General features: G+C 56.0%; 53 protein-coding genes (2 of these 53 running past the window's edge). 24 read left to right on the top strand and 29 right to left on the bottom strand.

The window, feature by feature from the left end; translation table 11 throughout:
- Window positions 1-293, bottom strand: partial view of a YedE family putative selenium transporter gene (gene yedE, locus G7Y44_RS02905; RefSeq protein ID WP_165043241.1) — the 5' end (the start) only. The gene continues 769 nt to the left of window position 1, outside the view; the window shows 293 of its 1062 coding nt (coding positions 1-293); its start codon is at window positions 291-293; its stop codon lies off the left edge, out of view.
- 542 nt (window positions 294-835) lie between these two features.
- On the opposite strand from yedE, the gene G7Y44_RS02900 reads away from it, so the two are divergent.
- Entirely contained in the window at window positions 836-1348 is a 513-nt protein-coding gene (locus G7Y44_RS02900) for a hypothetical protein (RefSeq protein ID WP_165043243.1), read from the top strand.
- A gap of 126 nt (window positions 1349-1474) precedes the next feature.
- Here the strand turns inward: G7Y44_RS02900 and G7Y44_RS02895 are convergent, their stop codons facing one another.
- The 5 genes from G7Y44_RS02895 to G7Y44_RS02875 all read right to left on the bottom strand — a co-directional run bounded on the left by G7Y44_RS02895 (window position 1475) and on the right by G7Y44_RS02875 (window position 7191).
- Complete coding sequence (locus tag G7Y44_RS02895) at window positions 1475-2023, bottom strand: rhodanese-like domain-containing protein (protein WP_165247390.1); 549 nt, start codon at window positions 2021-2023, stop codon at window positions 1475-1477.
- 381 nt (window positions 2024-2404) lie between these two features.
- Window positions 2405-3118 (bottom strand): TorD/DmsD family molecular chaperone, encoded by a 714-nt coding sequence (locus tag G7Y44_RS02890; RefSeq protein ID WP_241159157.1) that lies wholly within the window; start codon window positions 3116-3118, stop codon window positions 2405-2407.
- A 72-nt stretch (window positions 3119-3190) separates the two neighbouring features.
- A complete protein-coding gene (gene nrfD / locus G7Y44_RS02885) occupies window positions 3191-4144 on the bottom strand; it encodes an NrfD/PsrC family molybdoenzyme membrane anchor subunit (RefSeq protein ID WP_165247388.1) in 954 nt (317 codons plus the stop codon).
- Window positions 4145-4159: 15 nt separating this feature from the next.
- The gene (locus tag G7Y44_RS02880) at window positions 4160-4786 is read right to left on the bottom strand and encodes a 4Fe-4S dicluster domain-containing protein (protein ID WP_165043251.1); all 627 of its coding nucleotides are present in this window, start codon (window positions 4784-4786) and stop codon (window positions 4160-4162) included.
- A gap of 2 nt (window positions 4787-4788) precedes the next feature.
- On the bottom strand, window positions 4789-7191 hold the full coding sequence (locus tag G7Y44_RS02875; RefSeq protein ID WP_165247386.1) for a molybdopterin-containing oxidoreductase family protein: 2403 nt from the start codon (window positions 7189-7191) through the stop codon (window positions 4789-4791).
- Between the two features lie 764 nt (window positions 7192-7955).
- Between G7Y44_RS02875 and nrfD (G7Y44_RS02870) the strand changes: the two genes are divergently transcribed.
- From nrfD (G7Y44_RS02870) to G7Y44_RS02845, 6 genes are all read left to right on the top strand, one after another.
- Window positions 7956-8888 (top strand): NrfD/PsrC family molybdoenzyme membrane anchor subunit, encoded by a 933-nt coding sequence (nrfD, locus tag G7Y44_RS02870; RefSeq protein ID WP_165247384.1) that lies wholly within the window; start codon window positions 7956-7958, stop codon window positions 8886-8888.
- Between the two features lie 28 nt (window positions 8889-8916).
- On the top strand, window positions 8917-9330 hold the full coding sequence (locus G7Y44_RS02865; protein WP_165247382.1) for a GntR family transcriptional regulator: 414 nt from the start codon (window positions 8917-8919) through the stop codon (window positions 9328-9330).
- Window positions 9327-10259 carry a slipin family protein gene (locus G7Y44_RS02860; RefSeq protein ID WP_165247380.1) on the top strand — a complete coding sequence of 311 codons (933 nt, stop codon included), beginning with the start codon at window positions 9327-9329 and terminating at the stop codon, window positions 10257-10259. Before G7Y44_RS02865 ends, G7Y44_RS02860 begins: the two co-directional genes overlap by 4 nt.
- A 272-nt stretch (window positions 10260-10531) precedes the next feature.
- Window positions 10532-12979: a molybdopterin-containing oxidoreductase family protein gene (locus tag G7Y44_RS02855; protein ID WP_165247378.1), complete on the top strand. Its 2448-nt coding sequence runs from the start codon at window positions 10532-10534 to the stop codon at window positions 12977-12979.
- Window positions 12980-12989: 10 nt separating this feature from the next.
- Window positions 12990-13607 (top strand): 4Fe-4S dicluster domain-containing protein, encoded by a 618-nt coding sequence (locus tag G7Y44_RS02850; RefSeq protein ID WP_165247376.1) that lies wholly within the window; start codon window positions 12990-12992, stop codon window positions 13605-13607.
- A gap of 165 nt (window positions 13608-13772) precedes the next feature.
- A complete protein-coding gene (locus tag G7Y44_RS02845; protein WP_165247374.1) occupies window positions 13773-14507 on the top strand; it encodes a TorD/DmsD family molecular chaperone in 735 nt (244 codons plus the stop codon).
- A 131-nt stretch (window positions 14508-14638) separates the two neighbouring features.
- Here the strand turns inward: G7Y44_RS02845 and G7Y44_RS02840 are convergent, their stop codons facing one another.
- Both G7Y44_RS02840 and G7Y44_RS02835 read right to left on the bottom strand, forming a co-directional pair.
- Window positions 14639-14914 (bottom strand): hypothetical protein, encoded by a 276-nt coding sequence (locus G7Y44_RS02840; protein WP_165247372.1) that lies wholly within the window; start codon window positions 14912-14914, stop codon window positions 14639-14641.
- A 268-nt stretch (window positions 14915-15182) separates the two neighbouring features.
- Window positions 15183-16070: a selenium metabolism-associated LysR family transcriptional regulator gene (locus G7Y44_RS02835; RefSeq protein ID WP_165247370.1), complete on the bottom strand. Its 888-nt coding sequence runs from the start codon at window positions 16068-16070 to the stop codon at window positions 15183-15185.
- Between the two features lie 199 nt (window positions 16071-16269).
- Between G7Y44_RS02835 and G7Y44_RS02830 the strand changes: the two genes are divergently transcribed.
- The 11 genes from G7Y44_RS02830 to G7Y44_RS02780 all read left to right on the top strand — a co-directional run bounded on the left by G7Y44_RS02830 (window position 16270) and on the right by G7Y44_RS02780 (window position 27712).
- The gene (locus G7Y44_RS02830; RefSeq protein ID WP_206214386.1) at window positions 16270-17133 is read left to right on the top strand and encodes a YdjY domain-containing protein; all 864 of its coding nucleotides are present in this window, start codon (window positions 16270-16272) and stop codon (window positions 17131-17133) included.
- Between the two features lie 40 nt (window positions 17134-17173).
- Window positions 17174-18349, top strand: coding sequence for a TVP38/TMEM64 family protein (locus tag G7Y44_RS02825; protein WP_206214385.1), 1176 nt, complete (start codon window positions 17174-17176; stop codon window positions 18347-18349).
- Between the two features lie 86 nt (window positions 18350-18435).
- The gene (locus G7Y44_RS02820; RefSeq protein ID WP_165247368.1) at window positions 18436-19104 is read left to right on the top strand and encodes a TVP38/TMEM64 family protein; all 669 of its coding nucleotides are present in this window, start codon (window positions 18436-18438) and stop codon (window positions 19102-19104) included.
- On the top strand, window positions 19101-19880 hold the full coding sequence (locus tag G7Y44_RS02815) for a heterodisulfide reductase-related iron-sulfur binding cluster (RefSeq protein ID WP_165247366.1): 780 nt from the start codon (window positions 19101-19103) through the stop codon (window positions 19878-19880). The genes G7Y44_RS02820 and G7Y44_RS02815 overlap by 4 nt, the downstream gene beginning before the upstream one ends.
- A 5-nt stretch (window positions 19881-19885) precedes the next feature.
- Window positions 19886-21559 carry a TIGR04283 family arsenosugar biosynthesis glycosyltransferase gene (locus G7Y44_RS02810; RefSeq protein WP_165247364.1) on the top strand — a complete coding sequence of 558 codons (1674 nt, stop codon included), beginning with the start codon at window positions 19886-19888 and terminating at the stop codon, window positions 21557-21559.
- Window positions 21520-22833, top strand: a complete 1314-nt coding sequence (locus tag G7Y44_RS02805; RefSeq protein ID WP_165247426.1) for an ABC transporter substrate-binding protein — start codon at window positions 21520-21522, stop codon at window positions 22831-22833. The genes G7Y44_RS02810 and G7Y44_RS02805 overlap by 40 nt, the downstream gene beginning before the upstream one ends.
- Window positions 22826-23770 (top strand): ABC transporter permease, encoded by a 945-nt coding sequence (locus G7Y44_RS02800; protein WP_165247362.1) that lies wholly within the window; start codon window positions 22826-22828, stop codon window positions 23768-23770. Before G7Y44_RS02805 ends, G7Y44_RS02800 begins: the two co-directional genes overlap by 8 nt.
- Window positions 23767-24600 carry an ABC transporter permease gene (locus G7Y44_RS02795; protein ID WP_165247360.1) on the top strand — a complete coding sequence of 278 codons (834 nt, stop codon included), beginning with the start codon at window positions 23767-23769 and terminating at the stop codon, window positions 24598-24600. Before G7Y44_RS02800 ends, G7Y44_RS02795 begins: the two co-directional genes overlap by 4 nt.
- A 30-nt stretch (window positions 24601-24630) precedes the next feature.
- Complete coding sequence (locus tag G7Y44_RS02790) at window positions 24631-25554, top strand: ABC transporter ATP-binding protein (protein WP_165247358.1); 924 nt, start codon at window positions 24631-24633, stop codon at window positions 25552-25554.
- A 4-nt stretch (window positions 25555-25558) separates the two neighbouring features.
- Window positions 25559-26614: a phosphotransferase family protein gene (locus G7Y44_RS02785; protein WP_165247356.1), complete on the top strand. Its 1056-nt coding sequence runs from the start codon at window positions 25559-25561 to the stop codon at window positions 26612-26614.
- Between the two features lie 45 nt (window positions 26615-26659).
- Window positions 26660-27712 (top strand): nucleoside hydrolase, encoded by a 1053-nt coding sequence (locus tag G7Y44_RS02780; protein ID WP_165247354.1) that lies wholly within the window; start codon window positions 26660-26662, stop codon window positions 27710-27712.
- Window positions 27713-27979: 267 nt separating this feature from the next.
- Here the strand turns inward: G7Y44_RS02780 and fdhD are convergent, their stop codons facing one another.
- Window positions 27980-28783: a formate dehydrogenase accessory sulfurtransferase FdhD gene (gene fdhD / locus G7Y44_RS02775; RefSeq protein ID WP_165247352.1), complete on the bottom strand. Its 804-nt coding sequence runs from the start codon at window positions 28781-28783 to the stop codon at window positions 27980-27982.
- Window positions 28784-29102: 319 nt separating this feature from the next.
- Here fdhD and selA point away from each other — a divergent pair, with 319 nt between their 5' ends.
- On the top strand, window positions 29103-30596 hold the full coding sequence (selA, locus tag G7Y44_RS02770) for an L-seryl-tRNA(Sec) selenium transferase (RefSeq protein WP_165247350.1): 1494 nt from the start codon (window positions 29103-29105) through the stop codon (window positions 30594-30596).
- A gap of 34 nt (window positions 30597-30630) precedes the next feature.
- On the opposite strand, the gene G7Y44_RS02765 is transcribed toward selA, so the two are convergent.
- The 5 genes from G7Y44_RS02765 to G7Y44_RS02745 form a co-directional block, all read right to left on the bottom strand.
- Window positions 30631-31251 carry a DUF234 domain-containing protein gene (locus G7Y44_RS02765; protein ID WP_165247348.1) on the bottom strand — a complete coding sequence of 207 codons (621 nt, stop codon included), beginning with the start codon at window positions 31249-31251 and terminating at the stop codon, window positions 30631-30633.
- 225 nt (window positions 31252-31476) lie between these two features.
- Window positions 31477-32355, bottom strand: a complete 879-nt coding sequence (locus G7Y44_RS02760; protein ID WP_165247346.1) for a DUF4097 family beta strand repeat-containing protein — start codon at window positions 32353-32355, stop codon at window positions 31477-31479.
- Between the two features lie 12 nt (window positions 32356-32367).
- Entirely contained in the window at window positions 32368-33075 is a 708-nt protein-coding gene (locus G7Y44_RS02755) for a helix-turn-helix domain-containing protein (protein WP_241159156.1), read from the bottom strand.
- A gap of 296 nt (window positions 33076-33371) precedes the next feature.
- The gene (locus G7Y44_RS02750; RefSeq protein WP_165043421.1) at window positions 33372-34577 is read right to left on the bottom strand and encodes an acetate/propionate family kinase; all 1206 of its coding nucleotides are present in this window, start codon (window positions 34575-34577) and stop codon (window positions 33372-33374) included.
- 215 nt (window positions 34578-34792) lie between these two features.
- Entirely contained in the window at window positions 34793-35710 is a 918-nt protein-coding gene (locus G7Y44_RS02745; RefSeq protein WP_206214384.1) for a nitroreductase family protein, read from the bottom strand.
- Between the two features lie 183 nt (window positions 35711-35893).
- Between G7Y44_RS02745 and G7Y44_RS02740 the strand changes: the two genes are divergently transcribed.
- Window positions 35894-36277 carry a RidA family protein gene (locus tag G7Y44_RS02740; RefSeq protein ID WP_165247344.1) on the top strand — a complete coding sequence of 128 codons (384 nt, stop codon included), beginning with the start codon at window positions 35894-35896 and terminating at the stop codon, window positions 36275-36277.
- 132 nt (window positions 36278-36409) lie between these two features.
- On the opposite strand, the gene G7Y44_RS02735 is transcribed toward G7Y44_RS02740, so the two are convergent.
- The 4 genes from G7Y44_RS02735 to G7Y44_RS02720 all read right to left on the bottom strand — a co-directional run bounded on the left by G7Y44_RS02735 (window position 36410) and on the right by G7Y44_RS02720 (window position 40796).
- Entirely contained in the window at window positions 36410-37708 is a 1299-nt protein-coding gene (locus tag G7Y44_RS02735) for a glycine/betaine/sarcosine/D-proline family reductase selenoprotein B (RefSeq protein ID WP_165043301.1), read from the bottom strand.
- A 10-nt stretch (window positions 37709-37718) separates the two neighbouring features.
- Window positions 37719-39002, bottom strand: a complete 1284-nt coding sequence (locus G7Y44_RS02730; protein ID WP_165043303.1) for a glycine/sarcosine/betaine reductase component B subunit — start codon at window positions 39000-39002, stop codon at window positions 37719-37721.
- Between the two features lie 30 nt (window positions 39003-39032).
- The gene (locus G7Y44_RS02725; protein WP_165043305.1) at window positions 39033-39383 is read right to left on the bottom strand and encodes a GrdX family protein; all 351 of its coding nucleotides are present in this window, start codon (window positions 39381-39383) and stop codon (window positions 39033-39035) included.
- Window positions 39384-40013: 630 nt separating this feature from the next.
- Window positions 40014-40796 carry a DUF3841 domain-containing protein gene (locus G7Y44_RS02720; RefSeq protein ID WP_206214383.1) on the bottom strand — a complete coding sequence of 261 codons (783 nt, stop codon included), beginning with the start codon at window positions 40794-40796 and terminating at the stop codon, window positions 40014-40016.
- A gap of 81 nt (window positions 40797-40877) precedes the next feature.
- Here G7Y44_RS02720 and selB point away from each other — a divergent pair, with 81 nt between their 5' ends.
- The 3 genes from selB (at window position 40878) to G7Y44_RS02705 (ending at window position 44622) form a co-directional block, all read left to right on the top strand.
- Entirely contained in the window at window positions 40878-42800 is a 1923-nt protein-coding gene (gene selB / locus G7Y44_RS02715) for a selenocysteine-specific translation elongation factor (protein ID WP_165043309.1), read from the top strand.
- A gap of 121 nt (window positions 42801-42921) precedes the next feature.
- Window positions 42922-43776 carry a radical SAM protein gene (locus tag G7Y44_RS02710; protein ID WP_165247340.1) on the top strand — a complete coding sequence of 285 codons (855 nt, stop codon included), beginning with the start codon at window positions 42922-42924 and terminating at the stop codon, window positions 43774-43776.
- 165 nt (window positions 43777-43941) lie between these two features.
- Complete coding sequence (locus G7Y44_RS02705) at window positions 43942-44622, top strand: TetR/AcrR family transcriptional regulator (RefSeq protein WP_165247338.1); 681 nt, start codon at window positions 43942-43944, stop codon at window positions 44620-44622.
- A 123-nt stretch (window positions 44623-44745) separates the two neighbouring features.
- Here the strand turns inward: G7Y44_RS02705 and grdD are convergent, their stop codons facing one another.
- The 6 genes from grdD to mazG form a co-directional block, all read right to left on the bottom strand.
- Window positions 44746-45891, bottom strand: a complete 1146-nt coding sequence (gene grdD, locus G7Y44_RS02700) for a glycine/sarcosine/betaine reductase complex component C subunit alpha (RefSeq protein WP_165247336.1) — start codon at window positions 45889-45891, stop codon at window positions 44746-44748.
- Between the two features lie 12 nt (window positions 45892-45903).
- Complete coding sequence (gene grdC, locus G7Y44_RS02695) at window positions 45904-47442, bottom strand: glycine/sarcosine/betaine reductase complex component C subunit beta (RefSeq protein ID WP_165247334.1); 1539 nt, start codon at window positions 47440-47442, stop codon at window positions 45904-45906.
- Window positions 47443-47596: 154 nt separating this feature from the next.
- On the bottom strand, window positions 47597-48067 hold the full coding sequence (gene grdA, locus G7Y44_RS02690; RefSeq protein WP_165043319.1) for a glycine/sarcosine/betaine reductase complex selenoprotein A: 471 nt from the start codon (window positions 48065-48067) through the stop codon (window positions 47597-47599).
- A gap of 120 nt (window positions 48068-48187) precedes the next feature.
- Window positions 48188-48505 carry a thioredoxin TrxA gene (trxA, locus tag G7Y44_RS02685; RefSeq protein ID WP_165043320.1) on the bottom strand — a complete coding sequence of 106 codons (318 nt, stop codon included), beginning with the start codon at window positions 48503-48505 and terminating at the stop codon, window positions 48188-48190.
- A 60-nt stretch (window positions 48506-48565) separates the two neighbouring features.
- The gene (trxB, locus tag G7Y44_RS02680; protein WP_165043322.1) at window positions 48566-49513 is read right to left on the bottom strand and encodes a thioredoxin-disulfide reductase; all 948 of its coding nucleotides are present in this window, start codon (window positions 49511-49513) and stop codon (window positions 48566-48568) included.
- Between the two features lie 278 nt (window positions 49514-49791).
- A complete protein-coding gene (gene mazG, locus G7Y44_RS02675) occupies window positions 49792-50886 on the bottom strand; it encodes a nucleoside triphosphate pyrophosphohydrolase (protein WP_371807452.1) in 1095 nt (364 codons plus the stop codon).
- An 11-nt stretch (window positions 50887-50897) separates the two neighbouring features.
- Between mazG and G7Y44_RS10375 the strand changes: the two genes are divergently transcribed.
- On the top strand, window positions 50898-51890 hold the full coding sequence (locus G7Y44_RS10375) for a TrmH family RNA methyltransferase (protein ID WP_241159155.1): 993 nt from the start codon (window positions 50898-50900) through the stop codon (window positions 51888-51890).
- Between the two features lie 133 nt (window positions 51891-52023).
- Here G7Y44_RS10375 and htpG read toward each other — a convergent pair whose 3' ends face one another.
- The 5 genes from htpG to G7Y44_RS02645 form a co-directional block, all read right to left on the bottom strand.
- Window positions 52024-53970 (bottom strand): molecular chaperone HtpG, encoded by a 1947-nt coding sequence (gene htpG, locus G7Y44_RS02665; RefSeq protein WP_165247332.1) that lies wholly within the window; start codon window positions 53968-53970, stop codon window positions 52024-52026.
- A 217-nt stretch (window positions 53971-54187) separates the two neighbouring features.
- Window positions 54188-55702, bottom strand: a complete 1515-nt coding sequence (locus tag G7Y44_RS02660) for a zinc-ribbon domain-containing protein (RefSeq protein WP_165247330.1) — start codon at window positions 55700-55702, stop codon at window positions 54188-54190.
- A gap of 140 nt (window positions 55703-55842) precedes the next feature.
- Window positions 55843-56511, bottom strand: coding sequence for an HAD family hydrolase (locus G7Y44_RS02655; protein ID WP_165247328.1), 669 nt, complete (start codon window positions 56509-56511; stop codon window positions 55843-55845).
- A 201-nt stretch (window positions 56512-56712) separates the two neighbouring features.
- The gene (gene pyrE, locus G7Y44_RS02650) at window positions 56713-57393 is read right to left on the bottom strand and encodes an orotate phosphoribosyltransferase (RefSeq protein ID WP_165247326.1); all 681 of its coding nucleotides are present in this window, start codon (window positions 57391-57393) and stop codon (window positions 56713-56715) included.
- 34 nt (window positions 57394-57427) lie between these two features.
- Window positions 57428-57671 carry the end of a homoserine dehydrogenase gene (locus G7Y44_RS02645; RefSeq protein ID WP_165247324.1) on the bottom strand. The gene runs 1076 nt beyond the window's last position, so the window shows 244 of its 1320 coding nt (coding positions 1077-1320); the start codon falls outside the window, past its right edge — the gene reads right to left on this strand; the stop codon is at window positions 57428-57430.

Below are 57671 nucleotides of genomic sequence, written 5' to 3'. Positions count from 1 at the left end.
ATAAAGCCCAAGAAGAAGCGAGTCAGCGGTGAAGAACCAGCGGTCGCTTTGTACTCCTTGCCGACGATAGCCATGATAAGCGCACCGACGACGATACCAATGATCTCGGGGCGGATGTACTGGACTTTAGCGGCAGAGTGCAACCCAAGTCCACCAGCGATGTCACGAATAAAGCACGCGACGCAGATTGCCATGTTCTTCGGGTTGCCGCCAATGGCCAGCACAACTGCCACGGCACCGGCGAGCAAACCACAAACGACAAGCGTCGTAATCTCTTTCTTACGAGTATCCATAAGCAGTTTTCCTTTTTCGTTGCATTTAGATAGGTACGACAAGGTCAGAACGTGCCGGGTGGGGCGCGCCTGTGCAGAAAGCCCTATCGATAAGTTAAACTTCGATCGGCGCTCGCAGAACAACCCCTGACGAAATTACGGAAACCGTAATAGCGCACGTACTTGCAGACTAAGTAGCAAGGGTTATCGTCAATCGAAAGAGAGCAAGCCGGCAATCCCCTTACGCAGAATCGAAGACCCCCAGCTCCTCTCGGAATTCGTAATTGTAGCAGCTTAGTGCGAATTGTCCACCGGCGACACAACGTCAAGAGTAGCCTTTTACGTGCCTTTTACGCCTTGATGCGGCCCGAAACGCGATAGCGTCTTCATGCCTGCGCATCCGTCTCCCGAAGCGGCGACCGACGCTGTCAACATAACTTCCACAGTAATAGTCGAGGCGCTGGCAACAATCGGGAAACTACTGCGTTGCAAAAGGGCAACGGACAAGGTGTAACGCATATCATTATCATAGGAAACGCAAACCAGCGAGAAAGCGAGGAACCATGGGAAACCGCATGCAAACGAACGACGCAGCGCAAGCGCTAAAGAGCATCGCGAGCAGCACAGCAAAACTCGCTTCGAATGCAGTGACGACAACCATCGTTCCAAAAGCTGCCGAAGCTGGCATGAAGGTGACCGCATTTGGTATCGAAGCGGCATCGACAGGAGCGAAAGCAGCCGTGACAAGCGCCAAAGCAGCCGCTCCTGTGGTTAAAGACGCCGCAAAGAATGCGGGGCAAACCGCAGCGAACGCCGCACGCGCTATGGATTCCTCTGACAGCCGCGCGGCAGGCATTGCTCAAACTGTCGCGGGCAGCGCGATTGCAGTCGCAGGCGTTCCCTTGCTCGTACTGCCGGGCCCCGGAATCGCCGCCATCGCAGGCGGCGCAGCGCTTGCCGCACGCGGCGTTGGCAAACTGCGGAAGCAGAAGACGAACGGCACACCAGCGCGCGAGGGCAGCGCACCATTCAGTGTAGATGACACTGATAACAGTGATGGCGCAAACAACCTGTAATCGTTCTCCAATGAAATCACGAACAGGCAAGCATAAAATAACCGGGCCCGGGTTGGGGGTCCCGGGTCCGGTCCCTCCCCGGATAAACCGGGGAGGCGAGAGATGAGGAGGGGTCAAAAGAGAAGCTTATGCCTCAGTTGTGCCAGTCCAGGCCTTCATGCCACCTTCGAGGGTGTACACGTTGTCCATGTTGGCGCCAAGGGCGTTCAGCACATCGGTGCCGGCCTGAGCGTACTTTTTGCCGCTGTAGCAAATGAGGACGATCTTCTTGTCGCCGCCATTCTCGCTGCCCGTGGCGTCCTTCATCGCAGCACTCATGGTTTCAACGCCTGCAGCGTAGTCACCGTTCACGGCAGCATCCTGATCAGCGCTGACGGCACCCGGAACATGGCCAGCCTCGTAGTCGGCTGCCTTGCGCAGGTCAACGAACACGTACTCGGGGTTGTCCAGGTTAGCTTCAGCGTCGGCCGGAGCCATCTGCTGCATGGCAACACCAGTCTCGGTGACCTCTACGGTACCAGCGTCGGCAGCATCGTCGGCCTCGTCAGTTGTAGCTTCGGTGCTTTCGGTGGTGGTGGGCTCGGTGGTTTCTTCTGCGGGCTCGCTGGAGCTGCAGCCGACAAGCAGGCCACAAGACAGTGCGAACGCGCATACGGCAATTGCGATTTTCTTCATAACTAATTTCCCTTCCCTTTTGTCTAACTCGGCCGTCTCACTATTGTACGGTCCGAATAACAATGCCGGCACGCATGAGCGAAGCCGACGCAAAAGCTCAACAGCATACGTGTGATTCTTGCGGGCGCATTAAGGCAGCTATGTGAGCCACCTTAATGCCGCACGAAATCGCACGACAGCTCGCCAAGCGAATTGCAGAATTAAAAACAACAAAAGTGGGCAAAGTATGCCCTTGTGCAGAAGTGACGCAGGTAGCAGAAAGATCTGCGTCGGTTGCTGTGAGTCTATTGTATCTTCCAGCCACCCGAATGGCAACCATTTTTCTGATCGTGGTCATGCTAATGCGATCAACACACGCAACCTTAACGCACGCAATGCACGTTAGCAGGCAGCGTGCTGGCTCGCTGGTGGTAACCCAAACTCTTCCCGCTCGAATTCCAGAAACTGCGACAGCGTTTCGGCAAGGCCACGATACAGGTTGCTGCGCGCTTTTGAAGCCAGGTCGGCGGCCAAGATAGGTGCCCAGCGTAGCAGATGATCGGTCAGAAAGGCCTTCTGCACGGCGCGGCTGTGGCCCGCCCCAGCGGCATCGAGGGTGCTCATGCACGCTTCTTCGCGTTCACACAGAAGTGCCATAAACTCCAGCTCAAAGCTGATGTGATCTTCGGGTAGGTTCTGGCTCTTTCCTACGGCGAAGCCCTCAGCGCGGTATGCAGCCAGCACCCCGTCGCGAGCCTCCTGCATCATCAGGTGTTCGGGACTGGTGTACACCGACTCATACACTGCCACCGGATTGGGCGACATGTTCAGTAGAAGGGCGGCGAATTCAGCTGCGGCGTCGATACGCGCTTGCTCGATGTTGGCAGTGGAAAGCGATGCGAAATAGGCGCCCAGCGTCCCATCGGTAACTGGTGGCTGAGTAGCCGCTGCTTTCAGGAAATCGCTGGTTACTTCGTTCAGGAGCAGCGCTGATAGAAAGCGGTACGTTGCTGCACGGCTTTCTGCCGCCGTCGGCATTGCTTCCGCAAGGACTTCGGCGGCAGAGGCATCAGCGCTGGATTCCCTCGTTGAAGAGCCTGGATGGCGTTCATTCATTCTTGCAACCTTTCTTGCAGCCTTTTTTGCGGTGGCCAGTCCGATTGTACGGACCGGCCACCGCTGGTAGATTTAGAGCATAAGCTGGATACCCAGCATTGCCTCGAAGGCGAGCGGGGCAATGATTGCTGCGTGCGTGCCTGCAGCCAGCACGACGTAGCGCAGAGCCAAGCCGCCCACGAGTGAGCAAGCACCACCCGCAACGGATGCGGCGACGGGCAACTTCGTGTCCTTGCCGCTTGTTGCTGCGGCGATGGCGGAAATGACCAGGGGAATAGCCAGGCCAATAATCACAACGCCTGCCCAGAACGGCACACTCATAGCACCGCTCGTCAGAATGCTTGCGGAGTATGCGGAAGTGACATCGCTCGACAGAGATGTCAATACGAACGCCGCCAGTACTAGAGCTTCTACTACAACAGCTACGCAGATGGCGCGCTCGAACAGTGCGACCACCTTGGGGTTGTCGGTCTTGTCCTTGTCGAACAGCAGCACCATAAGCGTTAGTGCGAGACCTGTATCAACCGCCGATGCTAAGAACAGCAGCGGCAGCGTCCATGTTTGCCACAGTGGCACGGAGGGTGCAGCTCCCAGCAGCACTGCCGAGTACAGCGCTACGCATACAGCCGCAACAGCACCGATGATGGCAACCACCTTGCCCGCTGTCTTTGCACTTGCGCCCGCATTCTGAACGAGGCGGGGTGTAACCAGTATTGCGTTGACTAAGAACAGCACAAAGGCCACAAGCAGCAACCATGCACCGATGGTCATCCACGACGAGAAATTCACAAAGCTCGTGAACATAATCAGCGCCTGAAACGGCTTCTCCGTTTCAGCGAGCAACGCGAGCAGACCTACAGCCAAAAACGCGAGCGCTGCCCATGATCCGTACGTGATCGTGCGGTTAAAGCGATCAGGTACAGCAAATCGCAGCACGGTTACGGCAAGAAACGTCCCAGCGCTGAGGCCTGCTAAGAAGAGGTATATGGCCGGCAGCCAGCCCCATACCGTTTGCAACTCAGCCATTAGAAACCTCCTTGTTTAGCAGCCATTGCTGTTGACTGCGGCCACTTTCTCGCCGCCATCATCAATTGCCAGCTCGTCGGGGGTCATCACAACCGTAGCCGCGGTTACCGTTGGTCCTGCTGTGGCGTTTGCGGAGGCCAGTGGAGTACCCACGATTTCTGCTGCAGTCATCTGCGACACAGCGTCACCCAGTTCAGCCAGCTCGCCGAACTGCAACGCTTGAGTGGGACACGACATCACGCAGTGGGGGGTGTCTCCCGGGGTGACGCCATTGCCGATACAGCAGTCGCATTTCTCCATACCTTCGTCGGTATACTGAGGCACGCCGAAGGGGCAAGCCATGAAGCAGTAATGGCATCCGATGCACTTGTTCTTGTCAACAACGACAATGCCGTCTTCCGAACGCTTCGTGATGGCGCCGGCCGGGCACACGCTGGCGCAGGCCGGGTTTGCGCAATGCATGCAGGAAAGAGAAATGAACTTGCGGGTGACGTTGGGGAACGTGCCAGTGGTCACTTCGTGCACCTTGCGGCGCGCTACCGTGCCTGCTTGAATGCCGTTCCACTGCTTGCAGGCGATTTCGCACGCCCAGCATTTGATGCACTTGTCGGTATCGACGTAAAATCCGTATTGCTTGGACATGGTTATTCCTCCCCTTCCTCGGTCTTGCTGATCTTAACCAGCGTCTGCTTCGCCATGGAGGAATGGAACGGGTCGAACTTCTCGATGTCTGTGTTGTACAAAACGGTGGTGTCGGCGCCGCCGTCAAGGCTGCCGTATCCGGGCAGGCCTAGTTCCTCGCACGATTGCCACCAGCCGCGACGGGCCATGAGCACCTCAGGTGAAATACCCTCGAAATACTGGGCTTGCAATTTGCACCAGCCGTAGGGCGATTCGATCTTCACCCAGTCGCCGTCGGCAATACCGTACTTCTTTGCCGTTGCGGGATTGATGCGTACCCACGGGTAGGGCTGCAGTTCGCGCAGGTAGGGGATGCTGACGTAGTAGCTGTGTTCGCACAGACGATATGCATGAACGTCGCTGATGATGAGCGGATACTCTTCCACCAGATCGGGGGTTTCGGCAATACCCTCGGGCGGGCCGGAGTACTCAGGCAAAAAGCCCAGTTCACCGGTTTCCATGCAATTCGGCTTGCCGCCAATCCATTCGTTGTAGCACTGCACTTTACCGTTCGGAAGCATGGCAAACAGCTCGCCGTAGTTCTGGTACACCGGATCGGTTGGCTTGGCACCGTCGGTGCGCTCGACAAAGATGCCGCCGTTGGCTTCGCGCAGCTGCTCGAGCGTGATACCGCTGCCGGCAAGCTGCTCGCGCAGGCATTCGTCCATGTCGCCGCCCCAGAAGTCATCGCCGTATCCCATGGCTACGGCCAGATCGAGCAGGAAGTCCCAGTCGGAGCGGGATTCTCCCATAGGTTCTTGGATCTGCTGGTTCATGCCGATGAAGGTGCCAGCGGGCGAGTTCTTCGTGGCGAATTGCTGTCCCGCCTCATAGTGTGAACAGGCAGGCAGCACGTAGTCGGCGTAGTCACATGACGAGTTCCAGTGGGTGTCTACTACTACGTAGAACTCCAGCTTCTTCAGCGCTTCGGCGACGTTTTTCGGCTGACGCGTGGCGCCGAAGGGGTTCGACCCCTGGCCGAGCACAGCACGCAGCGGGTAGGGCTCTTCGGACAAAATGCTCATCAGACCTTTATAGTATGCGGTTGACCCGCCCGATTCCCAGGTCTTAGGCCCTTGGTACCAACGCGGGAACTCGGGTGCAACCAAGTTGCCTACGCCGGGCGCGAAGCCGTTTTCCTTGTCGATGTCACTTTCGGGCATGCGGTCGGTCAGGATGTCGATAGCGCTTGTCTTAACCAACGGTGGGGGCGCTACCTTGCCTGCACCGCCACCACCAGGAACATCTAAGTTGCCGGTAATGGCTTCGATCAGGCAGATGGATACGCATTCCCAGTTGCCGTCGTTTTGCTGGTCGCCGATGCCGTTGCCGTACAGAATGCCCATGGGCTTGGTGGTGCCCATGATGCGGGCGACGGTGCGAATCTGCTCGGCGTCGAGGCCGGTCTTCTCGGCGGCCCATTCGGGGCTGAACTGTTTCACGTGCTCAGCCAGCTTGTCAAAGCCGTTGCACCAGTTCTCCGCGAAATCGTGATCGTAGAGGTCTTCCCCGATGATAACGTTTAGGAAGGCAAGCGCCAGTGCGCCATCGGTGCCGGGGCGGATGGGCAGCCAGATGTCGGCCTTGGAGGTAAGCTGGTCCATCATCGGTCGGATGTCGATGAGCTTCATGCCGCGAGCCTTCTGCTTTACGATATTAGCGGGCTGGCCTTGGTTCACGGCTGAGTTCTCGGGGTTCGCGCCCCATATAACCAAAAGCTCGGTCTTGTCCATTTGTTTCGGCGCGCAATCGGCCTTCGGGCCAATGGAGATGCGCTTGGAAGCTGCGCGCTGCGAGGCGCAAATAGCACTGTGCATGTAATTGGGTGTGCCATACACGTTCATAAAACGACGGCCCATTTGGGCGAGTACGGGCCAGAACTGCGGCGACAGCATTCCGAGAGCCTGGGGCATGCCGTCATCGGCAAGTTCTTTCAGTTTGTCGGCGAATGCCTGGATGCCTTCGTCCCAGGTGCAGCGCTCGAACTTACCTTCACCCTTTTCGCCAACGCGCTTCATGGGGTACAACAGGCGCGTCGGATCATAGATGGTCTGCATGGCTGCTTGGCCCTTAGCGCACAGCGAGCGCGATCCGCGGCCCCAGTTGTTGCCGGCGGCGGGGTTGCCCTCCACGTTGACCCAGCGGCCGTCTTTGATGTAGCACAGCGTGGAGCAGCTGGTACGCGCGGGGCCGCACATCTGACACCACGCGTGACGAACTTCAACTTCGCCTCCGTCGATTGCTTCCTGGTTGACCGGGGCCTCTTCCAAAGATGACGAGGTGCACCCCGTAAGTGCAGCCAACGCGCCCAGCGCAGCGGTTCCCTGAAGGAAGGTGCGCCTCGTCAGGCTTTTCTTCTCTGTCATAGTTTCCTCGAATCGTGTTTCGCAATGCGCAACCTAGTGCAGGCAACGTCGTTATCCAAGTCAGACAGGCGCAAGCGGGCAGCGTCCCGTTTCGATGGAGTCGCAGAAACTCGCGTCTCGCGTGGCGAGGTTGCGGTTCATTGCTTTGGTTGTCTCGTCAGTTTCGCCTTTGTCGCGCAGAACGATCGCGCGCGGCCTTGCATTGCGCGCTGCAAAAGCACGGAAGGAAGGATTGAGCAGAAGAAGACGTGTGGCAGAAGTGCGTCCTTGTTGTTATGTTCCCCCTTGACGCCTATTATAGGAGCGAGAATAAAATAATCAAGATCAGTAATTATCCTTCTTTTGACATAATGATTCGACCGGAAAAAGCTTGGGGCTTGTGGTCACGAACGGTGCGGTTCTGCGCGGAGCATGGGGATAATCCGAATTATGACCCATGGAGCGAGTAAAAAATGGCAGAAGCTTTGGCTGACTTTGCATAGTCGTATATCCGGATTCCCTTCTGGGGAAAATCCACAGCTGACGCAGCTAGAAAAAAGAAGATACAGGGAAGCGCCCACGAGGGGCGCTCGGTGGCACGCGGACTTGTAAGAGCCACATGTGGGTAGGTTGAATTACTAAACACACCCCCCCTTGTTGCATTAACATTTGCAACCAACCAGAACCACATGTGCGGTGACAGCTCAGGGTCGAACTCAGCGAGCCATTCGCACTATGATACAATTTGTCATGTATTTTCTATATCTACTATGACAGGATGCCACTTGTTCGGCGAATTAGTTACATGGTATCTGTTTTTCGGCGGCCTTGCCGGTGGTTCCTGCTTGGTGTGCTTGGGTGTTCGTTGGTATATCGACGTTGCATCATCTTCAGGCGAGGAAGAGAAGAATCATTCCGAATTGGTTTTATGGCAGTGGGTGAGGTTACACCGTCGAACATACAAGGCAATGCTTATCATCGTCCTGCTTGCTGCCATTATGGGATGCATTTGCCTGTTAGGTGATCTTACTCGTCCACAACAGGCCCATCTACTATTCATCCAACCAACTTTATCGGTACTTAATTTGGGTGCCATTGTTCTCGTGACGTTTATCATATGTGTGACCGCTCTTTTATTGTTTGTTTTAATGCCGGTTCACGTAGGGCGGAAGGCTAGCAGAGTTACTGAAATCTTTGCAGGAGCGCTGGCTATAATTGTGGTTGTTTATACGGGTATCTACCTCAATGGCATGTGGACAGTGGCTCCCTGGTCATCACCTTTTCTGATCGCGCTGTTTTTATTCTCATCTTTGTCGACGGGCGCTGCAGCACTACTGGTTGTTGTAGGTCTATCAGGTTTTTCTTGTTTGAGTGTGGCAAAGCCTATCGAATGCTTACTTAGAGCCGATGTTGTATGCATCGTGTGTGAAGGTGTTGCTTTGGGTGCGATGTGGCTACAACTTGGAGGCCTCGATGAGCTGACGCTGTTTAAACAACTTTTTATTGATGGCGCTCCGCTACAATTTTGGGTAGGGTTTGTTACTTGCGGTCTTCTGGTACCGTTGGTAATGGAAGTTGCATTCACATGCCGAAAACAAACAGGGAATTGGTTTCTGACTGTTTTGGGTGTTTTGATTCTTGTGGGTGGTTTCTTTCTGCGTTTTTGCGTAATGAATGCCGCCGTAGAATACAAAGCACTCATGTTGATGGTTGCTTGATCGAGAAGATGACTAGATTGGCGAGGTAGTGGAAGAGCTAGAAATAGACGAACGTAGCAGCGTTCCCATTTGGCTGCAATTGCGCAATAGGTTGATATATCTGATATCGTCGGGATACTACAAGCCAGATGATCGGCTTCCTACCGTACGCGAGTTGGCAATAGCCTTGAAAATCAACTATAACACCGTAAATAAGGTATACCTCAGCTTAATTCACGATGGCTATATCGTGTCTCATCGTGGACGTGGCACGTTTGTCAACGATATAGCCAAACCACGTAATGACAGTCAGGATTCACCAGCTGACAGCGTTATCGATTTGATGATTGATCGCTGTTTGGAGATTGGTGTTCCGTTGGACGACATTGCTAATCAGGTTATGAAGCGGGTCTCGCGCTATCGAGATGCGCAGGCGGATGCGATTGAGGGGGATGCGCAATGACAAAGAAAAAGAATCGTGTAACACCGGTAGACGATCGGAAAGCTGTTCGCTATGTAGATATCGAACAGGAGAGCACGACGACACAGTACGGATCGATGTTGTTTGCAGCCGTTATGTTCGCGGTGCCGGTAGCTTTGGTATTGTGGCTGTTCTGGGATTTTATCAGCATTGGTGTCATTATAGGTTCGTTTGCGGTCGGCCTTGTATGTGCCAGTGCAGTACGGATTGCTTTTCAATGGGAAAAGGTGGCTATTGCTCGTTTCGGTAGGCTCGATCGTGTTGTGGGTCCGGGCATCTATTTCGTTATCCCCATCGTCGAATCTGAGGCTGCAAAGATAGATCAGCGTATTCGCACGACAGCCTTCGGAGCGGAAGAAACGCTTTCAAGTGATCTCGTGCCAGTTGATGTGGATGCAGTGTTGTTCTGGGTTGTATGGGATGCTGAGAAGGCTTGCACGGAGGTGCGTAATTTCGAAGAGGCTATATCGCTATGTGCGCAGACCGCCATGCGCGATGTCATTGGTCAAATCAGTCTTTCGGAGATAGCAGTACGCCGTAGCTATCTCGATGAGGAACTACAGCGCATCATCTCTCAGAAAGTTGAAGACTGGGGGCTATCAGTTGTTTCTGTCGAGATTCGAGACATCGTTATTCCCAAGGAACTGCAGGATGCTATGTCAAGACAGGCTCAGGCCGAACGTGAACGCGATGCGCGTGTAATTCTAGCGGAAGTCGAACGTGATATTTCGGAGATGTATGTAGAGGCAGCCAATGCGTATGGTTGTCCCGAAAAGGCTATTCAATTACGTACGATGAATCTGATCCATGACAGCGTGAAGCATAGTGGTGGCATGGTGGTGGTTCCCAGCGCTTATAGTGAAGGTTTCAACGATATAAGCGTCGATGTTGCTCGGGATCTGATGAGGTAGCATATCGCCAATTGGCAACCCTCGTACAAACGAAGCCCCATGGAGCGTATTTCAATGACGTTTCATGGGGCTATATTATCCTTAAAAATGCATACTTGTCATATGTTTAGTAGGATAATAAGATACATTCATCGAAGGACTTCGATGAAGGAGGGGCCTGCCTAAGGTGCATATACTGCAAGGATCAAGGCTCCCAAGACAGGATTGCAGACTTGACAGATACGCCGGTGAATTGTTCGGGTTTGCAAGGTAGTATCGAAGGGGGTTTATCAATGGACGAGACTACACGGATTTCCGATCGGAACTTTGGTCGTCGTACGTTCCTCAGAGGCTCCGCTGCGGCACTGGGTTTGGCTGTCGTAGCCGGCGCGGGCTGCGCACCGAAAGACGAGTTGGAAACATCGCCGGAAGCCGGAAAGCCTGCAGATGAGAAGGTGTGCTCTGGCGTTTGTCGTGGAAATTGCTTCGGTGGATGTGCACTTGACATCAAGGTTCGCGATGGCAAGGTTGTTGCAACGACCGCCGCTAAATTGCCTGATGAGCAGTATCGTAGAATTTGTCAGCGCGGTCATTCGCATCTGCAGCGCATCTACGATCCAGACCGTCTTAAAGCACCTGTTCGTCGTGTTGGTGAGCGTGGATCAGGCGAGTGGGAACAAATCACCTGGGAAGAGGCTATTGACGAAATCGCTTCGAAATGGAAGCAATATCAAGAGGAATCAGGCAAGGAAAGCGTTGCTTTCATGGCTGGATCCGGTAACTTCGGTGTTGCCGCCGCCAATTATGCTGGTCGTCTGCGCGATCGCATGGGTGCCACCACTGTTCAATTCTGCTACGACAACTGCTATTTCCATGCGGGTATTCACGCAGAAGGCGTTGGCGATGGGTTCAACTCAAACGAGATCGCCGATATCGTAAATGCGAAGTGCATCATCCTGTGGGGCTCGAACCCTGCTGTGGCCCAGCCGCAGAACTGGCATTTCATTATGGACGCTCAGCGTGCAGGCGCCAAGATTATCGTGATTGATCCGAACTTCACTGTTTCTGCTTCGCATGCTGATATGTTCATCCCTATCCGTCCTGGCACAGACAACGCCCTTTTGATGGCTATGGTCAATTATGTGCATGAAAACGGCTTAGCCGATGCTGATTACATCAAGAAGGCAACAGTGGGTCCTTTCCTAGTAAAGGAAAGCGATGGTAAGTTTTTGCGTCAAAGCGATCTTGGTGTCGAAATCGCAAAAGATGCGGTTGACGCTCCAATAGTGTGCGACGCAAATGGTAATCATGGAACTTCTGAAGAGGTGTCCGATCCTGTTTTCGAAGGCACATTTGAGATTGAGGGAATAAAGGTTACATGCGCCTACACCTTACTTGTCGAAAGCTGCAAGAAATGGAGCCTTGCTCGCGCCGCTGAATTGTGCGACATTTCAGAAGAGACGATTGGGGAACTGATAAAGCTGTACGTCGAAGGTCCTTCGACGATCTACCAAGGATTCGGTCCTGACCATTACGTGAATGGTGAGCGTGTGTACTTTACCCAAATCGCTCTTGCTGCCATAACCGGAAACATTGGCAAGCCTGGTGCTACATGCGGATATGAGTGGACATACGCAGGGCTTTTGAAGTATGTGAAGCCGGCATTGCTCACGCCCAAGGATGCCACACCGGGTATGACGGTGGTTTCACCGAATCTACTTGATAACGTTAAGGCTAAAGAAGTGGAAGGCAAGCCTTTCGATCTGCGTAGCCTGTATATTTGGGTCAGCAATCCCCTTGGCAACCAGACGGATCGGAATTCGTGGATTGAGTTGTTTAACATGCTCGATCTGGTGGTAGTAGTTGACATGCGGTTGGGCGATACAGCTAACTACGCAGACATTGTTCTCCCGTGTGTGCATTGGTTTGAGGCAGAAGAAATCATGCCTCAAACGTCGCCATACCTACTGCTACAGGAAAAGGCCGTCGACCCCCTCTACGAGAGCAAAACCGATGTCGATATTGTTAACATGCTGGCAAAAGCTATGGGCTTCGAGGACGATTTTTCCATGTCGTTAGAGGAATACCTCGCGGCGACACTTGAAAATGACGGCGCCAAGACTGATGGGATAACATGGGATCGTCTTAAAGATGAGAAGTACATCGATATTATGGGGGGCGATCCATATTACATCCATGGAGGCACAGGTGTTTTCAGAACCGCGACCACTCGCCTGAACTTCTATTACGAGAAGCCCGCTCCCTATATTAACTACGGGCAGTCCTTTGACGTGGAAAAAGCGCGTTTGCCTTATTGGGAACCGCCTGCGGAGGCGTGGCCCCAAACGGTTGCTGAATTCGAGGCGAATCCGCTGGCAGAGAAGTACCCGCTGATCTTTACGACCGAACGCAACAGGATGAAATGTCATACGCAATGGGGACACGCTCCGTGGCTGTTGGAACTCTACAGCGAGCCGACTATCCGCATAAATCCGAACGACGCTCAAGCTAGAGGTATCAGCGATGGCGATCATGTGCGTGCTTTTAATGACCGAGGTGAAGCGGTGTTTATGGCCGAGATTCATGCAGGATGTCGCCCAGGAGTGGTTGTTGCACCTAAGGGCTGGGAAGAAGACCAGTTTATTAAAGGTCACTATTCAAATTTGACGTCGAGAGCATTCAATCCCTTTACTCCAAACAACTGTTTCTTTGACGCGCTGATCGAGATCGAGAAAGCCTAAGGGGGATGTTATGAGATTTGGAATGGCCATCGACACATCTCGTTGTATTGGATGCCACACATGTGCCGTTGCGTGCAAGATGAGCAACAATCTTCCAAATGACGTTTGGTGGAATCACATTAAAACCGATGGTGGGAAGTCGATAGACACGGCTCGAGGTACGTATCCGGACAATCTGTATCAAGTGTATTATCCCATCAATTGCCAGCATTGTAGCAAACCGGTCTGCGTTTCTGTGTGCCCTACGGGTGCGTCGATCCAACGCGAAGACGGCATTGTAGTTGTTGATTCTGAAAAGTGCATCGGATGCGGTTCATGTGTTACCGCTTGTCCTTACGATGTACGCGTTTTGTATGAAGAAGAGTTGAATTACAGTGTCGATTTCGCTGTTGGTGACAGCGACGCTCCAAAGCATGTTTCTGGGGTCATGGGTAAGTGTAACGGCTGCGCGCATCGTGTTGATCGTGGTGAAGCACCTGCATGTATGGAACTATGTCCCGCGAGGGCTCGTTATTGGGGCGATTTGGATGACCCAGAAAGCGATGTTAGTAAGTATCTCGAGGGAAAAAAGACAGAACGGCTTTTCGAAAGCGAAGGAACTGAACCCAACGTTTTCTATGTTTTGTAATACACAACAAAGGATAGCAAGTCGCAGATGAATATCCTGTGTCTTGCTATTGAAAGCGCAGGCAGCTCTTGGCGGAGTGGGCGGCTTCGGTTGGCTCTGTCTTCCGTTGAGAGCTGCTCGCGTTTTGTGCTTGTTAGAGCAAGCGGATTATGTGAAGGGATTATCATGACACCAATAGGGCTGTCGAATTTGTGTAGCGAACGTCGGATCATTGTGAAACACACAGCAATGGCCGATCTCTGCAACATACTCTCGTTTCTTCTTCAAGTGCCCACGATCGAAAGTGCCAGTGCTATTTGCACTGAATCGATGTCACACGATTTTCGAGCTATCACATCTGAGCTGGGAATAGACCATGATGTAAGTTCGATCGAGAGGGGTCTTGATGATGTCCACAATCGTCTTTCCGGAACTGATGATGCTTTGAATCTGTTGCGGCGAGAGTATACGCGGTTATTTAATCACCCCAAACATCCCTTGATCCAGCTTTACGAAGGCGTGTTTATAGACTCGGAACTTGTATCCCAGGGAAAGGAAAGCACCCATGCCTGCCTTTTCATCAATCCTGCCGCTGTGGATGCTGAGCGCTATTATGCCCGCGTGGGATTCGTTTGCAGTTCGGGGATGCGAGTTCCGCCCGACTGTATAACCACTCAGCTCCAGTTTCTAGGTATTCTTCATTCGCTTATCGCCGTACGTGCGCAGAGTGGTGAAGAGGAATCGTGCAGGCAAGTATGTAGTCTACTTTGTGAGTTTTGGGACGATCATCCATCGAACTGGTTCGATAGCTTTTTCAATAAGTGCTCCCTGTTGAGCAACGAGCCGCTTTACCGTCTCGTTGGGAACATGGGTCACGAGCTCGTTTCCTTGGAAATTCGTTGCGTTGAAACGCTCTTATGATTGAACAGGACTGATAGCCAAGTTCCAGGGTGGACGGAATATGCGTTCTGTTCTCGATCGATAGAAGTATTGCCGAACACCCTGGCTAGCTGTTAGGCGGCGGTTATATCGTTGCCATTCTTCTTGGCAACCTAGATCGTTTCGTCTTCCTGGATGCGCTCTTCTTGGCGTTCGAAGCGCTCTTCGGCGCGGGCGCGGCGTTCGTTGGCCTTCGCTTCAGCCTTGCGAATCTTTTCTTCGGCCTTCGCTTCGGCGATGCGTTCTTTCGCGTCGATCTTCGCATCGGCTGTTTTCAGCTTCGCATCGGCCTTTGCGTCCTTCGCGGCGTTTTTTGCGTCGTGCGCCATGTCTTCCATGGCCAGCTTCGCGTCATGGGCAGTTTCTTTGATGGAGTCCATTAGTGTCATGGCGGTTCCTTTCGCTCATGCGGCGCGATGGCCGCGGGTAACAGGTGTTGCACGCGGCTTGCAGCAGCACGGTGCGACAATGCAACTGTACGGGCTGATAGTTAGGAATAAAAGGCTGTCTGGCAACCTGCAACCGAGCGGATGGGTGCCTGTATCCCGTTCGTAGAGAACGGGCGTTAAGCGCAACACACGAGCAAGAAGTAAAACTGGCAGAAAGCACATGGTTTTAGGTAATCGTAAGATGCGTTCCGAAGCCGTAAGCCCCCTTTTATTCGCAGGCTTGTTCGCATATCAGCTCAACCAAACGCTTTAGAGTAGATGGTTGATATCGCGACCCCAGATAGGCAAGATAGAGCCTTCGACAAAGCGGTTCGTCTCGAAATGAGCGCACAATGAAGGTCCCTTGACAAGAAAGTCCTTCCAGCGCAAGTTTCGACACCACCGCTATACCTACGCCAGCACTCACGCAGCGGCATATCATTTCCGTGTCGTCCATTTCGGCAACAACATTCAAATCGAGTAGGGAAACGCCGAATCGTTCAAGAAACATCTGAAGCTCGATGCGCGTTCCTGAGCTTCTTCCTCGAACGACGAATGGCTGCGAAAGGAATTCACCATGAGTACCCTCATCAAGCAGCTTTCGGTATTGTGGAGTGTCTGGAGCTATAACAACCAGCTCGTCCGCGCGCAGTGGCAGATAGGAAACCCGACCAGTTTTCCTTGTGCCCACCAATCCAATGTCGTACGTTCCGTCAGCTACACCATTGATCACATCTAGGCTGCTCGCCAAGGAAACACGGCATCTCACACCAGGATACTCACTGCGAAAACAAGAAAGTGCCCCCGGCAGTAAGCTTCGTCCAGGAACCGACGAGGCCCCTACCGTAACCTCTAAGCCCGCTTGTTCGGAAGCAACATGTAAGGCGCTCCGCTCCAGATCGAGCATGCGCTGCGCGTACTCGTAAAACCGCCAGCCTGCAGGCGTAACTTCAAAGCGCTTAGTTGTACGCACGATCAACGCCGCATCGCATGCCTTTTCAAGCGAGCTTATATGGGTGCTGATGGTAGGCTGCGAAACATGCAGAGTTCGCGCGGCCTCTGAAAAGCTCTGCTCATCCACCACGCAGACAAACGAACGCATTTGGTTCAGTTCCACCTTGTAACCTTTCCGCATATAACACATACAGGCTCTTCGTTGCCGCAGAATGCGATTCACAACAACGCCTCATCACCGTAAACCACACCTGTAACCAAGCGCCTTCGAGGAAATCAGATAATATATTATAAATATTGATATATATGAGCAATTATAAATAATCATGATTTGCAATCAGCCCTCACAACGCCATAATTAAGTGTACACGTGCACAAGCACGCGCATCGGAGAGGCAGCCGCAGTCACCATCACCGTACGCGGAACAGGGGAATACTGTCTCGAGATAGCAAAGGAGAACGACATGAAAACCACTTCCACGCAAACCGACGTCTTGAGCCGCCGCTCGTTCGTCAAAGGGCTGGGCGTCATCGGGGCCGCAGCTGCCGTATCGGCGCTGCCTCTGTCTGGCTGTGCCTCGAACGAGGAAACAACCGAACCCGCTGACGAAAAGACTGACGACAAAACTGCCGAGCCCGCACCAACATCCGGTATCGCCGACCCCACGGAAGATACTCCTATCACCGTCGATGTCGAGAACAAGGAAGTTCGCTACCTGGCCGAGGTAAACGCCGTCTACTTCACCGAGCTTACGCGTCACGGCATCGTATACGCAGAGGGTTCCAACGGCGAGAAGGCTGTCCTGCGCGGCCTGGGCGACGAAAAGGAATTCTACCAAGCACTTATGGACTGCGGCTTTGAGGCTGGCAACAACCTGACTGCCGAGGACATGAAAGCAGCCAAGGGAGAAGGCAAGAGCATCGAAGGAGATCCTCTCAAGGTCACCATCAAATGGGACGGTCAGGAAGATATTCCCTTTATCGACATCATCAACTGCACGGCGGGCGACTACACCCCCGACTTCCGCTTCGGCGGCAATTTGGAAAGCGCGAAGAAGAACAACACCGGCTGCGTGCTTTGTCTGGACAGCTGCGCCACGGGCATCGTGAGCGACGCTTACTGGCCGACCGGAACCTCGCAGCATGAGGTTGCTTTGTTCAGCGGCAAGGAAGACGTGCTTCCGGCAGACGGAACTCGAGTCATTGTCACGTTCACTGCAGCCTAATCGCCACCCTATCTAGCACTAACAAGGAGAACGAACATCCATGAAGCACGTGAGTCATTTTTATAACGCGTTTCTCTGGGCGCTTACTGCGGGCATGATTGCCTATAGCAGCTGGATGCTACAGATGGCGTTCAACACTGGCTATATTTTTTACGGCGTACTCATCGTCGCTTTCGCTCTGCTGTGCGTTTTTCGGCGCAAGCAGGAGCGAGGAATTGGACTCGCTGGCACAACGGCTAGTTTGATGACCATGATCATGTGCGCACTTATTTGGATTGGCCCCTCGCGGTCGCTCCTTCGCGCACCCGCCGCATTTGCTCGAGAGGGCCTGCATCTCAATCGATTCCCGCTCGACGTCATGTCGTTCATTCTCCTTGCAATTGTTATCGTGGGGTTTGTAGCCATTGTTGTATACGAGGTGAAGAACCCCGCTCCAAAGAAAGAGCTTGCCGAAGACGAAGCGAAGCTTCAGCGAACCAACCGGATTGCCCGCTGGGCGACGTTCGTCGCGCTCTTCGTTGTAGTTGCCATATGCTCATGCGTGCCTGCCATTCGCGAAGAGATGGGCACTATCTTCAAGCTACTGTCATCGGGTGACATCAGCGCCGTTGCCGACCTCATTGCCTCGTATGGCCCCTGGGCTGCCGGCGTTTCGTTCTGCCTGATGGTTCTGCAGAGCATGGCAGCTCCTATTCCTGCATTCCTGATCACGTTCTCAAATGCAGCTGTATTCGGCTGGTGGCAGGGAGCTATCTTGTCGTGGTCGAGCGCCATGGCCGGTGCCGCGGTGTGCTTCTTCATCGCGCGCATTCTGGGCCGCGATGCCGTTGCGAATTTCGTGTCGCATGGTGCGCTTGCTAGCGTTGACAAGTTCTTTGAACGTTATGGTAAAAACGCTATTCTTATCTGCCGCTTGCTTCCCTTCATGTCCTTTGACTACGTGAGCTACGCGGCAGGCCTGACAGGCATGGGGTTCCTCGACTTCTTCATCGCGACGGGCATCGGTCAGTTGCCAGCAACCATCGTGTACTCCTACGTGGGCGGCATGCTCACCGGTAGCGCTCAGCTGGTTATGACAGCACTGCTCATCACCTTTGCACTGTTTGCGCTGATATTCCTGGTTCGTCAGGTGTTCAAGGCGCGTCACGCCGACCTTATGGACGAATCGGACAACACCGCAGACACATCCGAAGTTGTGCAGGCCGAGGCAAAGTAGTACCATCTCGCACCGGCGCGTCGTACTATAACGTGCCGGTGCGTCTTTTTTTGTATAACCTACCGTAACCGCAAAGGAGGTACCCTATGAAGAAGAACGTAAAGCTCTGGGTCTTCATTGGTATCGTTGCCATTGTGGTTGCGCTGAACTTTGTGTTTGGCTGGTCCGACTTACTTGTGAGTGGACAGGCGACTGCCTGGCTGCAAACTACGCTTGCCGAGCATCCCGTCGAAGCTGCCTTGGTGTTCGTAGCGCTGTCCATTGTCGGCTGCATCGTACTGGCGCTGCCCGGCGTGCTGTTCGCTATAGCCGCCGGCACGCTGTTCGGTGCCGTGTGGGGCACGTTTTTGTGCTGGATATCAGTGACCATTGGTGCCTGCTTGGCATTCATTGCTGGTCGCTACTTCCTTAAAGACGCCATCAAGCCGAAACTCGCGAAAAACAAGCAGCTCAACGACTTGTTTTTTGACGGAGCTCGTAAAAGCGACGTCTATCTTCTGGCTATCACGCGGTTGATTCCCGTGTTTCCTTACAACCTGCAGAACTTCGCGTACGGAGTCACCGACATCAGCTTTTTTTCGTACACACTGTATTCGGCGCTGTTCATGATTCCCGGCACGGCCGTGTACACCGTGGCCGCTGCGGGCATCATCGACGGCGAGAACCGCATCGCCTGCTTCGCATTCGCCGCCGTGCTGCTGGTAGTAACACTTGCTGTAGCGTACGTGCTGAAGAAGAAAGCGAACATCGAATGAATACCGCGAAGCTGATCACCTGTTCAGAAAAAAGTCACTACCCTTTCAAGCGTTACCCCAGCGAATCCTGCGACACTGTTCTGTTCCCTGGATGCGCTTTTCCTTCGCAGTTTCCCCGCACCATGGATGCGTTGGCCGAGCTGTGTCGCATGCACGGCATCGGCATCGCGTACGACTGCTGCGGGCACCCGCTCGACGGCTTCGGCGTGCAGGGCGGCACCGATCGCGTACTTTCGAGCATTGCGCGCCGTCTGAAGAAATGCGGATGCACGCGCGTGGTTGCGGTGTGTCCGAACTGCCTGAACTTGCTTCAAGAGCGTCTGGGTATTCCCACGATATCGGTGTTCGAGCTGTTCGAAGAGCTTGGCGTACGTCCGAAGGGTACGTTTGAACCCGGCGTGCTGTTTACGCCTTGCCCTGACCTGCGACACCACGAGATGCGCGACGCGCTGCGCCGTAGCTGCGATCTGTCGGCTGTCGACGACCTGAAGAAGGTCGGCTGCTGCGGGCTGTTGCCGAAGCTTGCCGCGCAAGGGCCTGATGTTGTTCGCCGACACACGCAACGCGTGTTTGACGCAGCAGACGGCAGGCGCATCTACACGTACTGCGCATCGTGCTTGGGACAGTTTGCGCGCCTAGGCAACAGCAATTGCCAACACGCCGTGTCGGTGTTCTTAGGCGTTGAGGAAGCACCCGACGCCAAGCGCGCGTTCTGGAATCGCGCCAAACGGAAGTTCGACACAAACGTGAACCCTTACCCTGCCACGAAGGCGTAGTGTCTATGCTGTCAATAGTCGTTCCTGTATACAATGAAGAGACAGCGCTGCCTGCATTCTTGCACATGGTTGATTCATGGAACTACCCATGCGAGATTATCTTCAGCGATGGCGGCAGCACCGATGACACCATGTCATTGCTCGAAGGGCGCACGGTGGTGCGCGGCGCAAAGGGACGCGGCGGGCAATGTCGGCGTGGCGTTGAGGCGTCACAGGGCGAACATATCTTGTTCTTGCATGTTGATACCACCATTAACGAAACAGCACTGCAACACATTCAGGAAACGCTTGATTCGGGCGCTTCCTGGGGGTGTCTCACCGTGGATTTCACTTCGCATCGACCGGAGTACCGCTTCGGCATCCGCAAATCGAACCTGCGCGCTCGCGTGGGAGGAATTCCCTTCGGTGACCAGGGTATGTTCATGACGCGCGCTGCACTTGATCGCGTGGGTGGCGTGCCTGACATCTGTATCATGGAAGACTACGAACTGTCGCGTCGACTGCGCAAAGCGTTTGGTTGGCCACGACAGCTTTCCGATCGCATAACGGCGTCGGTGCGCCGCTTCGAAGCAGGCAACCATACGCTCATCGGGTTTCAGATGGCCTGGCTGCGCTTCCGTTACCGCAGAGGTACGTCACCTGAACGCATTCAGCAGCTCTACGGCGACGTGCGGGAAAAAGCAAAACGGAATGCGGTGGCTCCTAAAGAGACCGTTGCTGCGGCAGCACCCGCAGCTGTAGTGTCCGCAACCACCGCACAACCTACACCCGAGCGCGCTGCGGTGAAGCGCGTCGCGCAGCTTGTGCCCGAGTTATCCTCAGCCGCGCTCGAACCCTCTGCGCTTACACAACCCGAAAGCCGCATTGCAGGCGAAGCGCTTGTCCTGTTCACCCGCGTGCCCGTTGCTGGCAAAGCGAAAACGCGCCTTGCGCCCACGCTTTCACCCGAACAATGCGCCGATGTGCAGCGGGCGCTTATTGCCGATACCGTAAGCATGCTCTCGCAGCTTGACCGCGACATCGTGGTTTGCTATGCGCCCGATCACGACGACCAGCCCAACGGCGAAGCTATCTTCGCCACCTTCAAACACTCGCTGCAGTGCTGCTATACCCATCCCACACGCCAGTTGCATTTCATCGAACAGCGGGGACGCACATTGGGTGCCCGCATGGACGCCGCATTCGAGGACGCGTTTAGTATGGGCGCAACGTCGTGTCTGCTCATGGGGAGCGACATTCCCAACGTGCGCGTAGCAGAGCTAAACCGCGCATTCGACAAACTCACACGGCGCGACGTCGTGTTGGCCCCCAGCCAAGACGGAGGCTATTGGCTCGTGGGGCTACGTGAGCGTTTCCCCGAACTGTTCGCCGACAAGCGTTACGGCACCGACAGCGTATTCGAGGACGCGAAACGCACCTGCGCCGAACAGGGCCGCACCGTTGCGTTCGGACCGCAAAAGCTCGACATCGATACGCCAAGCGAGCTCGAATGGTACAGCCTCCGTATCAAACAAGGCGACACTGCATGCCGGCATATGGCCGCCATGCTTCGCACGCTCGACCCGTTGCTGCACCGCGAAACCGTTGCTGCAGCAGCATCGAGCACACGACCAACGAACCATCAGGGAAAGGAAAATGTATGGAACGCATCATTAACGCAGGCAAATCAGGCACCGTAAGCAGGAGAACTTTCCTGAAGCTGTCGGGCGCTGCGGGAATCACCCTTGCGGTCGCAGGCCTGGCAGGCTGCTCGTCGGGGTCATCCGATAGCGGATCGGGTGAAGGCACCTCGGCAGCGCAAGCCGACGTCGACTTCTCCAACTGGGACGCCGTACTCGAAGCAGCACGCGGCCAAGAGGTGTCGTGGTACGGTTGGGGCGGCGACGATATGCGCAACGCCTGGATCGAAGGCACGCTGGCACCCCAGCTCAAAGAGAAATACGACGTGACACTCAACCTTGTGGGAATGGACATCAACGACATTCTCACACAGCTTTCCGGCGAAATGCAGGCCAACCCCAATGCCAATGGAACCATCGACTTCGTATGGATCAACGGCGAGAACTTCGCCTCCGTCAAAAAGAACGGCTACGTATGGGGCCCGTTCGTCGACTACCTTCCCAACTATAACGACTACGTGGACGGAACGTCCACCGACATCACCATCGACTTTGGCAATCCCACCGAAGGCTTCGAAGCACCCTACGGCAAGGCTCAAATGGTGTTCTGGGTTGACGGGGCTACCGTCAAGGACGTGCCGAAGAACCCCGACGAGTTCTTGGAGTTCTGCAAGGCGCACCCCGGCCAGGTGAGCTATCCCGAGCCGGGCGACTTCACCGGCACCGCGTTCATCAGCTGCCTTATCGCTGGTGTCATTGGTAAGCAGGAGTTCGAGAAACTCGCATCTATAAACGACGCAACCAAAGACGAAGTGAAAGCCATCATCGAGCCGGGCCTTGCCTACCTGCGCGACCTGGCACCCTACCTGTGGAAAGAAGGCTCCACCTATCCGGCCGACTCCACCACCTGCTCGCAGATGTATGCCGACGGCGAACTCATTTTCAACATGGGTTATGGCGACCCGCAAACCGACGTTGATCAGGGTATCCTTCCTGAAACAACAAAAGCGTTCGTGTTTGAATCGGGTACCGTAGGTAACACCAACTTCATGGCCATCCCCGCAAACGCTCCCCACAAGGCCGCCGCACTCGTAGCTATCAACGAAGTAATCAGCCCCGAGCTGCAACTCGACCAATACGTTCAGCTACGCCAGATGAGCGTACTGGACATGGACAAGCTGCCCGACGATGTGAAAGCAGGTTTTGATGCCGTTGAACTGGGCGGCTCCGAAGTGCCCTTAGCCGAGAAGCTTGACGTGCGCGTTGCCGAGGCATGCGGTCAGGTGATCCCACTGATCGAAGACTTGTGGCACGAAGAGGTTGCCGGTGCGTAACACCACCCGAACTCCTTTGTCTGACCGTGGCGTGCGTATGCATGCCACGGCGCGGCCACGAGCCCTTCGTCGCCTGACGGAGGGCTTAGCCCCCTATGCGCTGGCGTTGCCGGCGCTTGCTCTCATGGCCCTATTCGTATACGGCGTGGGCATTGGCGTTTTGCAAGGGTTCGGCATAGCCCCGTTTCTCGACCGATTCGACTTCACCCTCGAGTATTTCCGGGAAGCCTTCACGCGCAGCGATTTCACCTCGTCGTTGTGCTTTTCGCTGTTCGTGTCGCTGATGTCTTCGCTTATTGCGCTTGGCGGTGGCATCCTGCTTTCAGCCGCGCTGGTAAAAGCGAAAAGTGGCAGCTTCACGCAGCTACTGGGTCTTCAAATTCCTATCATGAGCATGCACGCACTGGTGGCGTTGGGGTTTATTTTTCTGCTTTCTGGTTCAGGACTGCTCGCGCGCGTGTTGTACGTGGTGGGCATTGTCGGATCACCGAACGACTTGCCTTCCATCGTGGGCGCTCCAAGCGGTTGGGGCATTATTTTGGTGTACGCCTGGAAGGAGATTCCCTACGTAGCGTTTTGTACCATCACCATTATGTCACACGTGTCCGATTCGCTGGGAGAAGCGGCGGCAACCTGCGGGGCTGCCCCCGTGCGATCGTTTTTCAGCGTTACACTGCCGTTGAGCCTCACCGCATCGCTAAAGGCGTTTCTGGTGGTGTTCGCGTTCTCGTTTGGGGCGTATGAGATCCCCTTCCTACTAGGTCCGACCGCGCCAAAAGCACTGCCTATTCTTGCATACCTGGAATTCCAAGATCCCGATATCTTAAACCGCTTCTACGCCATGGCAATCAACGGCATCGTTACGTTGGTCTGCGCGCTCGCAGCGTTGGTGTACTTCCTTGTTTTGAAGCATGAGCGGAAGGAGGGCGGCCGATGAGCGCTCGAAAAAACAGTGGCGCACGTTGGGCTCGTGTACTCGTAGTGCTACAAATCGCCTGCGTTGCGCTGCCGCTGTCCATCATCGCGGTATGGGCGTTCACCGATTCGTGGCCATGGCCCAACTTGCTGCCCGAGTCGTTCTCACTCCGAGGCATGCAAACCATCGTGCGCGGGGGCGACGCCACCGGCCTTGGCTGCCTGCTGCTGTCTGTGGAGATATCGGTAGTATGCGCCGTGCTTACGACAGCTGTCGCTATCTTAGCGGCACGCGCCATCTGCTTTCACCGTTGGGTGGGAAGAACAGCGTTCGAATACCTAACCATGCTGCCGTTCCTGATTCCCACCACCGTGTTTGCTATGGGCGTGCAAGTCGCCTTCATTAGGCTGCACCTTGCCTACACCGCGTTCGGCGTGGTGCTCGCGCATGCCATTGTGGCACTGCCATACGCAGTGGCCATCATGACGGAGACGACGTGCGGTGCCGGACAGGCACGCGAACAAGCTGCACGCACCTTGGGCGCGAGCGGACTGCGCGCGTTTTGGCACGTGTCGCTGCCAACAATTACCCCGGGTATCTTGTCATCACTGTGCATGAGCTTCATCATATCGTTTTCGCAGTACTTCCTTACCCTACTCATTGGCGGCGGCAAAGTACGTACGTTCGCGCTCATTCTGTTCCCCTACCTTTCCGGGGGCGACCGCACTATTGCTGGTGCCTACGCGCTGGTGTTTTTAGCAACCACGCTGCTGGTATTCGTGGCGTTTCGTGTGATTCTGCGAAAAACGGGCGGGAGCACTGAGGAAACGGCGCTGTACGGCGAAGCGTAAGATGAAAGACGAAAGAGACGAGGCTCTTCCATGGAAATCAGCCTGCGCAACATAAACCTCACGCTGCGCAAGAATCCTATTCTGCAAGATGTTTCAATGTGCGTGCCCTCGGGTGAATTCGTGTCGATTCTTGGAAAATCGGGGGCGGGAAAGTCAACGTTGCTGTCAGTTATCAGCGGGCTTCTGCTACAGGACTCTGGAGAAGTGTATTTCGATGGGGAATGCGTCGATGCCGTACCAACGCACAAACGCGACGTATCGGTGGTGTTTCAGGATGCGCGGCTGTTTCCCAACATGAATGTGCTTGACAATGTGGCTTTTCCGTTGAAGATGCGCGGCGTGCGCACGCCTGAACGGCGTGAACGGGCACGTGCAATGCTGGCTGAAGTGCAGCTTCAGGGCCTTGAGCAGCGTCGCACGCACGAGTTGTCGGGCGGGCAGCGGCAGCGTGTGGCACTTGCGCGGGCGCTGGTGTGTCGCCCGCACGCCGTGTTGCTCGATGAGCCGTTCAGCGGGCTTGACGAAGAGGTGCGCGACGACATGCGCGACCTGGTGTTAAAGCTTCACGAGCGACACGACACCACCATCGTCATGGTCACACACGACGGGTTCGAGGCGCTGCGGATGAGCGACCAAATAGCCTATTTGTCAGGCGGACGTATTATTCAGGTGGGCAAGCCGGCCGACTTGCTAATACATCCGGCAACCCCTGAGGTGGTCGCAAGCTTCGGGCAAACGAAGGCGTTTGAAGGTGTTGTATGTGATGGCGAGTTCACCTACGGCAAGTTGCGCATCGCTGCGCCCGGTGTCGAAGGACCAGCCATTCTGGTTCATACGGAATCGGGCGCAACCGAGGTGCTGCCGCTTGACGGCGCATCGGCGGCGCGCGCGACAGGAGGCAAGTCGACGCAAGCGGCAGCAGACAACGTGGCACAAGCCAACGCGAAGGAGTAGCTTCATGAAGCCAACAGACGCATGCGACATCACCATTTTACAGCGCTACGTAAATAACAACGCCGCGTTGCATACAGCCATCGGCGAACCGGAAAGCACCCCACTTACGCTGTCGCCATTCGCTCAAGGCGAGTACAACGTCAACTATCTGTTCGAGCGACCCAGCGACGGCAAGCGTTTTCTGCTGCGCGTAAACCTGGGATCACAAATGCACCTCAAACAGCAGATCACCTACGAGATGAACGCACTTGACGCACTTCACGCATCGGGCCGCACACCGCGCTCATACTACGTTGATGACACGAAGCAGCGCATTCCTGCAGGTATCGGTGTCGAAGAATGGCTGCCAGGGCGTCCTCTGCGCTACGAAACCGACCTCGCGGTAGCTGCACGCATTTTGGCCGACATTCACGCAACCCCTACCGACAAAGCCCGCACCTGCTTGATCGCTCCCCCGCACCCGCTTAGTGCCATCGTTGCAGAATGCGAGCAGATGTTTTGCACGTACCGCGCGTGGAGCAACGCCGACGAGCACGTGGTGCAAAAGGTTGACCGCATGTTCGAAACCGCACGCGAGTGCGCCTGCATAGAAGTCGAGCGTGAATGTGAACACGGCGACAACTTCCCCCGATGCATCGTAAACACCGAGGTGAACTCAGGGAACTTCCTCATCAACGACGACGGGACAAGTTACCTGATCGACTGGGAGAAACCGCTGCTTTCCGACCCTGCACAGGACTTAGGCCATTTTCTCGTTCCCACTACAACCTATTGGAAGACCGATACCTGGCTTGACGATGCTGCCATCAGCCGCTTCTTAGACGAGTACCTACTTGCCGTAGGCGGCCGCTTCGACACGCGCGGCCTGCGCGAGCGCCTGAACGACTACCTCACTGTCACCTGCCTGCGGGGCATTACTTGGTGTGCGATGGCATACACTGAATACGCCGAGGACGATCGCGCTCTCAGTAACGCCGACACTTTCGAGAAGATACAAGAGTACGTATCGATCCCCTTCATCGACCGCATCTGCAAGCAGTTCTACGATACACGGAGCTAAACTTCATCGCGACACGCGGGTGACGACAGAGAACAGGAGTAGCTGATGAACCGGCACATCATTGTCGTTTGCGACAACACCATGGGCATCCCTGGCAAGGAGATCGACGACGGCCTTGCGCTACTGTATCTGCTTGGCAGAAAGCTCCTGATGGCAGAAGCAAACGAAGGAAGCAGCGAGAGCTTTGACGGCGCCGAAAGCGCCAAGGAAGCCTGCAGAAGCAGTCTGGAAATCGACGCCATCTGCACCACGCACGGCAACAGCTCGACGGAAGAAACCACCTACGCCACGAAAATACTCTGTGATGAGCTGGGATTAAACATCCCCATTGTGCGCGGCGCCGATGCTGGCGGGTATCACGCAGAAGGCAGCTCGCATGCGAGCGAAGCGGCGAACCTCCTTATAGAAGCTGCGCGCGCAGCACGCCCCGACAACACTGAGCTCGCCGTGCTCTCACTGGGGGCAGTCACCGATCTGGCTCTAGCTGAACAGCTAAAACCCGGCACGTTGGCGCGCTTCGACCGCATTGCGCTGATGGGAGGTCTCACCGAAGAGCTGCGCGTAGGCGGTAACGTGATGGACGAACTCAACTTCGCCTCCGATGCGCCAGCGGCGCTTGCCACCTTTGCCGCGTCTGCCACCTGGCGCACACCTGCACTCATTGCCGATGCTATTAACTGCCTGCCCCTCACCTTCTCTGCCGATGAATTTATCGCCCGGCTTGCCACAGACGACACACCCACTTCACAACTCATTAAGCGCACTTGCGTTCCATGGTTCGAGCGAGCGCGTCAGGAATGGGACACCCATGGGTTTGTCGGATGGGACGTGCTTGCTGCCGTCGCGCTGGCCGCACCGAACATGGTGTACCTGCAACCCTATCGCATGAATTTGAGCTTGCCGCACCTCGAGCACGGATGGCTAGCGCCTGCAAGCAACGACGTGAGCGAGATCGCGGAAGCCCCCAGCAGCAACGCGAGCGAGTTTGCAGACGTCAATCTCATCACAATTCCCGACCCAAACGGTTTGAAAGAGCACGTGTTTAAAGCTTGGGAAGCAGCACTTCGCTGTACGCTTCGTCTGTCTGGATGTATGTGACGTTCGTAACACACCAAACATGACACATAAACACAAGATACAGCCGCGCTCATTCCAAATGCAAAGAATTCGACATTACGGATAGCGAGCCATACAGAAGAAGCGCAAGTAGTTCCAATGCGCTTTTGCAATTCTTGCGTACGCAAGAATTTCTGAAATATTCTACACTTTTAAGGCGTACGCAGAAAAAGGAGCGCTGGGGAGAAACTATAGCAACATTTGTCAAATCACGATTTGACATTCACTGTTGACACACGAGACGCGTATCTACTTTGCCAATGGATCATGGCATACGCGCATGCTGTCGGGCCGCGCGGAGCAGATGAGCGTAAGGTTGTAGGCTCGCGCGAGCTCGATGGTGGCGTCGGTGGGCACCGCCTTCGTGACAAGCATTGGCACACCCGCGCGAATGGCCTTCATCACCATATCTACGGGAATGCGCCCGCTTGAGAATATCATCGCCTGCCGCAGATCAACCCCTGTACGCAAGGCTGCACCGAGCGCCTTGTCGAACGCGTTATGGCGACCTAAATCTTCACGACAGCACACGATGTTACCACCTATCAGCACATAGCAGCTATGCGTACCGAACGTGCGCTTGTGCAGCGGCGAATCCTGCGCGAACGCACGCGCAGCCGCAAACACCCACGAACGTTCCCACGCGATGGGAACCACCTTTTCGGGCGCGTCATCGGCATCAAAGTAGTGGTTGTACGACTTGTTGCCCGTACAACATGAAGGAACCGTATTAACGCCGGTCTTCGAGAAGTCAGCTACTCGATCACGTAAGATCACACGCGCTCGCGTTCCGTGTTCGCACAGATATACCGATTCAACGTCACCTACGCCCACAATGACCCCTTCGGAGAACAGCCTCCCTACCACCAAATCAACCAGATGGTTGGGCGTACATACGATGCGCATGGTTAGAATCTCGTTCACGAACACATCCAGATTGTGTTCAACGAGCACCGTGGCGTTTTCGCCCACTTCCGCCCCGTCTGCGCTCACGCAACGCACCTTATACGATGCAGTAACTTCTTCTTCGATATGACGGTCGATGACATCCATTGATCCTACACCAACCCTTCCTCCCTCGGATTTCACATGGTACACGAACCAGCACGCAAGCTCTTTCGAAAACAGCCCACCGGCGCCATCTCACAACGCAATGCTTCGTGCTACCCGCTTCGTGCCTCCACGTGCTAATCACGCACATACGACGCCGAAGCGAACGACTTCCATACGGAAAGCGGAAGGTGATTTGTCCTCAATTACGGCAACACTGGCATTGCGCCCCGAACATTGCTACACTTTGCCGTACGTATTTATCGCGATAAGTTATCCGTTCCGTTACCGCTCGCACACCCGCGCCATAAGAGAGGCCACTATGAACGCACGCACTGCCGAACTGCTAAGATCGCTACCCCCTGTTGAGGAAGTTCTGAAGAACTCGCAGGTCGACGCTTTGTCAGCCCTCATGCCCCATGACATCTTGGTCGACTGCGTGCGAAGCGCCATTGACGGCGTGCGCCACAGCATTCTGGAAGGCACGCAAACATCTGTAGACGCGCAGGCTATCGCCTATGCTGCCTGCAGCCGCGCGCTCGACAACCTGCGCCCGTCGCTGCGCCACGTGATCAACGCAACCGGCGTCATTGTGCACACCAACTTAGGCCGCAGCGTGCTTGCCAAAGAAGCGGTCGATGCGGTGGTTGAGGCCGCCCAGGGTTATTCCACGCTGGAGTACAACACTAAAACCATGTCGCGCGGCAGTCGCCACAACCATGTGGAACACCTCATCTGTTCGCTCACGGGAGCCGAAGCTGCGCTGGCGGTAAATAACAACGCAGCGGCAGTAATGATGGTGCTCGCCGAGTTCGCTGCCGGGCACGAGGCCATCGTGTCGCGTGGCGAGCTGGTGGAAATTGGTGGATCGTTCCGCGTGCCCGACATTATGGCGCTCTCCAACGCACATATGGTCGAAGTTGGCACCACAAACAAAACCCATCTGAGCGATTACGAACGCGCTTTCAGCAACGACACCGCCATGCTGCTGAAAGTACATCCCTCCAACTACCGCATGGTTGGCTTCACAGAAAGCGTGGACATCCGCCAGCTGAGATCCCTTGCCGACAAGGAAAACGCGCGTCGCCATGCGCAAAGCGACAACGGCGCTGCAGCGTCTGTAACCACCCCTTCATTCGCCAAGACTATCTCCACACCTGACGTGCTCGTGTACGAAGACCAAGGGTCGGGCGTATTCCTGCATCTCGACTGCTTCAGCGAATGCGCCGAGCATACGGTTGCCGAATCGCTCCAAGCCGGATGCGACCTGGTGTCATTCTCGGGTGACAAACTGCTCGGCGGCCCGCAAGCCGGCATTATCGTGGGTTCGAAGGAGCTTATCGCACGCCTAAAAGCAAACCCACTCGCCCGCGCCCTGCGCCTTGACAAGATGACACTCGCAGCGCTTGAGGCGACGCTGCGCCTGTATCTGAATCCTCAGCAAGCGATGCGCAGTATTCCCACGTTGCGCATGCTCACCGAATCTGCCAACACAGTGAAAGAACGCGCGCAGGCGCTGTGCAACGCGCTTGCAGGCGCTGTAGCGAGCGAGAACGCCACGTTCGACATTGTGCCCGAAATCGCGCGAGCTGGCGGCGGGTCGCTTCCCATGTATGACATCGACACGTTCGCCGTGCGCATGTCGCTTGCTCACGGTTGCGCCCAAAGCTGCGAAGAGTACCTCATCTCGAAGAACACGGTGCCCATCATCGGGCGCATCAAGAAAGAATCAGTGCTGTTCGACGCGCGCACGATCATCGAAAGCGACATTCCCGAAATCGCCCGCGCCTGCGCCGCATACTTCGACACCCTGTAGGAACACCGAGCAACACACGTTGATATCACCCAGGTCAGTCTTCGTACAGCTCTTCGATCGATACAAGATGAAGGGTTGCTTTTTGAGTAGCGTGCGCTTTGAGGGAAGGAGTAAAACCTGCACGAGAGAACAGGTAGTAATCGACGTTCTGCAATCCGATCGTACACGCTTTCTCGTCGAGATCATCGAGCACGTCTGTTCCCACCAGACTCTTCCCGAACTTGCACTCGCCCACAAGAGCACTGGCTCCAATAGGCCTATCACCACTCGCTTTCGACAGACCCAGCGCGTCTATCTCAAGTTGCTTATTCCAAAAGCGCCCAATTTCCCCAAACCGACAACTCAGTTTTCGCTGACAGTTCCGCTCGCGTAGCCATGCTCGACAGATATCTTCAAAATTCAACGAGGAAAATTGCGCCAACCGTGGCTCAATGTCAAACTGATACACTCCGTCGACATCCATCATGTCCAAATCGGATTTGTTTGGGAACACGAAAGCATACCAAAAGCGGAAGAACTCATCCGCAATGCGATAGAGTCCTCGCGCACCCTTGGATTGCTCCTTAAGACTCGAACCGACGGGAAACTCCCTCATCATCAACCCAAGCTCCATCAGATTCTTAAGGTACACATTTGCTTTTTGGGAATCGATCATGGCCCGTGATGCTATCTCGCCAAGCGTTGTGTCTCCCGATAAACCGCATAATGAACCTCCCTCGCGAAAAGCATGGCAAGATACGCCAAATTATTCTATTCAAATCTAGTTTTGTCAAATCACGATTTGATAGGTGACTTCCACACGACGTTATCTTCTTGCTATAGTTACTAAACTTACTATAGTTGCGATAGTTGCTAAAACCACTAAACCAATTTAATCACTCTAGTCGACGCCCATTACGTTCAGCGTACCGCTTACCAAGTTGACGTTCAGCTTCGTATAGCCATCTCCCGCACGGCGCGCGTTGTCGGAAGTGCTTTCCAGTGGCATGTTGCAGTTGAACGAGCCTGTTGTCTTGTCCATTATCAACTCGAATCCTCGCGCGCGGTTAAGTTCGAGCGCAACGACACCCGACGTCACATCAAGGCTTGCAATGCGCGGCTGATCGCCCGCACAGCTCACCGAAACATCGCCCGATGCCTGGTCTATCTCCAACTCGCCACCTATTGCCCCGTCAAGCGTCACTTTCCCACTCGAAATATCCAGACCCGCATCGGTACAGGAAAACCCCGACGCCGACAGCTCACCCGAGGCCATCGACAACCCCAGTTCCCGGCAGCCCACTTGGTCAAGTGAATATGTTCCTGAAGCGACATCAACACTCAGTCTTTCCAGACGATCGCTCAACGATACAGGAAGAAGCACTGTCACATCCTTTGCGTCGAAAGCAGCACGTACGCATCCTCCCACGCCGCCGAAAGGCGTGCGGCTGTAACCTATCTCAAGCAGACCGTCTGTAAACGACCAACCAAGTTCGGGTGCAAAGTCTTTGCGAGTTTCGCTCACCTGAATCATACCCGCCGTCTGATTGTCGGGCACCACACGAATCGTTGCATTTCCCGCAAGCCACGAGAAGTCAATACGGCTGACCGTGGTTGCGTCGACCTCAAAACTGCCACTGTGATCGTAACTACGGAATGCCGCAGAAGCGCCCGATAGAGGTATGAACCTCCCACACAGAACCAGTCCACCACAGAGCATCAAGCACAACAACACAATGAGCACGATTTTGATATGCGTATTACGCGTAAGTTTAGCCATTGTTATTCCCTCCTATGAGTGCGGTCTAAAACCAGCATCACCGCTGTTTTTCCGGGACTCATTACTGTGATCGGCCTGCCATTGCTGATCGCGCTCGATCACGCTTACAATCCAATAGTAGAAAGGAATAGTGAGAAAAATGATCCATCCTGGATGCCACCAACCGAAGCAAAACCCCATAATCAAGTACACAACAACGCACACCAACGGGTAGGGAAACGTACGGAGCGGGCTTTTTGGTGGCTTCACCTGGACACCTGCGGGATAGGCCACTGACGCAGCAGCTGTCTTTGGGACGCTCGTCGCGGTTGGCGTCTCGGGAACACTTGCCGCGGAAGCAGTCTCGGGAACACTTGCCGCAGCCTGTGAACACTCGGCTACTTCGCGCGACTTGTTTTCGGCGGTCTCGGCAGCATTTTTCGTTTGTTCTTCGGTCGACTTGACACACTCCTGTAACTCGTAACGCACGTTCTCTTCCACCTCGGGACTCACGCGCAAAAGTTCATCAATGGTCACTTCGTACAAGTCAGCCAAGGCGATAAGGTTTCCCATATCAGGAGCCGACTCGGCGCGCTCCCACTTGGAAACAGCTTGGCGCGACAACCCCAGCTTGTTTGCTAAGTCTTCTTGGGAAAGCCCTCGTGCGCGGCGCAGTTCGGCAAGCCGCTGGGCGATCTCGACGTTCATCATAGTTCCCTTTCGCGTCCGTTTGTTCGTCACGTCTCGCCTTTCACCCTACGGTTTCTCCGTCCTCCACTCCACCACCTTATGTGGTCATTTTCCCATAGAACCAAAGATAATCTCTGGCAACCGGCAGTTGCCCCACGCCTGATCTGGTATAACTCAATCTCCCAACAGATATTCCAAAAGTTGCGGACTTCCGGTTTACCGTCGTACTTCTAGCTTACCGTCACAGCAAAGCCCCCCGAACCTGACATGTGTTCGGGGGGCTTATCCAGATAACGCGTCATGCGTTTTGCTCGCCGAGCACCGGCGAGCCTCGCTAGAACCAAAGCTTACAGCGCGGCTACCAGTTCCTCTGTTTCGCGGGCGATGCACATTTCCTCGTCGGCGGAAATAACCAGCGCCTTCACCGGCGAATCGTCAGTGGAGATCACGCGATCGATACCACGACCCTTGTTCTTTTCCGCATCGATCTTCACGCCCAAATGAGCGATAGCTTCGCAGATGTCGCGGCGCATTTCCTCGCTATTCTCGCCAATGCCGGCGGTGAACACGATAGCATCGGTACCCGGAAGCACTGCCATGAACTGGCCGATGGCCTTCTGTACCGTGTATACGTACATTTCCAACGCCAGCTTCGCATTCTCGTTGCCTTCAGCCGCAGCCTGTTCAAGCTCACGGCAGTCGTTGGAGAAGCCCGACACGCCCAACATGCCCGACTTCTTGTTCATGAGTGCGTCCATATCATCAGGCGTGGCATCCTCACGACGCATGATGTAGGTGACAATAGACGGATCCATCGAACCGGTGCGGGTACCCATCATGATGCCCTCAAGCGGCGTGAGGCCCATGGTGGTGTCGACGCAACGGCCACCCTGCACGGCGCTGACCGAGCCGCCCGAGCCCAGATGACACGTGATGATGTTCAAATCGGCAACGTCGCGGCCCAGCAGTGCAGCGGCGGTTTCTGCAGCATACTTGTGCGAAGTACCATGAGCGCCGTAGCGGCGAATCTTGTACTCGGTGTAGTACTTCTCGGGCAGTGCGTAGCGATACGCCTTCGGCGGAATGCCCGCAATGTGGAACGCAGTGTCAAACACAACAACCTGCGGGGTATCGGGCGCAGCCTTCATCAGGTACTCGATGCACGAAGCCGCCGGCGGATTGTGCAGCGGGGCCAACTCGCCGCAGATTTTCACCTTCTCCAGCACGTCGGCGTCAACCACGGCGGAGCGGTCGAAGAACTCGCCGCCCGACACGATGCGGTTGCCCACGGCATCGATGTCGGCCAGAGAATGTACCGGCGATTCTTCTGCCGAGAAGATAACTTCAAGCAGCTTGTCCAGGCAATCGGCGTGCGAGGCGCCTTCCATGTCGAAATGATGCTTCTCGCTCGACGGCGGGAAACTGACGTTCATGAACGTGCCCGGAGTCGTAATCTTCTCCGCGTTCGACTTCATCAGGCACGCCTTGGTTTCGGTGTCGACAAGCTGGCTTTTCAGCGTCGAGCTTCCCGCATTCACCACGAGTACGATCATTGGTTTCACCTCAATCTTTCCGCGCAAGCAAACGGTGGCCCCATGCCGCCGATGCTCGTCTGCAGTGCGCTAGCTTGCTCATTATAGAAGCTTCACAATACCCCTGTCTAGGGAAACACACGTAAACAACCTGCGGTTTTGTCAGAATCAATGCAAGTCAGCACAAGTCAACGTAAGCAATGGATTTCCTTGACCTTTTCCCCGGCCAAAGATCCTTAAAAGCTATCCCGGTGCACCTTTGCAGCAAGCATCTCATCGACAACGCGCGGCTCAGGATGCTCGGCGCATACGCCAAGCGACAGGATGGCTTCGATCTCATAGCCGTCGGGAATGTCGAGCGAGGCGACCACATAATCGCGTGTGCTGCGCCCATCAGCCGCCTCACGGCCGCGCCCCTGAATCCAGCAGCTGCCAAGCCCCAATGCGTCGGCGGCTAAGTGCATGTTTGCCATGACAATTGAGCAGTCCTCCACCCACGTGTCAGCTGCGGCAACGTTGGCCACCACAACAATGGCCGCATCGGCTTCGGTAAGCATCTGCGCTCCGGCAGTGCGGCAACTGGCAAGCGATTCAAGCATGCTGCGATCGCGAACTACCACCAACTCCCAAGGACGAATACCCCGTCCGGCTGCCGACAGCAGCCCCGCTTCGATCACACGCTCAATCTTCTCATTGGGAATACGCTCGCCTGCATATGAGCGAACGCTGCGACGGTTGCGCATTGCGGCTAAAACATCGGCACCCGCCTGCGCAGCGTTGCCAGCACGATCGAGCGGAACGATCTCGATCCAACATCCATCGGGGTCTTCAATAAAATAAATGCCCATACGCTCGTTCACAAAGCAGACGCAGCCCATGCGCTCGTGCAGAGCGCGCGCTTCGTCCATGTTGTCAACTGCGAAGGCAAGATGCGTATCACGCCCCCCGTTCACGTAAGGCTCGGTACGTCCACGGTTCCAGGTGAGTTCTACCTGAAAACCCGAATCATCATTCGCAACGAACACGTTTTCCCATGACCCATCATCGGGCCCCATACGCCGAACCACCTTCATTCCGAGCGCTTGCTCATAGAAGGCGAGCGATTTCTCAAGATCGAGTACGTGAATGCAACGGTGAACAGCTCGTGCCTGCATGGGATCCTCCGTTTCGTCCGAGTTGGCATGGTAAGGCAACGCCTTGCGATCATGATACCAGCATAACGACGGTTACCTCGACTGAACAATCCGAAGCGTAATGTAAAGGTGTATCATCTGTCTGGCGGCTCGCACTCACGCGCCGCATCTATCGCATGCACCATCGCTCAAGGAGGCACCACTATGAACAACACCGCAATCGCCACTACGAACGCACCGAGCGCCATCGGCCCCTATTCGCAGGCTATCAAAGCAGAAGGCGTGTCCATCAACGTGTCGGGGCAGATTCCGATCGACCCTGCAACCGGTGAATTTGCAGACAACGACATCAAAACGCAGACAGCCCAGTGTTTGAAAAACATCCAGGCTATTCTCACTGAAGCAGGAACTGACATGTCCGCCGTTGTGGAAACAACAGTCATGCTCACCGACATCGCCGACTTTGCCGACATGAACGAGGTGTACGCCACCTTCTTCAATGAGCCTTACCCCGCACGCGCCGCCTTCCAAGTTGCCGCGTTGCCGAAGGGCGCAAGTGTCGAAATCAAGTGCGTCGCTCGCGTGTAAGCGCGATCGCAACGCACCCTGAAAAAAAGGACCCGCGCCGAAACGCGGGTCCTTTTCAATTACCACCTGAAAGGCTTCGCCTTATCCACGTCCCCCCACAGACGGGCTTGGCAGCGCCTTTGCAAGCCTCCCTTATTCGAACTGGGTCGACTCGGTGATCTCGGTGGCCAGGCCGTTCACGGCACGCTCCACCATTTCGCGACGCATCGCATGCTCGTCCTCAGCGGACAGCGTCGGGTTGCCAACCGGATACGGAATAGCAACCGTCGGGACGATACGGTTCGCACCTACAGACTGAGAAATCGTGGTGATGGTAGCCATGTGAACGATGGGGGTACCATAGCGCTCGATTTCCTTAACGATCGTTGCACCGCAACGAGTACACGTGCCTCAAGTGGAGGTGAGCAAGACACCGTCGACGCCTGCGTCGGCCAGCTCCTTGCCAATCTCGATGCCGAACTTCTCGGAGTTGGCAACAGCGGTACCAGTACCGGTGGTGGTGTAGAAGATCTCGTGGACCTTACCGATCTTGCCTTCCTTCTCCAGCTCGCGCAGGATGTCCAGCGGCACAACACGGTCGGCCTTCTCGTTGCAGTACACGGGGTCGAAGCCACCATGAACGGTGAAGTACTCGCCCTTGAGCTCGTCCAGCGCGGAGATGTCGTACTTGTTCCACTGCTGAGCGGAAGCGGACTGCAGACGGTCGGGATTGCCGTTCGGCACAACGCCGCCAGTGGTAACCAAGGCGATGGTGGCCTTGGACAGGTCCTTGATAGCGGCAGCCGGCTCAACCTCGTCAAAGGTGGGCATGGGCAGCTCGGTCTCGAAAGGCTCGTCGTTCAGGCGAGCGAGCAGCATGTTGACGGCACGGGTCGAACCAAGCTCGTCAACCAGGATGCACTCGCGGCGACCCTGTGCATGATACTTGTCGCCCTCGGGGGTGACTTCCTCGCCCAAAGCAAGCTTGTTCACCAAGTTCGCCATGATGGGCAGTGCCTTGCGCATCTTCGCAGCAGCGTCAGCGGTTTCGGCAACCCAAGAGAAGGAGCGGCAGTGCTCCAGGCCCGGGTTCTCAACATACATGCCGGAAACAGGAATGACACCCAGCTCGTGCGCAACCTGGCAAGCGCCAGCGCACGCGAAGCCATAACGGCCAGCGTTAAAAGCAGGGCCGGCAACCAGGATGTCAGGCTTGTTAGCCTTGATGGTTTCGGCGATGAAGGCCTTAGCCTCTTCCTCGTTCTGACCGAAGAAGTTGTCGCCGCAAATGATGGTGCCGATGATCTCAGCGTTGTCAGCGGTGGCAGCAGCAACACCCACGCCGGGGCCGACAACCTCTTCGCGGTACTCGGGAGCGTAGTCAGCCTTGTCCTCGCCACCGATGCCGCCGAAGAACTGGTTCAGGTAGAAAATTACACGCTTCTTAGCCATTTACAACCTCCTAGTACAACTTGACCGATGCGTTATGGAAGCCGATCTCGGAGGTAGCGCCGATGACAGCGTTCAGCTCAACCTTCACGCTGCCGTCTTCAGCCACGCAGCCATCCCAGCCGCCAGCCAGAGTCTGAGCGGACTTCAGGTTGCCGATAACCTTGTCGGCGGGCTCGAGCTCGATAACCTTGGAAACGTTGCCAGAGGAAACGACGGCCACGGCCTCAGCGGCGGTGTCGGTCAGCGGCTGGCTGGTGCCATCCCAACCGGAGCACTCGTCGGTGACCAGAGCGGTCTTGATGCCGCGCTTCTCCAGGCGCTTGCAGATCATAACCAGGTCGGAGTCGGGGTTGCCGTAGCCCTCTTCGGACACGATAACGCCGTCGGCGCCCAGCTGGTGGCACAGTTTCGCGGTGTAGTCGCAGTTGCGGAACTTACCGTCGAGCGTGGTCAACTCAGGCGAGAAGATGTTGCCAATGTAGTTGATGGTCTTGCCATGCTGTGCGTACAGGTCGTGAATCAGCGCGTTGTTCTGATGCTGATACGTGGTGATCTTGTCGCAAGCAGCAACGCAGTTGCCGCTGATGACAGCGTTGTCGATTTCCTCATTGGGATGGAACCAGGTGGGCACAATCTCCTTGAGGTCAACACCATACAAGAAGCCGTCATGCAGCAGGCCCTGGGAGATAGTCATCTCAACGTAGGCAACCTTCGGCAGATCCGGGTACTTAGCAACTTCCTCGGCCATGGTGCCGATTTCGTACACATTGGTTTCGTCGATCGCGGCATCCTTGGCGGCCATACCCACAAACGTGGAAGCACGCAGACCAGCAAGGCGCACAACGCGCTCGTGCGTATGCGGGTCAAGACCGTCAACCGGGGTGATGTCAACCACGATGTTCAGCGTCTTGGAGAACGGGGTCCAACCAGCACCCTCGCCCCACATGTCAATAACGCCCTCCTGGAAGCCGACCATATCACCGATGGTGACAATAGCTGCACCCTTCAGGATGTTGGTAACGCCGTTGCCACACTCTTCGTACTTGGTGGTAACACCCGGGAAACCGTTCTGGCGGTCAACCCGATAGCGGGGCTCGATGACGTCCTTAACGGGAACGATACGAGTGCGATCGCCGGGCTTGGCGAAATCGATCTCGACGCTCTTGATCTTGTCGTCCTCGAGAACGCACTGCTTCAGGCCCTCGATGTCGACGGTCAGCACGCCATTTTCAATGCCCATGGCGTCGCCGGCCACCACGTCTTTAACGTGGATCAGATTTTGTTCTAGCCTCAAATCAGAACACCTCCATTCATCTTCTGACTTTTAAAACCGAGACTCATACTCCTCCAATGCGGACAAGTACAGGCTCCTATCTACCCAAGCATAGTCGTCATCATGCTCTGGTTGACGACGACGTCTTGCTGTGGCCGTATCGTATGACAGAATCGAGTCTTCCACGATCTGGCATGCCTCTTGCGAGATTCTGTCCTCTCTCTCCCCGATGATCACCGTGCGAAAGGGCGAGAACATCATTCTGCTGCTGGCAAACAGCGGGTGGCTGATAAGCTCATAGCCTGAATACACCTTGTCACGCACCGTGACGAGCACATCTCTGAACGTGCCCTCTACGAAAAGCACGTCTTCCTCTTCTCGCAAGAGAGGATTGTTCGTCACTATCGTAACAGCTTTCACCTCCTTACTCGATCGGGGTAATACGTTCTATCACACCGTGGCGGCCTTGCTCAAAACCAGAAACAAAGCCGCACGCCAACGCAGGCGCAAACGCGCGCTGCACAAGCGGGAACGATAGCGTGGAAAACGGGTTATGCAACGGATTCGATGCATGTCGATTCATCTGAGTAAGAATCGCATCGAAACGGAACTGCGAGCGACCGTCAGCACGTGACGGGCTCACCGAGGTTCAGGGCCGGTGTTTCAAGCCTCGACATGCGAGGTACAAGTGCTCTTCACAGCCTTGCGCTAATGACAGCAAGGCAGGAAGAAACGGAAAAAATCGCTTAGTAGGCAATCTTGCTCCTCGCTGTTTCGAACCCTCGGCACTTCATACCACAGAGAGTGTACCACCTACCGAACACAAGTTACAAGGGTTGACGGACATATTTCTTTAACGCGATAAGTTAAACACCACCGCGCCCACAAACCAACCACGAACCCAAGAGCCCCCGTGCCCGCCGTCAAAACCAAGCGCCCACGAGCACCAACACACCCGACACCAGAGCCAGAGCCATACCAGCCGACGCAGCCCCTCTGGCGCAACGGCACGAACGCAAGCCGACGCACACGCTATTTGATAACAAGACGCTCGCGGAACTGACCGACCGACACCATACTCCCCCGAGTACCTGCCACGCCCGAGGCGCGCGGCGCGCCCGCCTTTTCCGCAGAAGCAGCGTTCAATACGTCGTCAAGGGGAAGCGGCTGGTAGTCACTTGGCCAGGTGTCATAAAGCACCACGCCCTCGCTGCACACCTCCAGTGCGGGAACATCAACCTCTTCTCCAAATCGGATAATGTCTGTCACCCACTCCTGCCTGATCTCCCAAATGTTCGCACACACATTCCAGATGTTCCACTCTTCCAGTTCGAAAATACGGATCCAACTTTCCTCAATGCGGCGAATTTCGTCGGGAAACAAATTGCGATAGCGGTCTTTCGAGAAGTCGAAGCGGCTTTTCACGCCAATGCTCTCAAGATGGCGCTTATAATCTTGAGCGTCTTGCTCGTCTTTGGGAAGATACAGCTGATTTAACACGTAATCCCATTTGAAGTTGTCGAAGAAAATAATCTTGTCCCTCGGCACCTCAAGGCAGTACACAAGCGAGCCTTCCTCAGGGCGCATGCAGCTGCGTGGGCTGACGGCGCACCAAATGGGGGCGCGCACGTCGTCGGGCTTGGGTAGCCATCGGGCCGCCTGCCGGGTAAGCCAATCGTATTTCGTCACGAAATACGGAGCGATGTCACCTAAGTGCAGCTCCACGTATGTGCGGTTGTTAACGAACCGGCCGTTTCGCTCAAGCTGGGACAACGTCTTTTCGTTCTGCTTTGTGAAGAGTTTCACTTTTTCCATTTCGTCTCCATCCCAATCGACTTTGTCATCTAGCATGGGGCGAAGCCACAATCGGCTTATCCAGACAGGAGGATCGACCCTATGAGCACGAACGACGCACCCAACCTGATACTTGGAACCGCCGGGCATATCGACCACGGCAAATCTTCGCTCATTCTAGCACTCACCGGCGTTGATCCCGACCGCCTTGCGGAGGAAAAGAAGCGCGGCATTACCATCGAACTCGGATTTGCCCAACTGACACTGCCCGACGGCCGCACCATGGGCGTCATCGACGTGCCGGGACACGAGAAGTTTGTGCGTCAGATGATAGCGGGCGCAACCGGTATCGACGTTGCGCTGTTGGTAATAGCCGCCGACGATGGCATTATGCCGCAGACTACCGAACACATTGCGGTACTGCAAACGCTCGGCGTGCGTTCGTGCGTAGTGGCGCTGACGAAAATCGACATGGTCGAAGAGGAATGGCTCGAGCTGATGACCGAAGACGTACGTGCGTTTTTGGCTGCAACCCCTTATGCCAATGCCCCCATCGTTCCTGTTTCGAGCCGTACCAAACAGGGCCTTGAAGACGTTCGGGAGGCCATAGCGGCCGCATGCACGGAAACGCAGGCACTGCACACGGGCGAGAGCATGCGCCAACCTGTCGATCGCGTGTTTACCATCAAAGGATCGGGAACCGTGATTACCGGAACGCTGTGGAGCGGAACTGTTCGCCCCGACGATGTGGTGGAAATACTGCCCTCAGGAAAGCGCTGCCGCATTAAGTCAGTGCAGATGCACGGGTCTGACGCCCCACTCGCACAGGCAGGCAATCGCGTGGCGCTTAACCTCAACGACGTGAAGACCACCGAAATCCGACCGGGCGATTTCCTGGCAACGCCGGGACTTATCGAGCCGACAACTCGCTTCGACGCCCAGTTCACCTATCTGGACACCGCCAAAACAGGACGCCCGCTGGAAAGCGGCGCACGAATGCACATCGCACATGGCACGAAAGAGGTTATCGGGCGCGTGCTTTTGGCAGATGGACTCAAGCAACTTGCCGCTGGTATGACAAGCTACGCGCAGATTCGCCTGGAAGAACCGCTGCCGGTATCGATGGGTGATCGCTTTATCGTGCGCACGTACTCCCCCGTGCACGTTGCGGGCGGCGGGCAGGTGCTGCTGGCACACCCGCGTCACCGCACAAACCTGCATGGCGAGCAGCTTGTACTGGATGCCCTAACCGACGACAATGTGCAGGCGGCCGTGGAAAACGCACTCGGCCTGCAACCGCAGCCCGTGACCACGCACGACCTCGCGCGCTTCTTCGGTATGGACAGCAACCTCATGGGCGCGTATCTGAGCGCCGCTGTCGAATCGAAGCGCGCGGTTGCGCTTGGAGACACAAGCGAGTACTTCACCTCCCCCGCTACCAAAAAACGTGCGATGGGGCAGATCGAGCGCACACTCATCGAGTTCCACAGCGCTAACCCAGCAGAACCGGGCATGACGAAAGAAGCCCTGAGACAGCAGTGCTTCCCGCGCATGGACGCTGCCTGTTTCGGCTTTCTGCTCGACGAAGCCACCGCTGCAAACATCGCAGTTGCACAAGGCGGACTGATCGGCCACCCGAGCGCCCAGGGAGCACAACAGAAAATCGAAAAACAAGCAGCGGAAAAGCTGCTCACCTGTTTGCGCGAACATGCCGCCACACCGCCCACTTTGAGCGAACTGGCACACGAAGTAAGCGTTGAGCTGCCGCTTGCTCGGCGAGCGATGGCGCGTCTTGCGCAAGAGGGCGCAGCATATCGCGTGTCGAGCGAGCTCTTCTACGATGGCGCGTTCGTTGACGCCTGCAAGCAGCGCATGGCCGCTCACTTCCGAAACGGCGGCGACGGCTCGGTCGGATCACTCAAGGATATTGTCGGCGCAAGTCGCAAATTCGCCGTGCCTCTGCTGGAAGCGTTCGACGCCGAAGGCTTCACGGTGCGTGATGGCGATGCGAGGCGACTGAAGTAACTAAGGGTCTATAATGCAGTAAAACGCCGTCGGAAAGCAGGAGGGAAAGCGAAATATCTCCTGCGGTTCTTGGGAGTATAATGCAGTAAAACGGCACTGGGAAACGGGGGCGAGTCGCACCATGGATTACGAGGGACGTATTTGCAATACCCCAGCGGAGAAGGCTTCATTCAAGCTACCGGTTTCTGTGGGCTGTTCCTACAACGCCTGCATGTTCTGTGGCCTGTTCAAGCATCTGCGTTTCCGCGAGCTACCTCTTTCCCAGATTGAAGACGAACTCATTCGCGTGAAGTCCGTTGGCGGCAAGCCAAAGCGGGTTATGCTCGGCGACGGTAATGCATTCGACTTGCCTTTTGAGCGCCTGCAAGCTATTTTTGATCTTATTCACCAGCACCTTCCCTCATGCGAGAGTATCTGTGCCGACGCAACGGTGACGGCCATCCTCCGCAAAACCGACGAGCAATTGACGCACCTTGCAAACGACGGGCTTACTATGCTCTACATCGGTGTGGAATCCGGGCTTGATGACGTGCTATCCTTCATGCGGAAAGATCATAACAACACCGAATGTCGCGAGGCCACTGAGAAGTTACATCGCGCTGATATCGACTTCGGAGCTCATATTATGACTGGCGTTGCGGGGGCCGGACGAGGCATCGAGAACGCTGAAGCGACTGCCCACCTGCTGAACGAAACCCGACCCACCTACATTTGCAACTTCTCGATGATGGTCGGCTTCGAACGCACGCCGCTTGACATGGCAGTACAACACGGTGAATTCATCCCCGCAAGCGAGCTTGAATCGCTCGCCGAAGAGCGACACCTTATCAGCAAGCTGAGTATTCCCGTTCGCTACGACGGCTTTCACGACAACATTGCAGTGCGTGTGCGCGGAACACTACCAGATGACCGCGATCGCATTTTGTGCGATCTTGATCACCGCATAACGGAAGAAACTGCGCGCCTCGGTCACTGAGCGACTTGTGAGCCAACGTGTCCAGTAAAGCAGCCTATCAGCTCTGATCATACGCATAAAGACGTTTGCTACAGAATGTCACTCTGTTATAATTCGACTATTATACATTTTCTTTAACATTGCTCAGTCATAGGCTGAGCGTGTTTACAAGGGCGGTGGGCATACATGGGGAGGGTTAAATATTCACCTGAAGCGCGAAAGAAAATCGTCGCGTCGTTCGTGGAGGCAACAGCACACATCATCGAGAATGAAGGTCTTGATGCCGTGTCTATCCGCAAAGTCGCTTCGCAAGCAGGCTACAGTAGCGCAACCATGTATTTGTATTTCAGGGATCTTGACGAACTGATAACCATGTCGTCGATCAGCTATTTGCGCGATTATCTGAGTGAGCTTGCCGCCGATGCCGAAACCATGCAAACCGCCGAAGCTGAGTACTTGCACACATGGGAGCTCTTCTGCAAGTACTCGTTCGCAAACGCGCCCATTTTCTTGCACCTATATTTCAAGGATCACAACGACTCTTTGGGCGACATCATCAAGGAATACTATTCGGTGTTCCCCAACGAGCTTGATAAAATCAGCGGAGCAGTGCTGTCGATGCTACTTTCGGGCGACCTGTACGAACGTACCATCAAAGTGCTCGAACCATACGCCGCCGAACTGGGGTTTTCAGCCGACGAAGCAGCTTTGATCAACGAAATAACCATTGGCTACTATCGCACACTACTGGAAAGCTTCCTTTCACGAGAAGCGACGCCCGAAAATATCGAGAGCACCACTGAACGTTTCATTAGCGCAACGCGCTTCATTCTAGAAAACGGACGCCACAGCGAAGAAAAGGCGTAACGGCCCCTGGGAAACCAGTAGAAAAGTGCATGTCACACGCACGTGCACTCAAAAAAGGAGGTCGGCTCGTGTCCGACCTCCTTTTTAATTCAAGCAATGTCGCCTGACTGGCTGTGCGGCTGCTTAGCCGACGTAACCGGCAGCCTTCAGAATTTCAACCGCCTTCTCGTAGTTGGCGTCACTCATCATAACGAGCGGACCGGTGCAGCCCATGCCCGACTCAGCGTAGATGCCAGCCTTCCACAACTCCTGCACGGCGTCTTCAAGGTCCATGACCTCAATGCCGGGAATGCTCGAGGTGCAGGGCTCCGCAGGCGGTGCCTTAACCTCTTCAGCGGCGGCCTTCGGCTGCGGCTTGCGCTTGGCGATAGCCTCGGCAAGACCAGCCTTCTCGGCAGCGGCAAACTCGGCTTTTGCGATGGCGAACACGCCGTTGCGCACCAGCTCGCCTGCGAACTGCAAAGCGTTGGCCAGAACCGGGGCACCCGAAGCGCGGGACACAATGAGCACCAGCTTCTCGTAGCCTTTGCCAATGCCCGGGCCATACCCGAAGCCGGTTGCCTCGAAAGAACCGCCCGTATTGAACGACGACAGCATCTTGGTGAGCACGTTGCCCGTCAGCGAGTCGGTAACCAGCACGTCCGGCGTGCCCTGCAGCACGTCGTTACCGCGCAGCACGCAACCGCCATCAGCGCGCGTGGACTCGGCGAAGGTGATGTCGTAACCGTTGTCGGCTAGTTCCTTCAGCGCCATCTCGGTTTGGCGAGCGCCATCGACGTTCAGGATGCCAACCGTGGGATGTGCGATGCCGCACGACTTCGCAACGATAATGCCGTAGATGGCGTTTAAGATCATGCCCTCGATGCGCTCGGCGCTCGACGTGCCCGTGGTGTTGGCGATGAACATTTCCTTGCCGCGAGCCGGCGTGATAGCACGGCCAACGGTGCTCACACCGATGGGGAACGGGTAGTGCATCGTAACAGCACCATCGATCTCGCCGCTATCGAGCAGCTCATCCATCTTGGCATGACCCTCTTCGTCATCGGCCACATGAATGGTGGTGACCGACGGATCCTCGAACGAGCCGATATACTGCACGTCGACACCCTTGGCGGCAGCGAGGGTGGCCGCAAGCATCGAGTTTTCCTCGCCGTGCTCGCTACCCATGCCCGTCAGTGCAATCTTGGGACGCTTGCCGAAGTTGCCGATCTCAATGCCGTCGGCCATCTCCAAGAAGATGTCCGCGACTTTCTTTTCCAGTGAGCTCATACGCGGCCCCCTTTATTCGGCGTCGGCGAGCATGCTCTGGGCGAACTCGCGCATCGCACGTGCAACCATGCCGCGGATCTCATCCTCGTTCACCGCCGTGGCTTCCTGCTCGCCGCTGTTCTTCTGGATGACGAACGAAGTGCCGTCGAACAAGTTGGTCAAACGACCCAGGAACAGCGAGCCCTTGCCGATGATCATGGCACGCTGGATGTCGCCGTCGAGGATCATGTCGCGGATAAAGCCGATGGAGGGCACGCCCGAGGGGATGTGGCCCTGCGTGGGAGCAAAGCCGGTGATGCCGCGCTCCTTGGCGAAGTTGGCCATATCAGCCTTCTCGATAGCGCCCTTCTTCACGCCCAGAGCGGCGATCATCTTGTAGTTGGCGGCAGGAACGTCACCAGCGCCAGCGGGCTTGGTGATGTCGGGGTTCTGCATCTCGGGAGAGAAGCGGTCAATATCGGTGATGGCCAAGCCGTTCTTCTCCAACGGATCATACACGAGACTCTGGATAACAGCCTGCGGTGCGGAACCGGTGCCTACGGAATGGCGACCGATGATGTCGAGATTGATCTCGGGGTTCACGCCATCGTTAGCGGTGAGCACAACGGCGAAGCCACCCAGCATATCCTCGAGAATAGGCAGACCCTTCTTCACATGGTCCTTGCCGTTCATGCCCAGCTTGGCGGTGCAGCCGCCAGCGGTGACAGCAACACACTTGTACGCACCGGACTGAACGAGGGCAGCGGCCTCAATGAGTGCGTGCGAGGGGCCGGCGCAGAAGCCACGGGAGTCGGAACCAGAGGCGCTTGCCAGGCCGGCGATCTCAGCAGCAGCCTTGGCGAAGTTGCCGCCGCCACGCTGGTTCATGTCGCCGCATGCCTCTTCGCAGCAGTCGATAACATACTCGATGTCGGCCTTCTCGATACCAGCGGTTTCAACAACCGTCAGCAGCGCCAGCACGGAGGACGCCTTGGCAACCAGATTCTCAAGCATGGTGTGAGCGTTCAGGTTGACGTCGATGTCATGGGCGCGCTTCACGCAACCGACCAGCTTGCCATCAAACGACAGCGGCTCGGCATGCTCGTTCTCAACGAGGTCGGCAACAACGCTGGCCTCAACGCCGTCCTTCACGCGAGCGACGATGGTCTCGTCGATGACCTTGTTGGCGGCGAACGCTTCTTTCGCACCGGCAACGAACTCGGCATCGAGTTCCACCAGGTCGAACACGTCGCAGGCCTGCAGCAGCAGGTAGAATTCATCTTCGGGCATCATCTGGCCGAATTTGCCGTAACGGTCAGCCACGTCGCAGGTTTCGTTGCACCACGGCTCCGCAACGTCACGCAGCTCATCGGGAGTCTTGTTGCCAATGTAGACCTGGTTCGGCCAGTACGACAGCACCTGATCGAAGGTGCGCAGATGGCTCGGCAGCTCCTTCAGATACTCGCTGTCGGGATTGACCACGCGCTCGGTGGTCTGCGTGGTGCCGTTTTCGATCACCATGTCGGGCGTGTGAACCAGCACGTAGCCGGTTCCCTTAATTACACATTTCATTTCTACCTCCGCGAAACGAGGATCGATGACAAAGTCGAAAAGGTAGACCCGAAATATGCCCCGGGCTTCCATAGACTGCCACCGGCCCGCAACTACATCCAATCAAGCTGAAGCGACGACTTGCGCCGCCGCTTCAGCCCTTTACGCATCCGTCTTAGTACTTGCAGAACTCAGAGCGGATGTCGGTCATCTCGGAGACGATATCGTCAACATCGAGAACCATTTCCATCATACCAACCTGATCTTCGTAGACGTCAGCGTCGACTTCTTCCTTGATCTCAGGCTCGCAGATGTGATAGCAGGCGAGTCCCAACTGGACTCCCGTCAACGGACCAGCGAACGTCGGGTCGCCCGCCTCCACTGTCTCAGCAGCGAGGCCGGCAGCTTCTCCCTCAGCCGCGCCCACGATAACAACAACGTTTTCGGGGCCGAACTGCTCGGAGAATTCCTTAACCCTCTTCTGGTTCTCCAGGTCCATTGCACCGGCTGCCGTTCAGACAAAGCACTCCGTTGAGGAGAATACAACCTCGCCACCGGCAGTCTCGACGCAGGCAGAAATCGCCTCGCCGGGTACGCCGTCGCGATCGCCGATAACGACAACCTTCTTATTGGCCAAAATGCTCATTTTCCCTCCTCTCTCTACTACTCGTGTCTTATGGTTCTTTATGCTTCAGACGCTGACAATCAGCGACCGAATCACCGCTGTAACGCGAATGCGCTCAACTGTAACACGTAAACGCAACGCTTAGATATGACGCTTAATCATTTCCTCAACGTTCTCAGGGGTGGCGTCATCCTTGACGAGCTCTTCGATCTTCTGGCCGTTCTCGTAAATGGCGATAGTGGGAAGGCCCAGCACCTGCTGGCCGATAGCCACGCGGCGAGCCTTCGAGGTGTTCATGGAAGTGAACTTCATCTTGTCGCCATACTTCTCGGCAAAGCCGTGTACGTGCGGCATCAGCGCAGCGCAGGGCACGCAGCCGTCGCCGTAGAAGTCAACCAGAACCTTGCCCTCAGCCTGCAGAACCTCGGGCTCAAACGTCTTCTTATCCACATCAAGCATGTTCGTCTCCTTCTTCTTGATCTGTGGTTACTCACAAGCGCTTCGCTTGCTTATCCCGTCTTACTCTTGCTCGTTGATGTACTTCTCGGCCTGCATGGCGGCGATAGCACCGTCAGCAGCGGCCGTAACAACCTGGCGCAGCGTCTTCTTGCGCAGGTCGCCGGCGGCGAACACGCCGGGGATGTTGGTGTGCATGTTGTCGTCGGTAACCACGTAGCCGCGCTCCATGTCGATGATGCCCTCGTACAGATCGGTGCCGGGGATCATGCCCACGAAGCCGAACAGACCGAAGATACCGTCATCTTCGTCAGCCTCGATGGTGGTCAGCTCGTCGGTCTTGGTATTGCGCACGACCATCTTGGCCAGAACGCCTTCGTCGCCGCCAACCTCGTCAACCACGGTGTTCCACATGAAGTCGAGACCCTCGCACTTGAATGCCTTCTCCTGGATGGACTTGGCAGCGCGCAGCTCGTCGCGGCGATGGATGAGGGTAACTTTGCGGGCGAACTTGGTGAGATACATTGCCTCTTCAACCGCAGCGTCGCCGCCGCCGACAACGTACACCTCAAGATCCTCGAAGAAGTTAGCGTCGCAGGTGGCGCAGAAGGAAATGCCCTTGCCCACGAACTGCGCTTCGTTCTTGCAGCCGATGGGGCGGGGATGAGCACCCGTTGCCAGAATGACGGTCTTGGCGCAGTACTCGCCCTTCACGCAGGTAACGCGCTTGACGTCGCCCTCAAGGTCAACGGCGGTGATGGTATCGCTCACGCGCTCGCAGCCGAACTTAGCGGCCTGCTCGGTCATGCGGGCAACCAGGGAAGCGCCGGACTCGTCAATGTCGACGCGCTGGCCGGGATAGTTCTCGATCTCGTCGGTAATGGCGATCTGGCCACCGTCCTGAGACTTCTCGATAATGAGCGTGGAGAGCCTGCTGCGGCCCGCATAAAGGCCGGCCGTCAGACCCGCCGGGCCCGCGCCCAAGACAATGACATCGTAAACGTTTTCCATACCCTACCTCATCTCTCTGTTCAAGGTTTCGAGCTAACCGGTATTCGTAGTATGGGAGTCGAAGCTCACACGCACGACACCGGCCCCATGATAGCGCACTCGCGAACGCACTTCAAGAACGGCGCCGCGCGCACTGATCGCGGTTATTGTATCACCCTCGACACAACTTCACACGCGTAACCGTGATTTTTCGCTATTTCGGGCAGTTGAAGCCCCCGAAATCCCCGAAATAGCACAACTTGAACTGATCGCGGTAATCTTGAGAAGCAACATAATGCCTATGACAGGAGCTTCGAGGTGTCCCACAGCTCGTCGAGCTTGTCGAACGAAAGGTCCTGCACGCGTGTGCCTTCTGCCGCCGCCGCACCTTCCATGAACTCCCATCGGCTGCGGAATTTGCGACAGGTAGCGCGCAGCGCCGATTCAGCATCGATGCCCATCTTGTTCGCCACACGGATGAGGCTGAACAGTACGTCGCCGAACTCGACCTCGGCGGCCGCCACGCGATCGGCAGCATCGGATTCAGCGCAGGCGGACGCATCCATCTTGCCGTTGCCAGCCTTGGGAGCGGCAGCGTACGCCTCGTTAAGCTCGCCAATTTCTTCATACACCTTGTCCCACGTTTCGGCAACATCACCCCATTCAAACCCGGCCGATGCCGCCTTACGCGCGATCTTTTGCGCCTGCATGAGCGCGGGAAAGCTTGCCGGAACGCTGGCGAGCAGACTTTCCGGAACACGGGCCTCCCCTGTCTGCGACCCGGCACCTGCGGCCTTCTCTGACAGCTTCACCTGATCCCACAGATCGAGCACCTCTGCGGCGCTGCCGGCGTTCACGTCGCCGAACACATGCGGGTGCCGGCGAATAAGCTTGTCATTTACGTCGGCGCACACGTCGTCGATAGTAAACTCACCCGCGTCGGCGGCTATCTGGCTGTGCAGTACCACCTGAAGCATCACATCGCCAAGTTCTTCGCGCAGATGGGAAACGTCTTTCGACTCAATGGTGTCAACGGCCTCATAGGCTTCTTCGATCATGTTGTGTGCAATGCTGGCGTGGGTTTGCTCGCGATCCCACGGGCACCCGTCAGGCGCACGCAGCGCCGAAACCGTAGCGACGAACTGGTTGAACGCCGGATGATTCACCGGATTCTGCACGCGCTCCATCGCGCTTTGCAACTGCTCGCCTTGCTCGTCGCCTCGCTGGTTGCGCGCATCCTCCATGCCGTTTTCCACCTTGTCAGTTTGCCCATTCATGCCGTGCCCCTTTCCCACCGTGCGCTTCATTGCCGTATCGGCCGCCATTATAATGGAATCACCCGACGTGCGGCAGGTCGTTGACGAACGCTGGGCGGCACCGCAGCACCGAACCACGAAGGAGAACCATGCCCGTACTCCACGTAAGCACACTTGATGACCCCCGCCTCGACGCGTATGCGCGCCTGACCGAAGCGCAACTGCGCAACAAACTGGAGCCTGAAAAGGGCCTGTTCATCGCTGAATCGGGCAAGGTGATTGAGCGGGCGTTTTCAGGTGGGGCGCAACCGCTATCGCTTTTGATGGAGGAAAAGTGGCTCAAATCCCTCGAGTCACTGATCACACGCATGGAAGCCCACTACCCCACCATGCCCGTGTTCGTAGCACCGCACGATGCGCTACAAGAGCTGACCGGTTTCGAGCTGACCCGCGGGGCCTTAGGCGCGTTCCGACGGCCCGCATTGCCCAGTGTTGAAACGGTGGTGGAAGGCGCACGGCTTATCGCGGTGCTAGAAAACGTAACGAACCACACCAACGTAGGGGCCATCTTCCGGTCGGCCGCAGCGCTCGGCGTTGACGCCGTGCTCGTAACGCCTGAATGCTACGACCCGCTGTACCGACGCGCCGCGCGCGTGAGCATGGGTACCGTGTTCCAAGTTCCCTGGACGCGCATCGGTTGCACCGGCCATGTGCAGCATTGCGAAACGGACGCACCGAAAACAAAACACCACGCCGACGGCACTGTCAACGACACTGATGCTGCAAGCCAGCTTCCTGCGCTAGCGACAGCCCGCACGAGAAAGCGCTCTCCTCTCTCAAACAAAGACGCCCATACACTGGGAAAAAGCGCCTGGGCAACCAGTGGGATTCCTCAGCTGAAGCAGCTTGGTTTCACCACAGTAGCGCTCGCGCTTTGCGACAATTCGGTGAGTTTGGATGACGCGCGCCTTGCCACCTGCGAGAAAATAGCCCTGGTGCTGGGAACCGAAGGTGATGGCCTCGCGCCCGAAACCATCGCCCAATGCGACTTCACCGTGCGTATTCCCATGGCGCATGGGGTCGATTCCTTAAATGTGGCCGCCGCCAGCGCCGTTGCCTTCTGGGAGCTCCGAAAGCGGTAGAAGCCACCCACACGTAAGCTACCCACGCGCAAGCAAAACAAACGCAAGGGCTGCGAAAACCCGGTTCGCAGCCCCTCCATGCACCCTACTATTTGGCCTAATAGTTGGGAAGATCATAAACCATTCGAACCGTTTAGATCATCAGCTCCGATACCGCTTGCGAGAACGCCAGCGGATCGTCAACTGGGAGTCCTGCCATCAGCAACGCCTGGCCATACAGCAGATCGGTGTAGGCGCGTACCTTGTCGGCGTCCCCCGAATCCTGTGCGGTCTTCAGCGCTTCAAACACTGCGTGCTTGGGGTTTACCTCCAGCACACGCTGCGACTTCATGCCTTCAGCGTCGGGCGTGCCGGCAAGCGTCTTCTCCATTTCAATGGAGATGGGGCCTTCCGACACCAGACACACCGGCTCGTCGGTAAGGCGAGCTGACACAGCCACCTTTTCCACCTTGCCGTCAAGGGCACTGGTCATAGCCTCGAAGAGGTCTTTATTGTCTTCAGTGATAGCTTTTGCCGCTTCCTTTTCCTCTTCGGTGGAAATGTCAAGGTCGGCATCGGCCACACTCTTGAACGGCAGCGGTGCCGCGGGCTCAGCATCGTCGGCGTCGTCGGTCTTCGGCGCTTCGTAGCCGTACATCATCTGGAACGTGAACTCGTCGACATCCTGCGTGCACAGCAGCACGTCGTAGCCCTTCGACAGTACCGTTTTTACCGCCGGCATGTTCTGCAGATGCTCCACCGAGTCGCCCGCAGCGTAGTAGATGGCATCCTGTCCCTCAGGCATGACGGCGGCATACTCGGCCAGTGTGACCTGCTTCTGCTGCTTGGCAGAATGGAACAGCAGCAGATCGGCCAGCGGATCGCGAGCCTGACCATAGGTGGCATAAATGCCGTACTTCAGGCCGCGGCCGAAGTTCTCGAAGAACTTCTCATAAGCTTCACGGTCGTTGTCGCGCATATTCTGCAACTCGGAAGTAACCTTTTTCTCAACGCGTTTGGCGATAGCGCGCAACTGGCTGTTCTGTTGCAGCGTTTCGCGCGAAATGTTCAGCGTAAGGTCTTGGCTGTCAACCACGCCACGCACGAAGTTGTAATAGTCGGGCAGCAGGTCTTCACACTTTTCCATGATAAGCACGTTGGAACTGTACAGCGCCAAGCCCTTCTGGTAGTCCTTGCTGTAGAGGTCCCACGGAGCCTTGCTCGGCACGAACAGCAACGCATCGTAAGACAGAGCGCCTTCGGCGTGGATGGTAGTAACGCGAGCAGGATCGGCGAAGTCGTGGAACTCGGATTTGTAGAACTCGTTGTACTCTTCGTCGGTAACGTCGGACTTGCGGCGCTTCCAGATGGGAATCATGGAGTTGATGGTTTCAAGCTCGGTGTAGCTTTCGCGCTGCGGCACGTAGTCGTCACCAGCGTCGTCGGGCTTGGGTAACTCGCGACTCTTCGTCACGTTCATCTGCACAGGATAACGCACGTAGTTGCTATAGCGCTTGATGAGACTCTTCAGGCCGTATTCCGACAAGAACGTGTCGAAGCTCTCGTCGTCGGTGTCGTCCTTCAGCGTGAGAATGACGTCAGTGCCGTGCGTATCGCGCTCGGCAGAGGTGATGGTGTAGCCCTCGATGCCGTCGCTTTCCCACGCCCACGCTTCGTCGGTGCCAAAGGCGCGTGACACCACGCGCACGCGCTTAGCCACCATGAACGACGAATAGAAACCTACGCCGAACTGGCCGATGATGTCGACGTCGCCGCCCTGTGCCTCGTCGTTTTCGGCCTTGAACGCCATGCTGTCGGAATGCGCGATGGTACCTAGGTTCACATCGAGGTCGTCCTTACCCATGCCGATGCCGTTGTCGGACACGGTGACAGTGCGCGCATCCTTGTCAAACGACACACGAATGGCCAGGCTATCCTTGTCAAGCTGCACGGTGTCGTCCGTAAGACTGCGGAAGTATAGCTTGTCAACCGCGTCGGAAGCGTTTGATACGAGCTCGCGCAGGAAAATCTCGCGATTCGTGTAGATGGAGTTGATCATGAGGTCGAGCAGCTTCTTGCTCTCGGTTTTAAACTTGCGCATGAACGCCTTCCTTTCAGTATGTTTAGCACTCACAGCCTTCGAGTGCTAATCGAGAAGGATTGTACCGCACGCGCATCATGCGTCAAGTTTGTCGAGCGGCGCGTTCATGGAAGGTTCATAGCACCGGGTCCCCTTCTTCGAAGAGGACCCGTGGCGATAGCTGATCTGTGGTACTGCATGCGATGCGATTGGCGAAACCTCTGACTCGAACTGGCGATTAGAAGATGTCATACATGCTGTATACGTACTCTGCTTCTTCCAGGAAGGATTCTTCCTCAACCACCCAGGAATCGCCCTTCTTATCAAGCTCGAAGCACAGGAAGTACTCCTCTGGGGTCGCCTGCGTCTTGGCGTTTTCCAGGAACTCGGCAAGCTTTGCCTTCGCTTCCTCGTCACTGGCCACGCCGCCTTCGCTCTGATTGAACGCGTCAACCTGCTCACCCACTGAATCTATGAGCGCATTGATCGTGATGCATGATGTGTTAGCAAATGCCTCGGCATCAACACCGTCCACATATACGCCATCGGTATCGAGCTCGCACTGAATCGTACCAACGCTCCACTTCACCAGCTCGGTCGGATCGACGCCGATGTCGGTGAGACTGTAGTCGAACCAGCTCTTAAACTCGGCATCGGCCTCGGCTGCCATAGCCTGGATCATGACGTCATCGGGATTCTTCAGGCGATCGAGCCCTGCCTGTGCGGCTTCGGTTGCTGCTTCGGTTTCAGCGTCGACCGTACCGGATTCGAACGAGGTCACAGGCGCAGCGGTGTCCTCAACGTTGATATCGCTTATGTCGGCTGCAGTGCAGGAGATAACAAGTATGAAAACTATAAGGATCGCCGAAATGACAGATCCGATGATGCCGCAGATCTTGCCTGCTTTCGCCCTGCCATCGGGACCGAACTTCTTCGTGTACTGCGACGACAGCACGATGGCGATAATACCGAACAGCAAACTGCCCAGCACGATAGAAATGATGCCGAGCACCAGCGACGCCGTCGCCTTGCCGCGACCCTTGCCGTCGTTGTTCATCTGCGAGTAAGGAATGGGCTGCTGAGGCATGCCGCCATACGGGGGCATGCCGGACGGCCCAGGCGCAGCGCCGTACGGAGGCATGCCACCGGGTTGCTGGGGTACACCACCTGGTTGTTGAGGCGCTCCGTAGGGAGGTTGACCAGCGGGCATTCCCTGCGTCGGCTGCGGGGGCGCGTAAGGGCCACCCACCGGCGCGCCATAGGGGTTCGTGGGTTGCTGCGGTTGCTGGAGTTGCGGGATCGGAGGCTGTTGCGGTTGCGGGACCGGAGGCTGTTGCGGTTGCGGGACCGGAGGCTGTTGCGGCTGCTGCGGAGCCGGAGGCGCGCCGTAGGGGCTCGCAGGGAAGGCGCCGCCCTGACCAGGCTGGGCAGGATAGCCACTCGGCGCGACGGGAACACCGTACGGAGAAGACACCGGAGCAGCAGGCTCAACGGGAAACACGGGAACCGCAGGAGCTGCGTCGTCGACGGGAGCCGCAGGTTCGACGGATTCCGCCGGCACAACCGGCTCGACAGACTCGATGGGCTCCGTCGGCAAGGCCGGCTCGGCGGGAGCCACGGGTTCGGGTATAACAGAATCGCTTTCGGACACCTGACCTGCAGCGTCGCGAGCAACAGGCGTTCCACAAATCGGACAGAACGCCACATCATCAGCAAGCGTGCGCCCGCAGTGGGAACAGTTGATGTATCCCATGGTTTCTCCTAACTTAGAAGTGCCGGAATATCGGTTCTTTCAGTATAGCAACCATTCAGGCGCTCCAACCAAGCAAAAACGTCCAAGATGCTTTTTCGGTACAGCAACACAAAGCACAGCACGCTCACCTGTCAGCTACGTTATTCAGGGAAGCGTTCGCTGTTTAGTTCGTGGAAGCTGCGCACGGTGCGGTCGGCGGCGCTAAGCAACTGCTCATAGGTTCCCGACAAGTCGCAGTCGTACACGCCTACCGTGCGGTACCCGGCCGTGCGCAGCGTGTCGAGCGCGTAGGCGGCATCCTCGAAGCCGAACGTACAATGGCGCGGCATGCCCAGCGATTCCCGCGCGCAATCGTACACGTGCGGCTCGCGCTTTGAATGTCCCACGTCGTCAACCGACACTACCGCCCGCATATATGGTGCGAAACCAGCATGCTCAATGCCTGCGCGCAGAAGTGCGGTCGGCGTGGACGAGGCAACCGCCATGGGTACCCCACGCGCGGCGAGCGCTTGCACGAATTCGAGCGCCCCGGGGCGCGGCTTCGCGCGGTTTCCGTAGAAGTCAGCCATAAACTCATCAACAAGATCGAGCACATCCTGCGGTGAGTTGCCTACCCCAAGCTGATCGTGAAAGAAATCCCCTACCTCGGGCAACGTGAGCGTTGTTATGAGGTCGGTCTGCTCCTTCGTTAGCTTAACGCCCGCAAGGCGTGCCAGCTCATCTTCGACCTCGCGCCATGCAACCATGGAGTCGATAAGTGTTCCGTCGCAATCAAAGACACAGCCGAACTCGACAGGGGTTTCGGACATGGGGTATCCTTTCCGCAGTGCACTCGGTGCAGCGTACCTGTTGAAGCGCACCTGATGCAATTCACCTGGTGCGTCTCACCTCGTGTAGAGCACCTGACACAGCACACTCAAACCAACAGTTGAGCTAACACACGAAGGCGTGTCGCAAGGACTTATCAAACAACCCTTGCGACACGCCAAAACTTCTCGAGCGCAAACTTGCTATTCTCTCGCTCCGTACTGTTCGTAGTAAGCATCAATGGCGGCTTTTGTAGCATCATCGATAACCACACGACCTTGCACTTCGCGGTTGTGTAAGTACTCGGTGACCTCAGCCATGTTCACGATTGACGCGCACGGGAATCCGTATTTTTCCGACACCTCGTCACATGCGCACTTCACGCCGCCCTTGCCCACTTCCATGCGATTGAGCGACACCATAAGCCCCTTGATCTCGATGTTTGCGGCACCAGTGATAATAGGGTGCGTTTCATCAATGGACTTGCCTGACGTGGTTACATCCTCGACCATAACCACGCGGTCGCCATCCTGTAAAACGTATCCCAGTAGGTTGCCGCCCTCGCCGTGATCCTTCGCCTCCTTGCGATTGGAGCAGTACTTCACTTCCTTGCCGTACAGCTCGTGATACGCCATGGCGGTGATAACGCTTAACGGAATGCCTTTGTAGGCAGGACCAAATACCACGTCGAAATCGTCGCCAAAATTCTCGTGGATAGCGCGCGCGTAATACCGGCCCAAACGATGTAGCTGGTCACCGGTTACGTACGCGCCGGCGTTCATGAAAAACGGGCTCTTGCGGCCGCTCTTCAGCGTAAACTCGCCGAACTTCAGCACGTTGCTTTCGACCATGAACTCGATGAATTCCTGCTTGTACTGTTCCATGAAAACCCCTCTTGAACGCGTTGTTACTATCTTCCTAGTTGTCCATTACACCGCGGCTCCACGCGTCAATGTCCTCCACGCGGATGACGCTGGCCACTTCGCGCACCACATCGAGCGCTTCGAGGTCGGCAATGGCTGCTTGCAGATTGCGCTCCTGCGCGATGTGCGTCACATACACAATAGTGGCGCTTTCGTCAGCTCCGTCGTGCTGACTCATGTTGGAAATAGAGATGTCGTTATCGGCGAACACGCGTGTGGTCTGCGCCAACACGCCGCTC

Origin of the sequence: Adlercreutzia sp. ZJ141 (genome assembly GCF_011038965.1) — a bacterium.
Classification (GTDB): Bacteria; Actinomycetota; Coriobacteriia; order Coriobacteriales; family Eggerthellaceae; genus ZJ141.
The sequence above is the reverse complement of the archived record's forward strand: the minus strand, read 5'-3'. Positions and strand labels throughout refer to the sequence as shown.

Bases quoted from the DNA above. Each gene is read 5' to 3' on its own strand.
- trxB (WP_165043322.1), bottom strand. From the start codon at position 49,513: ATGGAAAACGTTTACGATGTCATTGTCTTGGGCGCGGGCCCGGCGGGT.
- G7Y44_RS02765 (WP_165247348.1), bottom strand. From the start codon at position 31,251: ATGATCGATTCCCAAAAAGCAAATGTGTACCTTAAGAATCTGATGGAG.
- G7Y44_RS02780 (WP_165247354.1), top strand. From the start codon at position 26,660: ATGAACCGGCACATCATTGTCGTTTGCGACAACACCATGGGCATCCCT.
- G7Y44_RS02900 (WP_165043243.1), top strand. From the start codon at position 836: ATGGGAAACCGCATGCAAACGAACGACGCAGCGCAAGCGCTAAAGAGC.
- nrfD (WP_165247388.1), bottom strand. From the start codon at position 4,144: ATGGCTGAGTTGCAAACGGTATGGGGCTGGCTGCCGGCCATATACCTC.
- G7Y44_RS02840 (WP_165247372.1), bottom strand. From the start codon at position 14,914: ATGACACTAATGGACTCCATCAAAGAAACTGCCCATGACGCGAAGCTG.
- G7Y44_RS10375 (WP_241159155.1), top strand. From the start codon at position 50,898: ATGCCCGTACTCCACGTAAGCACACTTGATGACCCCCGCCTCGACGCG.
- G7Y44_RS02805 (WP_165247426.1), top strand. From the start codon at position 21,520: ATGGAACGCATCATTAACGCAGGCAAATCAGGCACCGTAAGCAGGAGA.
- grdC (WP_165247334.1), bottom strand. From the start codon at position 47,442: ATGAAATGTGTAATTAAGGGAACCGGCTACGTGCTGGTTCACACGCCC.
- G7Y44_RS02795 (WP_165247360.1), top strand. From the start codon at position 23,767: ATGAGCGCTCGAAAAAACAGTGGCGCACGTTGGGCTCGTGTACTCGTA.
- G7Y44_RS02790 (WP_165247358.1), top strand. From the start codon at position 24,631: ATGGAAATCAGCCTGCGCAACATAAACCTCACGCTGCGCAAGAATCCT.
- G7Y44_RS02855 (WP_165247378.1), top strand. From the start codon at position 10,532: ATGGACGAGACTACACGGATTTCCGATCGGAACTTTGGTCGTCGTACG.
- G7Y44_RS02860 (WP_165247380.1), top strand. From the start codon at position 9,327: ATGACAAAGAAAAAGAATCGTGTAACACCGGTAGACGATCGGAAAGCT.
- trxA (WP_165043320.1), bottom strand. From the start codon at position 48,505: ATGCTTGATGTGGATAAGAAGACGTTTGAGCCCGAGGTTCTGCAGGCT.
- htpG (WP_165247332.1), bottom strand. From the start codon at position 53,970: ATGCGCAAGTTTAAAACCGAGAGCAAGAAGCTGCTCGACCTCATGATC.
- G7Y44_RS02720 (WP_206214383.1), bottom strand. From the start codon at position 40,796: ATGGAAAAAGTGAAACTCTTCACAAAGCAGAACGAAAAGACGTTGTCC.
- G7Y44_RS02710 (WP_165247340.1), top strand. From the start codon at position 42,922: ATGGATTACGAGGGACGTATTTGCAATACCCCAGCGGAGAAGGCTTCA.
- G7Y44_RS02705 (WP_165247338.1), top strand. From the start codon at position 43,942: ATGGGGAGGGTTAAATATTCACCTGAAGCGCGAAAGAAAATCGTCGCG.
- G7Y44_RS02740 (WP_165247344.1), top strand. From the start codon at position 35,894: ATGAACAACACCGCAATCGCCACTACGAACGCACCGAGCGCCATCGGC.
- G7Y44_RS02820 (WP_165247368.1), top strand. From the start codon at position 18,436: ATGAAGAAGAACGTAAAGCTCTGGGTCTTCATTGGTATCGTTGCCATT.
- G7Y44_RS02760 (WP_165247346.1), bottom strand. From the start codon at position 32,355: ATGGCTAAACTTACGCGTAATACGCATATCAAAATCGTGCTCATTGTG.
- G7Y44_RS02815 (WP_165247366.1), top strand. From the start codon at position 19,101: ATGAATACCGCGAAGCTGATCACCTGTTCAGAAAAAAGTCACTACCCT.
- G7Y44_RS02745 (WP_206214384.1), bottom strand. From the start codon at position 35,710: ATGCAGGCACGAGCTGTTCACCGTTGCATTCACGTACTCGATCTTGAG.
- G7Y44_RS02785 (WP_165247356.1), top strand. From the start codon at position 25,559: ATGAAGCCAACAGACGCATGCGACATCACCATTTTACAGCGCTACGTA.
- G7Y44_RS02810 (WP_165247364.1), top strand. From the start codon at position 19,886: ATGCTGTCAATAGTCGTTCCTGTATACAATGAAGAGACAGCGCTGCCT.
- G7Y44_RS02890 (WP_241159157.1), bottom strand. From the start codon at position 3,118: ATGAATGAACGCCATCCAGGCTCTTCAACGAGGGAATCCAGCGCTGAT.
- G7Y44_RS02655 (WP_165247328.1), bottom strand. From the start codon at position 56,511: ATGTCCGAAACCCCTGTCGAGTTCGGCTGTGTCTTTGATTGCGACGGA.
- G7Y44_RS02880 (WP_165043251.1), bottom strand. From the start codon at position 4,786: ATGTCCAAGCAATACGGATTTTACGTCGATACCGACAAGTGCATCAAA.
- G7Y44_RS02895 (WP_165247390.1), bottom strand. From the start codon at position 2,023: ATGAAGAAAATCGCAATTGCCGTATGCGCGTTCGCACTGTCTTGTGGC.
- G7Y44_RS02660 (WP_165247330.1), bottom strand. From the start codon at position 55,702: ATGGGATACATCAACTGTTCCCACTGCGGGCGCACGCTTGCTGATGAT.
- selB (WP_165043309.1), top strand. From the start codon at position 40,878: ATGAGCACGAACGACGCACCCAACCTGATACTTGGAACCGCCGGGCAT.
- G7Y44_RS02825 (WP_206214385.1), top strand. From the start codon at position 17,174: ATGAAGCACGTGAGTCATTTTTATAACGCGTTTCTCTGGGCGCTTACT.
- grdD (WP_165247336.1), bottom strand. From the start codon at position 45,891: ATGAGCTCACTGGAAAAGAAAGTCGCGGACATCTTCTTGGAGATGGCC.
- pyrE (WP_165247326.1), bottom strand. From the start codon at position 57,393: ATGGAACAGTACAAGCAGGAATTCATCGAGTTCATGGTCGAAAGCAAC.
- G7Y44_RS02845 (WP_165247374.1), top strand. From the start codon at position 13,773: ATGACACCAATAGGGCTGTCGAATTTGTGTAGCGAACGTCGGATCATT.
- selA (WP_165247350.1), top strand. From the start codon at position 29,103: ATGAACGCACGCACTGCCGAACTGCTAAGATCGCTACCCCCTGTTGAG.
- G7Y44_RS02850 (WP_165247376.1), top strand. From the start codon at position 12,990: ATGAGATTTGGAATGGCCATCGACACATCTCGTTGTATTGGATGCCAC.
- fdhD (WP_165247352.1), bottom strand. From the start codon at position 28,783: ATGGATGTCATCGACCGTCATATCGAAGAAGAAGTTACTGCATCGTAT.
- G7Y44_RS02875 (WP_165247386.1), bottom strand. From the start codon at position 7,191: ATGACAGAGAAGAAAAGCCTGACGAGGCGCACCTTCCTTCAGGGAACC.
- G7Y44_RS02750 (WP_165043421.1), bottom strand. From the start codon at position 34,577: ATGATCGTACTCGTGGTGAATGCGGGAAGCTCGACGCTGAAAAGCCAG.